The 57,671-nt window shown below is 64.1% G+C and carries 49 protein-coding genes, 2 tRNA genes and 1 pseudogene (2 of these 52 running past the window's edge); 35 read left to right on the forward strand and 17 right to left on the reverse strand.

The genetic code is table 11. The features are described from left to right. From ACT2FV_RS24035 to ACT2FV_RS24080, 10 genes are all read left to right on the forward strand, one after another. Nucleotides 1-154: the end of a RelA/SpoT family protein gene (locus ACT2FV_RS24035; RefSeq protein WP_444504946.1), read on the forward strand. It extends 2,081 nt beyond the left edge of the window; 154 of the gene's 2,235 nt are visible here — the last part of the coding sequence; the start codon falls outside the window, past its left edge; it ends in the stop codon at nt 152-154. Nucleotides 155-251: 97 nt separating this feature from the next. Then, nucleotides 252-328: transfer RNA gene (locus tag ACT2FV_RS24040), tRNA-Val, on the forward strand. Between the two features lie 271 nt (nt 329-599). Continuing rightward, nucleotides 600-2,507 (forward strand): threonine--tRNA ligase, encoded by a 1,908-nt coding sequence (gene thrS / locus ACT2FV_RS24045; protein ID WP_059608581.1) that lies wholly within the window; start codon nt 600-602, stop codon nt 2,505-2,507. Nucleotides 2,508-2,556: 49 nt separating this feature from the next. Then, entirely contained in the window at nt 2,557-3,081 is a 525-nt protein-coding gene (infC, locus tag ACT2FV_RS24050; RefSeq protein ID WP_071734130.1) for a translation initiation factor IF-3, read from the forward strand. A 190-nt stretch (nt 3,082-3,271) separates the two neighbouring features. After that, entirely contained in the window at nt 3,272-3,469 is a 198-nt protein-coding gene (rpmI, locus tag ACT2FV_RS24055) for a 50S ribosomal protein L35 (RefSeq protein ID WP_004191477.1), read from the forward strand. Between the two features lie 30 nt (nt 3,470-3,499). After that, the gene (gene rplT, locus ACT2FV_RS24060; protein WP_004192938.1) at nt 3,500-3,859 is read left to right on the forward strand and encodes a 50S ribosomal protein L20; all 360 of its coding nucleotides are present in this window, start codon (nt 3,500-3,502) and stop codon (nt 3,857-3,859) included. Between the two features lie 149 nt (nt 3,860-4,008). After that, a complete protein-coding gene (pheS, locus tag ACT2FV_RS24065) occupies nt 4,009-5,022 on the forward strand; it encodes a phenylalanine--tRNA ligase subunit alpha (protein WP_170296429.1) in 1,014 nt (337 codons plus the stop codon). 96 nt (nt 5,023-5,118) lie between these two features. After that, nucleotides 5,119-7,548, forward strand: a complete 2,430-nt coding sequence (pheT, locus tag ACT2FV_RS24070) for a phenylalanine--tRNA ligase subunit beta (RefSeq protein WP_444504947.1) — start codon at nt 5,119-5,121, stop codon at nt 7,546-7,548. Nucleotides 7,549-7,620: 72 nt separating this feature from the next. Continuing rightward, nucleotides 7,621-8,007 carry an integration host factor subunit alpha gene (locus ACT2FV_RS24075; RefSeq protein ID WP_006486093.1) on the forward strand — a complete coding sequence of 129 codons (387 nt, stop codon included), beginning with the start codon at nt 7,621-7,623 and terminating at the stop codon, nt 8,005-8,007. 60 nt (nt 8,008-8,067) lie between these two features. Next, on the forward strand, nt 8,068-8,481 hold the full coding sequence (locus ACT2FV_RS24080; RefSeq protein ID WP_151049108.1) for a MerR family transcriptional regulator: 414 nt from the start codon (nt 8,068-8,070) through the stop codon (nt 8,479-8,481). Between the two features lie 78 nt (nt 8,482-8,559). Here the strand turns inward: ACT2FV_RS24080 and ACT2FV_RS24085 are convergent, their stop codons facing one another. Next, on the reverse strand, nt 8,560-10,770 hold the full coding sequence (locus ACT2FV_RS24085) for a hypothetical protein (RefSeq protein WP_151049106.1): 2,211 nt from the start codon (nt 10,768-10,770) through the stop codon (nt 8,560-8,562). Nucleotides 10,771-11,129: 359 nt separating this feature from the next. Next, on the reverse strand, nt 11,130-12,008 hold the full coding sequence (locus ACT2FV_RS24090; RefSeq protein WP_444504948.1) for a tyrosine-protein phosphatase: 879 nt from the start codon (nt 12,006-12,008) through the stop codon (nt 11,130-11,132). Between the two features lie 334 nt (nt 12,009-12,342). Between ACT2FV_RS24090 and ACT2FV_RS24095 the strand changes: the two genes are divergently transcribed. From ACT2FV_RS24095 to bamC, 3 genes are all read left to right on the forward strand, one after another. Next, nucleotides 12,343-13,056 (forward strand): class I SAM-dependent methyltransferase, encoded by a 714-nt coding sequence (locus ACT2FV_RS24095; protein ID WP_059608573.1) that lies wholly within the window; start codon nt 12,343-12,345, stop codon nt 13,054-13,056. Nucleotides 13,057-13,226: 170 nt separating this feature from the next. Further along, nucleotides 13,227-13,303, forward strand: a tRNA-Pro gene (locus ACT2FV_RS24100). Between the two features lie 141 nt (nt 13,304-13,444). Beyond that, on the forward strand, nt 13,445-14,653 hold the full coding sequence (gene bamC, locus ACT2FV_RS24105) for an outer membrane protein assembly factor BamC (RefSeq protein WP_151049102.1): 1,209 nt from the start codon (nt 13,445-13,447) through the stop codon (nt 14,651-14,653). A gap of 317 nt (nt 14,654-14,970) precedes the next feature. Here bamC and ACT2FV_RS24110 read toward each other — a convergent pair whose 3' ends face one another. The 4 genes from ACT2FV_RS24110 to ACT2FV_RS24125 all read right to left on the reverse strand — a co-directional run bounded on the left by ACT2FV_RS24110 (nt 14,971) and on the right by ACT2FV_RS24125 (nt 16,978). Further along, nucleotides 14,971-15,240: a hypothetical protein gene (locus tag ACT2FV_RS24110; protein ID WP_444504949.1), complete on the reverse strand. Its 270-nt coding sequence runs from the start codon at nt 15,238-15,240 to the stop codon at nt 14,971-14,973. A gap of 133 nt (nt 15,241-15,373) precedes the next feature. After that, nucleotides 15,374-15,631 (reverse strand): hypothetical protein, encoded by a 258-nt coding sequence (locus ACT2FV_RS24115; protein ID WP_059608571.1) that lies wholly within the window; start codon nt 15,629-15,631, stop codon nt 15,374-15,376. Between the two features lie 136 nt (nt 15,632-15,767). Continuing rightward, nucleotides 15,768-16,046 (reverse strand): hypothetical protein, encoded by a 279-nt coding sequence (locus ACT2FV_RS24120; RefSeq protein WP_059608570.1) that lies wholly within the window; start codon nt 16,044-16,046, stop codon nt 15,768-15,770. A 215-nt stretch (nt 16,047-16,261) separates the two neighbouring features. After that, nucleotides 16,262-16,978 (reverse strand): YdcF family protein, encoded by a 717-nt coding sequence (locus ACT2FV_RS24125; RefSeq protein ID WP_151049100.1) that lies wholly within the window; start codon nt 16,976-16,978, stop codon nt 16,262-16,264. 157 nt (nt 16,979-17,135) lie between these two features. Here ACT2FV_RS24125 and ACT2FV_RS24130 point away from each other — a divergent pair, with 157 nt between their 5' ends. Beyond that, a complete protein-coding gene (locus tag ACT2FV_RS24130; protein ID WP_059510817.1) occupies nt 17,136-17,453 on the forward strand; it encodes a hypothetical protein in 318 nt (105 codons plus the stop codon). A 180-nt stretch (nt 17,454-17,633) separates the two neighbouring features. Here ACT2FV_RS24130 and ACT2FV_RS24135 read toward each other — a convergent pair whose 3' ends face one another. After that, entirely contained in the window at nt 17,634-17,885 is a 252-nt protein-coding gene (locus tag ACT2FV_RS24135; protein ID WP_151049098.1) for a hypothetical protein, read from the reverse strand. Nucleotides 17,886-18,083: 198 nt separating this feature from the next. Next, a pseudogene (locus ACT2FV_RS24140) lies at nt 18,084-18,479 on the reverse strand (transposase); the annotation flags it as partial. Between the two features lie 430 nt (nt 18,480-18,909). On the opposite strand from ACT2FV_RS24140, the gene ACT2FV_RS24145 reads away from it, so the two are divergent. The 9 genes from ACT2FV_RS24145 to truB all read left to right on the forward strand — a co-directional run bounded on the left by ACT2FV_RS24145 (nt 18,910) and on the right by truB (nt 30,977). After that, nucleotides 18,910-19,812, forward strand: a complete 903-nt coding sequence (locus tag ACT2FV_RS24145; protein ID WP_151049096.1) for a LysR family transcriptional regulator — start codon at nt 18,910-18,912, stop codon at nt 19,810-19,812. Nucleotides 19,813-19,876: 64 nt separating this feature from the next. Next, entirely contained in the window at nt 19,877-21,079 is a 1,203-nt protein-coding gene (locus tag ACT2FV_RS24150) for a pyridoxal phosphate-dependent aminotransferase (protein WP_444504950.1), read from the forward strand. A gap of 260 nt (nt 21,080-21,339) precedes the next feature. After that, entirely contained in the window at nt 21,340-22,362 is a 1,023-nt protein-coding gene (gene scpB / locus ACT2FV_RS24155) for an SMC-Scp complex subunit ScpB (RefSeq protein WP_151049092.1), read from the forward strand. A 60-nt stretch (nt 22,363-22,422) separates the two neighbouring features. Further along, entirely contained in the window at nt 22,423-24,153 is a 1,731-nt protein-coding gene (gene rluB / locus ACT2FV_RS24160) for a 23S rRNA pseudouridine(2605) synthase RluB (RefSeq protein WP_174920189.1), read from the forward strand. A 419-nt stretch (nt 24,154-24,572) separates the two neighbouring features. Then, nucleotides 24,573-25,031: a ribosome maturation factor RimP gene (gene rimP, locus ACT2FV_RS24165; protein WP_014897219.1), complete on the forward strand. Its 459-nt coding sequence runs from the start codon at nt 24,573-24,575 to the stop codon at nt 25,029-25,031. Then, nucleotides 25,031-26,506: a transcription termination factor NusA gene (gene nusA / locus ACT2FV_RS24170; protein ID WP_124625665.1), complete on the forward strand. Its 1,476-nt coding sequence runs from the start codon at nt 25,031-25,033 to the stop codon at nt 26,504-26,506. Before rimP ends, nusA begins: the two co-directional genes overlap by 1 nt. Before the next feature lie 91 nt (nt 26,507-26,597). Continuing rightward, a complete protein-coding gene (gene infB, locus ACT2FV_RS24175; protein WP_444504951.1) occupies nt 26,598-29,519 on the forward strand; it encodes a translation initiation factor IF-2 in 2,922 nt (973 codons plus the stop codon). Between the two features lie 190 nt (nt 29,520-29,709). Beyond that, nucleotides 29,710-30,030, forward strand: a complete 321-nt coding sequence (gene rbfA / locus ACT2FV_RS24180; protein ID WP_409360411.1) for a 30S ribosome-binding factor RbfA — start codon at nt 29,710-29,712, stop codon at nt 30,028-30,030. Nucleotides 30,031-30,044: 14 nt separating this feature from the next. Next, nucleotides 30,045-30,977 carry a tRNA pseudouridine(55) synthase TruB gene (gene truB / locus ACT2FV_RS24185; protein ID WP_124625669.1) on the forward strand — a complete coding sequence of 311 codons (933 nt, stop codon included), beginning with the start codon at nt 30,045-30,047 and terminating at the stop codon, nt 30,975-30,977. A 60-nt stretch (nt 30,978-31,037) separates the two neighbouring features. Here the strand turns inward: truB and ACT2FV_RS24190 are convergent. The 5 genes from ACT2FV_RS24190 to ACT2FV_RS24210 form a co-directional block, all read right to left on the reverse strand. Then, nucleotides 31,038-32,260, reverse strand: a protein-coding gene (locus ACT2FV_RS24190) for an IS3 family transposase (RefSeq protein WP_108064697.1) whose coding sequence is annotated in 2 segments (ribosomal slippage) — nt 31,038-31,892 and nt 31,895-32,260 — 1,221 coding nt in all. Because the reading frame shifts where the segments join, the coding sequence is not laid out codon by codon here. A gap of 121 nt (nt 32,261-32,381) precedes the next feature. After that, nucleotides 32,382-33,941 carry a DHA2 family efflux MFS transporter permease subunit gene (locus tag ACT2FV_RS24195; RefSeq protein WP_444504952.1) on the reverse strand — a complete coding sequence of 520 codons (1,560 nt, stop codon included), beginning with the start codon at nt 33,939-33,941 and terminating at the stop codon, nt 32,382-32,384. Between the two features lie 27 nt (nt 33,942-33,968). Further along, entirely contained in the window at nt 33,969-35,186 is a 1,218-nt protein-coding gene (locus ACT2FV_RS24200) for an HlyD family secretion protein (RefSeq protein WP_059608558.1), read from the reverse strand. A gap of 52 nt (nt 35,187-35,238) precedes the next feature. Beyond that, nucleotides 35,239-36,735 carry an efflux transporter outer membrane subunit gene (locus tag ACT2FV_RS24205; protein WP_151048707.1) on the reverse strand — a complete coding sequence of 499 codons (1,497 nt, stop codon included), beginning with the start codon at nt 36,733-36,735 and terminating at the stop codon, nt 35,239-35,241. 87 nt (nt 36,736-36,822) lie between these two features. Further along, nucleotides 36,823-37,314, reverse strand: a complete 492-nt coding sequence (locus ACT2FV_RS24210; RefSeq protein ID WP_444504953.1) for a MarR family winged helix-turn-helix transcriptional regulator — start codon at nt 37,312-37,314, stop codon at nt 36,823-36,825. A 324-nt stretch (nt 37,315-37,638) separates the two neighbouring features. Between ACT2FV_RS24210 and typA the strand changes: the two genes are divergently transcribed. The 6 genes from typA (at nt 37,639) to ACT2FV_RS24240 (ending at nt 47,323) form a co-directional block, all read left to right on the forward strand. Further along, nucleotides 37,639-39,465 (forward strand): translational GTPase TypA, encoded by a 1,827-nt coding sequence (typA, locus tag ACT2FV_RS24215; protein WP_059467636.1) that lies wholly within the window; start codon nt 37,639-37,641, stop codon nt 39,463-39,465. 317 nt (nt 39,466-39,782) lie between these two features. Then, entirely contained in the window at nt 39,783-42,647 is a 2,865-nt protein-coding gene (locus ACT2FV_RS24220) for a 2-oxoglutarate dehydrogenase E1 component (RefSeq protein ID WP_059608555.1), read from the forward strand. A 136-nt stretch (nt 42,648-42,783) separates the two neighbouring features. After that, nucleotides 42,784-44,061 (forward strand): 2-oxoglutarate dehydrogenase complex dihydrolipoyllysine-residue succinyltransferase, encoded by a 1,278-nt coding sequence (gene odhB, locus ACT2FV_RS24225; protein WP_444504954.1) that lies wholly within the window; start codon nt 42,784-42,786, stop codon nt 44,059-44,061. An 81-nt stretch (nt 44,062-44,142) separates the two neighbouring features. Further along, nucleotides 44,143-45,573 (forward strand): dihydrolipoyl dehydrogenase, encoded by a 1,431-nt coding sequence (lpdA, locus tag ACT2FV_RS24230; RefSeq protein ID WP_057924323.1) that lies wholly within the window; start codon nt 44,143-44,145, stop codon nt 45,571-45,573. A 98-nt stretch (nt 45,574-45,671) separates the two neighbouring features. Then, the gene (gene zapE / locus ACT2FV_RS24235) at nt 45,672-46,769 is read left to right on the forward strand and encodes a cell division protein ZapE (RefSeq protein ID WP_124625682.1); all 1,098 of its coding nucleotides are present in this window, start codon (nt 45,672-45,674) and stop codon (nt 46,767-46,769) included. Between the two features lie 143 nt (nt 46,770-46,912). Next, on the forward strand, nt 46,913-47,323 hold the full coding sequence (locus ACT2FV_RS24240) for a transposase (RefSeq protein WP_059608552.1): 411 nt from the start codon (nt 46,913-46,915) through the stop codon (nt 47,321-47,323). 102 nt (nt 47,324-47,425) lie between these two features. Here ACT2FV_RS24240 and ACT2FV_RS24245 read toward each other — a convergent pair whose 3' ends face one another. The 4 genes from ACT2FV_RS24245 to ACT2FV_RS24260 form a co-directional block, all read right to left on the reverse strand. Further along, a complete protein-coding gene (locus ACT2FV_RS24245) occupies nt 47,426-47,887 on the reverse strand; it encodes a DUF2147 domain-containing protein (RefSeq protein ID WP_124625684.1) in 462 nt (153 codons plus the stop codon). 166 nt (nt 47,888-48,053) lie between these two features. After that, nucleotides 48,054-49,739, reverse strand: coding sequence for a ShlB/FhaC/HecB family hemolysin secretion/activation protein (locus tag ACT2FV_RS24250; protein ID WP_059608550.1), 1,686 nt, complete (start codon nt 49,737-49,739; stop codon nt 48,054-48,056). Between the two features lie 144 nt (nt 49,740-49,883). Further along, a complete protein-coding gene (locus ACT2FV_RS24255; protein ID WP_444504955.1) occupies nt 49,884-51,311 on the reverse strand; it encodes a collagen-like triple helix repeat-containing protein in 1,428 nt (475 codons plus the stop codon). A 40-nt stretch (nt 51,312-51,351) separates the two neighbouring features. Then, nucleotides 51,352-53,040 carry a collagen-like triple helix repeat-containing protein gene (locus tag ACT2FV_RS24260; protein ID WP_059608548.1) on the reverse strand — a complete coding sequence of 563 codons (1,689 nt, stop codon included), beginning with the start codon at nt 53,038-53,040 and terminating at the stop codon, nt 51,352-51,354. A 668-nt stretch (nt 53,041-53,708) separates the two neighbouring features. Here ACT2FV_RS24260 and ACT2FV_RS24265 point away from each other — a divergent pair. The 6 genes from ACT2FV_RS24265 to ACT2FV_RS24290 form a co-directional block, all read left to right on the forward strand. Next, nucleotides 53,709-53,897 carry a Flp family type IVb pilin gene (locus ACT2FV_RS24265; RefSeq protein ID WP_444504956.1) on the forward strand — a complete coding sequence of 63 codons (189 nt, stop codon included), beginning with the start codon at nt 53,709-53,711 and terminating at the stop codon, nt 53,895-53,897. Nucleotides 53,898-53,968: 71 nt separating this feature from the next. Continuing rightward, a complete protein-coding gene (locus ACT2FV_RS24270; RefSeq protein WP_444504957.1) occupies nt 53,969-54,466 on the forward strand; it encodes an A24 family peptidase in 498 nt (165 codons plus the stop codon). A gap of 11 nt (nt 54,467-54,477) precedes the next feature. After that, nucleotides 54,478-54,969 carry a TadE/TadG family type IV pilus assembly protein gene (locus tag ACT2FV_RS24275; RefSeq protein ID WP_444504958.1) on the forward strand — a complete coding sequence of 164 codons (492 nt, stop codon included), beginning with the start codon at nt 54,478-54,480 and terminating at the stop codon, nt 54,967-54,969. Nucleotides 54,970-55,043: 74 nt separating this feature from the next. Next, complete coding sequence (gene cpaB, locus ACT2FV_RS24280; protein ID WP_444504959.1) at nt 55,044-55,979, forward strand: Flp pilus assembly protein CpaB; 936 nt, start codon at nt 55,044-55,046, stop codon at nt 55,977-55,979. Nucleotides 55,980-56,043: 64 nt separating this feature from the next. Beyond that, complete coding sequence (locus ACT2FV_RS24285; protein WP_444505445.1) at nt 56,044-57,375, forward strand: type II and III secretion system protein family protein; 1,332 nt, start codon at nt 56,044-56,046, stop codon at nt 57,373-57,375. Between the two features lie 60 nt (nt 57,376-57,435). Continuing rightward, nucleotides 57,436-57,671, forward strand: partial view of a fimbrial protein gene (locus ACT2FV_RS24290; protein WP_444504960.1) — the beginning only. It continues 1,039 nt past the right edge of the window; the window shows 236 of its 1,275 coding nt (coding positions 1-236); the start codon lies at nt 57,436-57,438; its stop codon lies off the right edge, out of view.

Below are 57,671 nucleotides of genomic sequence, written 5' to 3' on the forward strand. Positions count from 1 at the left end.
GAAGATGAACGTGGTGGGCGTGAAGACGCAGAGCCGCCGGAATGCGGCATTCATGCAGTTCACGGTCGAGGTGTCGAATTCCGCGCAGGTGCAGCGTGCGTGCACGCTGCTCGGTGAAGTGCCGGGCGTGGTGCGGGCGGGGCGCAAGACGTGACGCCCTCGTAAATGGGGTTGAAGCGCGATCATTTTGCTGCGACCGCATAAAAGCGCTTGCCAAGTGAACGATAGCCCCATATAATCTCAGCTTCTTTAGGCTCGTAGCTCAGCTGGTTAGAGCACCACCTTGACATGGTGGGGGTCGTTGGTTCGAGTCCAATCGAGCCTACCAACGAATTGAGAATGCCCGGTTTTCGGGTGTTCGATGCAGTAAATAACTCAACGCGAACAAGGCGAATACGGTTATGACACCGCGAACGTTGACCGAAACCTTTTCGGAGCGACGCTAGTCGAGGAACGTTTTCGCCCTTTCAGTTTGAGTGAAGTATCGAATGCGGCCCCTCGAAAGCGGGGCCGCATTTTTTTTGTCGCGAAATTTTCGCGCGTGACTTTGATATCGCGTGCTTGGTTTGCCGCCCACTGTCGGCATCACGGAGATTGCTATGGTTTCGATACGCTTGCCTGACGGCTCAGTTCGACAATACGAGCATCCGGTGACAGTTGCCGAGGTTGCGGCCTCGATCGGTCCCGGCCTTGCGAAGGCTGCGCTTGGTGGCAAGCTCGACGGCGAGCTGGTCGATACTTCCACGGTCATCGATCGCGATGCATCGCTCGCAATCGTCACGGACAAGGATGCCGACGGTCTCGACATCATCCGTCACTCGACCGCGCATTTGCTTGCCTACGCGGTGAAGGACCTGTATCCGGATGCGCAGGTGACGATCGGCCCGGTGATCGACAACGGCTTCTACTACGACTTCTCGTATAACCGCCCGTTTACGCCCGAAGATCTGGAAAAGATCGAAAAGCGCATGCAGGAGCTCGCGAAGAAGGATGAGCCGGTGACGCGCCGCGTCGTGTCGCGCGACGAGGCGGCCGGTTATTTCCGCAGCCTCGGCGAGAAGTACAAGGCCGAGATCATCGAATCGATTCCGCAAAGCGACGAAATCAAGCTGTACTCGCACGGCGGCTTCACGGACCTCTGCCGTGGTCCGCACGTGCCGTCGACCGGCAAGCTGAAGGTCTTCAAGCTGATGAAGGTCGCGGGCGCGTACTGGCGCGGCGACTCGAAGAACGAACAGCTGCAGCGCATCTACGGCACGGCCTGGACGAAGAAGGAAGACCAGGATCAATACCTGCACATGCTCGAGGAAGCGGAAAAGCGCGACCACCGCAAGCTCGGCAAGCAGCTCGACCTGTTCCACATGCAGGAAGAGTCGCCGGGCATGGTGTTCTGGCATCCGAAGGGCTGGGCGCTGTGGCAGCAGGTCGAGCAGTACATGCGCCGCCGGGTGAACGAAGCCGGCTACCTCGAGATCAAGACGCCGATGATCATGGACCGCTCGCTGTGGGAAGCGTCGGGCCACTGGCAGAACTACCGCGAGAACATGTTCACGACGGAGTCGGAGAAGCGCGACTACGCGATCAAGCCGATGAACTGCCCGGGTCACGTCCAGGTGTTCAAGCACGGCCTGCGCTCGTACCGCGATCTGCCGCTGCGTTACGCGGAATTCGGTTCGTGCCATCGCAACGAGGCATCGGGCGCGCTGCATGGCCTGATGCGCGTGCGCGGCTTCGTGCAGGACGATGCGCACATCTTCTGTACGGAAGACCAGTTCATCTCGGAATCGATCGCGTTCAACACGCTGGCAATGAGCGTGTACAAGGACTTCGGTTTCGATCACATCGACATCAAGCTGTCGCTGCGCCCGGACCAGCGTGCGGGCACGGACGAGACGTGGGATCGCGCCGAGCAGGGCCTGCGCGACGCGCTGACGGCCTGCGGCCTCACGTGGGAAGAACTGCCGGGTGAAGGTGCGTTCTACGGCCCGAAGATCGAGTACCACATCAAGGATGCGCTCGGCCGCTCGTGGCAGTGCGGCACGCTGCAGCTCGACATGGTGCTGCCGGAGCGCCTCGGCGCCGAGTATGTCGCGGATGACAGCAGCCGCCGCCGTCCGGTAATGTTGCACCGTGCGATCGTCGGTTCGATGGAGCGTTTCCTCGGCATTTTGATCGAGCACCACGCTGGTGCGATGCCGGCCTGGCTCGCGCCGTTCCAGGCAGTTGTGCTCAATATTGCCGAAAGTCAGGCAGAATATGCGCAGTCTCTGGCCCAATCGTTGCAAAAACAAGGGGTTAGAGTGACGGCCGATTTGCGCAATGAGAAGATTAGCTATAAAATACGCGAGCACACGCTGGAAAAGGTGCCTTATCTCCTCGTCGTGGGGGATAAGGAGCGTGATGCGCAAACGGTAGCCGTGCGTGCCCGTGGCGGCGTCGATCTTGGCGTAATGCCGGTCGAAGCCTTCGTTGAGCGTCTGCAGGAAGACCTGCGCTCGTTCAAGTAACCGCCCTGGCAGCGCGGCTCGTTTTTTTAATTTTTAGAGGAAACGTAACATCGCTACTGATAAGTCGTCGCATCGCATCAACGGTGAAATCACTGCGCCGGAAGTGCGTCTGGTCGGGATCGAGAACGAACCGCTCGGTATCGTAAAACTCGCTGATGCTTTCCGTAAATCGGAAGAACTGGATGTTGACCTGGTGGAAATCGCGCCGCAAGCGGTTCCCCCGGTTTGCCGTCTGATGGATTACGGCAAGTTCAAGTACCAGGAATCGAAGAAGCAGCACGAAGCGAAGCTGAAGCAGAAGGTCATCCAGGTCAAGGAAGTCAAGTTCCGCCCGGGTACCGATGACGGGGATTACAACGTCAAGCTCCGCAATCTCGTGCGCTTCCTCGAAGAAGGCGACAAGACGAAGATCACGTTGCGTTTCCGCGGCCGCGAAATGGCTCACCAGGAAATCGGTATGCGGATGCTTGAGCGTCTGCGCACGGATCTCGAGGAAGTCGGCCAGGTCGAGCAGATGCCGAAGATGGAAGGGCGCCAGATGATCATGGTGCTTTCGCCGAAGAAAAAGAAGTAACGGGCCCGCGCGCATGCCGCGCAGGTTCGAAAGTGGTTCGGTGCGTCGCCCGGTCAGGGCGGCGCGCCAACAATGACGGCAACTGTGCAAGCGGTTTGCCGTACACAAGTGGACTGGGTTTCGAAGGGCGGGTCAAGGGCGCAAGCCAACCGCACACCCATCGCCATCAAATAAACTGGAGTTGTTCGTCATGCCTAAGATGAAGACCAAGAAGAGTGCTGCAAAGCGCTTCGTGGTGCGTCCGGGCGGTACCGTCAAGCGCGGTCAAGCCTTCAAGCGTCACATCCTGACCAAGAAAACCACGAAGAACAAGCGTCACCTGCGCGGCGCAACGGCAGTTCATGATTCCGATCTGAACTCCGTCCGCGCAATGCTGCCGTTCGCGTAACCCCTCAACTGATACTCCAAGGAGAGAAACATGCCTCGAGTCAAACGTGGGGTAACCGCACGGGCCCGCCACAAGAAGATCATCAACCTGGCCAAGGGTTATCGCGGCCGTCGCAATAACGTCTACCGCATCGCCAAGCAGGCGGTGATGCGCGCTGGTCAGTACGCGTACCGCGATCGCCGCAACAAGAAGCGTGTGTTCCGCGCACTGTGGATCACGCGTATCAACGCGGCAGTTCGCCAGCACGACATGACCTACAGCGTGTTCATCAACGGCCTGAAGAAGGCGTCGATCGAACTCGACCGTAAGGTCCTGGCCGACATGGCGGTGTTCGACAAGGCTGCTTTTGCTGCGATCGTCAAGCAGGTGAAAGCCGCCGTTGCAGCCTAATTGCGAAATTAGCACTGCGTGGTTAGTTGCAGCGATGTTCCGGTAGTCTCGGCCGCTGCAGCGAAAACGGGGCTCTTCCGAGCCCCTTTTTTGTTTGGATGGGCGATTTCGCTCGCCAAGACCGAATGACGTTGGAAATGATGGGATCTATGGATCTGGACCAGATTGTCGCCGACGCGCAGCAGTCCTTCGAACAGGCTGCCGACATCACCACGCTCGAAAACGAGAAAGCACGATTTCTCGGCAAGTCGGGTGCGCTGACCGAGTTGCTCAAGGGCCTCGGCAAGCTCGATCCCGAATCACGCAAGACCGAAGGCGCACGCATCAACGTCGCGAAGCAGCAGGTGGAAGCCGCGCTGACCGCACGTCGTCAGGCGCTCGCCGAGGCGCTGCTGAACCAGCGCCTCGCCGCCGAGGCGATCGACGTCACGCTGCCGGGCCGCGGCGCCGGTGCAGGCAGTCTGCACCCCGTGATGCGCACGTGGGAGCGCGTCGAACAGATTTTCCGCTCGATCGGCTTCGACGTGGCCGACGGTCCCGAAATCGAGACCGACTGGTACAACTTCACGTCGTTGAACAGCCCGGAGAACCATCCGGCGCGTTCGATGCAGGACACCTTCTACGTCGAAGGCAAGGATGCCGACGGCCGCCAGCTGCTGCTGCGCACGCACACGAGCCCGATGCAGGTGCGTTACGCGCGCATGAACCGCCCGCCGATCAAGGTGATCGCACCGGGCCGCACGTATCGCGTCGACAGCGATGCGACCCACTCGCCTATGTTCAATCAGGTCGAGGGGCTGTGGATCGACGAAAACATCAGCTTCGCCGACCTCAAGGGCGTCTATACCGACTTCCTGAAGAAATTCTTCGAGCGCGACGACATCCTCGTGCGCTTCCGTCCGTCGTATTTCCCGTTCACGGAACCGTCGGCCGAGATCGACATGATGTTCGAGCACGGCAAGAACGCCGGCAAATGGCTCGAGATCTCGGGCTCGGGGCAGGTGCATCCGACCGTGATCCGCAACATGGGCCTCGATCCCGAGCGCTACATCGGCTTTGCGTTCGGCAGCGGCCTCGAGCGCCTGACGATGCTGCGCTACGGCGTGCAGGATCTCCGGCTGTTCTTCGAGAACGACCTGCGTTTCCTGCGCCAGTTCGCATAACGCACGCGCCGCGCCGACATGTGCCCGCGCATGCCCCGCCGGACGTTTCCGACGGGGGCCGGGCGCCGATCTAACCTGTTTCGAACGTAGACATCCATGCAATTCCCTGAATCCTGGTTGAGAACCTTTGTCGACCCGCAGCTGACGACCGACGAACTGTCGCACGCGCTGACGATGGCGGGGCTCGAAGTCGAATCGCTGAGCAAGGCTGCGCCGCCGACGTCGAAGATCGTCGTCGGCCGCGTGCTCGAAGTCGTCAAGCATCCGGATGCGGACAAGCTCAATGTCTGCCAGGTCGACGCCGGCACCGGCGCGACGCTGAATATCGTGTGCGGCGCACCGAACGTGGCGCCCGGCATCAAGGTGCCGGTCGCGCTGGTCGGCGCGGAACTGCCGCCGGCGGAAGAGGGCGGCAAGCCGTTCGCGATCAAGCTGTCGAAGCTGCGCGGCGTGGAGAGCCAGGGGATGCTGTGCTCGGCGCGTGAGCTGAAGTTGTCCGAGGACCACAGCGGCCTGCTGATCCTGCCGGAAGACACGCCGGTCGGTCAGGACATCCGCGACACGCTCAATCTCGACGACACGATCTTCGAAATCAAGCTGACGCCGAACAAGGCCGACTGCCTGTCGGTGTTCGGCATCGCGCGCGAGACGGCCGCGATCACCGGCGCGCCGCTGACGCCGGTCGACATCCGTCCGGTGCGCGTCGAGCTCGATGAGACGCTGCCCGTGCGCATCACCGCCCCCGATCTGTGCGGCCGTTTCTCGGGTCGCGTGATCCGCGGCGTGAACGCGCATGCGAAGACGCCGCAATGGATGATCGAGCGCCTCGAGCGTTCGGGCCAGCGCAGCGTGTCGGCGCTTGTCGACATCTCGAACTATGTGATGTTCGAGCTCGGCCGTCCGTCGCACGTGTTCGACCTGGACAAGATCCACGGCGGCATCGAGGTTCGCTGGGGCAAGCGCGGCGAGTCGCTGAAGCTGCTGAACGGCAACACGGTCGAACTCGACGAAACGGTCGGTGTGATTGCGGACGACCGTCAGGTCGAAAGCCTCGCGGGCATCATGGGCGGCGACAGCACGGCCGTCACGCTCGACACGACCAACATCTACCTGGAGGCCGCGTTCTGGTGGCCGGACAGCATCCGTGGCCGCGCGCGCAAGTACAACTTCTCGACCGATGCGGCCCATCGCTTCGAGCGCGGCGTCGACTACGCGACGACCGTCGAGCACGTCGAGCGCATCACGCAGCTGATTCTCGAGATCTGCGGCGGCAAGGCCGGCCCGGTCGACGACCAGGCAGTGAACCTGCCGCAGCGCGCGCCGGTGAAGATGCGTGTGTCGCGCGCGAACCGCATCATCGGCGTGAAGATCGACGCCGACGAGATCGCGAACATCTTTACGCGCCTGCGCCTGCCGTTCGAGCGTGACGACGACGCATTCCTGGTCACGCCGCCGTCGCACCGCTTCGACATCGAGATCGAGGAAGACCTGATCGAGGAAGTGGCGCGCATCTACGGCTTCGAGAAGATCCCGGCCCGTCCGCCGGTCGCGACGAGCGAGATGCGCGCGACCAACGAGACGCGACGTTCGATCCACGATATCCGTCACGCGCTCGCGGCGCGCGACTATGCCGAAACGGTCAACTTCAGCTTCGTCGATGCGGAGTGGGAGCACGACTTCGCCGGCAACGACACCCCGATCCGCCTGCTGAATCCGATCGCGAGCCAGCTGTCGGTGATGCGTACGACGCTGTTCGGCAGCCTGATCTCGGTGCTGCGCCACAACCTGAACCGTCGCGCGGATCGCGTTCGCGTGTTCGAGACGGGCCGCGTGTTTCTCGCCGATCCGTCGGTGAAGGCCAGCGAACTGACCGTCGAAGGCTACTCGCAGCCGAAGCGTGTCGGCGCGCTCGCGTACGGTCCGGCGGTCGACGAACAGTGGGGTGTCGCGACCCGCGCAGTCGATTTCTTCGACGTGAAGGGCGATCTCGAGGCGCTGCTCGCGCCGGCCACCGCGCGCTTCGTGAAGGCCGAGCATCCGGCCCTCCATCCGGGCCGCAGCGCGCGCATCGAGGTCGATGGCCGCGCGGTCGGCTGGATCGGCGAGCTCCATCCGCGCCTGATGCAGAAGTACGAGCTGTCGCACGCGCCGGTGATGTTCGAAATCGACGCGGATGCGCTGATCGCACGTGCGCTGCCGGCACCGACCGACGTGTCGAAATTCCCGCCGGTGCGGCGCGATATCGCGGTCGTGGTCGATCAGGCGGTCGAGGTTCAGGCGCTTTTCGACGAAATGAAGAAGGCGTTGGCCGAAGACGCCTGCCGATTCGTTCAGAAGGTTGTACTCTTCGACGAATTTCGTGCAAAATCAAATACTTCCGGTGGTCTCGCCGCGCACGAGAAGAGCCTTGCCTTCCGCGTGACGCTGCAGGACGCGGCTGGCACGCTACAGGACGAGGTCGTCGATCAGGCGATCCAGACGCTGGTCGAGCGGATGGCTCGTGCTGGTGCCCGCCTGCGCGGCTAGGGAGACGGGCCGCCCCCTCGCGGGCGGCTCTTCCCCATCGTAAGTTTTGGTTTAACGCGCTGTATGGCAGATATGAACGACATGACCTCGAGTGAATTCGAAGCCCTCCTGACGGCGCAACGCAGTGCCATGAACCGCGACGCTTCGGCGCCGGCGTCCACCGAGACGCCGACGCTGACGAAAGCGGAACTGGCAGAGCTGCTGTTCGACAGCGTCGGGCTGAACAAGCGTGAAGCGAAGGACATGGTCGAGGCGTTTTTCGAAGTGATCCGCGACGCGCTCGAAAACGGCGAAAGCGTCAAGCTGTCGGGGTTCGGCAACTTCCAGCTGCGCGACAAGCCGCAGCGTCCGGGCCGCAATCCGAAGACGGGCGAGGCGATTCCGATCGCGGCCCGCCGGGTGGTAACCTTCCACGCGAGCCAGAAGCTGAAGGCGCTGGTCGAAAACGGCGCGGAGTAACGCCCGCGCGCTGACGTCTCCGCGCGGCCGCCGCGCATCCTTAACGACGGTTAACCGACGATGACCACTACGGTTGAGAAAGTCGTCTTGCCTCCGATTCCCGCGAAGCGCTACTTCACGATCGGTGAAGTCAGCGAATTGTGCGGGGTCAAGCCGCATGTGCTGCGTTACTGGGAACAGGAATTCACTCAGCTTAGGCCGGTGAAGCGGCGCGGCAATCGTCGGTATTACCAGCATCATGAAGTGCTGCTGATCCGGCGGATTCGCGAGTTGCTGTACGAACAGGGGTTCACGATCAACGGGGCACGCAACCGGCTCGATTCACCGAGCGGCGAGCGCGCTGCCGGCGCACCGGTCGAGCCTGACGTGCTGGCCGCCGATGCGCGTGCATCGGGCAAGCCGGGGGCAACGGTCGACGTGATCGCGCTGAGGCAGGCGCTCCTCGACGTGATCGACGGACTGAAGCACCACTGAGCACAACGCTCGGATCAAAATGAAGCCCGGTGTGCGAAGCGCCACCGGGCTTTTTTCATGCACGCGGGCCCGCCCGGATCAGCGCGACGCGAGCGGATTTGGCTTGCCCATGTCGACGACCAGCGTGCCGTCCGGCAGCATCCGCACCGAGCCTTGCGCGACCTGGCTGCGGTAGCCGTACAGGTCGAAGCGCATCGGGCCTGCCTCGGCCGAGTTCCGGATCAGCGCGCGCACGTTCAGTTCCAGCACGTTGAACATCTTCATGTCTCCGCCTTCCATCCACATGTAGCTCGGTGCGTCGATCTGCGGCCGCTTCGGCGCGGGTGCGTCGGCAACCCGCCGGAACGTCAGGCGCAATCCGTCGCGTTCGACGGTGGCCTGGCCGAGCTTGCCGTTCAGCACGGGCGGCGGAAAGACGGTGTACTGGTCGAGCACGAGCGTGTCGCCGCGCAGTTCCGCGCCGCGGCGCTGCAGCGGCGTCAGGGACGCGAGCTCGATGCCGAGCGAGCGCAGCAGCTTCGCCTGCGGGATGCCGAGCACCGACACCTGCGACGGCCGGAACGCGAGGTGCCGGTCGTCGAGCACCGAAAGCGAGCCCTTCATGTCGGTCGGAAGCCACACGCCGGGCACGTGATTCCAGAGCTTGATGCCGCCCTGGACGCGCAGGTCCTGGCCATCCGCGCTCAACTGCAGGTCGTTCAGCGAGCGCGGCGAGTAGTCGAGCAGGTAGTTGTTGAAGAGCGCCGACATCGCCTTCCACGATTCGACGACCGTCCCGCCGAGAATGCGGATGTCGTACTGGTTCGGATCGTCGAGGTCGACCGGTTCGCCTGGCCGTTTCGCGATGAGCTGGACGTCGAGATCCTCGACGTGGAAGCCGATGTCGCCGGACAGGTTGAAGTCGACATTGTGCAGATGGATCGTCGGATTGCGGTTCGACACGTGCCGTTCGTTGAACGGAATGGCCGACGAGCGCCGCATCGCAACTTTCTGCATGCCGGGCTGCGTCGTGCCGGCCGCGAGTGCAAACGCTTCCCAGTGCTGGCGCGAGTCGTGTAGCGTAGTCTGCTGCGCGGCGAGGAAGCTGTCGTTCAGGCGGGCGGCCGTGCTGCCGAGCGCAGCGCCGCTCGCGGGGCCCGCGTACGACGGCATCCGGATCGCCATCGCGCCGCTTTCGTCGAAATTGAAATAGCCGGCCGATACCTGATCGCGATAGTGATACAGGTCGAACACGAAATTCTGGTCACGCTTCGTCGGATCGACAGGGCTGATCAGGATATCCGCGTTCATCGGCATCGAGCGCATGAACTTCACGTCGCCGCCGCGGATGTACATCGCCTGTTGCGGCGCGTTCGCGGGCAGCGCGAAGCCGGCGTGCGAGCCGTCGTCGAGCTTCAGGTCGAGGCCGGCCGGCGTCACGCGCAGCGCGGTGATCCTGATCTTCAGCCGCGGCGGCGGCATCAACTTGTCGACCGACATCACGAGGTCGTCGCCGGCGAGCCGTGCGATCGGGGTCTCGATCTTCAACAGATCGGCCATCTTCACGTTGGCCGCACGCATCACCGGCTGCGCGTTGATGCCCGACACGCGCACGCCGGTCGGGTGGAATACGAGCTGGCTGCCGTCGCGAATCGTGAGCGTGCCGGTCAGCGAGAACGGCACCCAGCCATCGCGCTGCATCTCGCCCTGCAGATGGATCACGCCATCGCCTGCCGATACGGCGAGGTTGCGCAGCGGCGCGTTGCGGTAACCGAAGATGTACGTGTTGAAGAGGGCGGTTAGCTTCGCGTTGTCGAGCGTGACCGTGCCTTCATGCACGTCGATCTCGAAACTCGTCGGATCGTCGAACACGATCGGTGCGCCGGCCTGCGTCGGCACGAGTGTCGCGGACAGTTGATGGATGAAGAAGCCAAGGTTGTTGACGATACGGAAATCGACATCGCGCAGGAATGTCATCGCACCGCTCTGGCCCGAGTCGCGCAGCGTGAACGGGCGCGGCTGCGTGAGGCTGAGCGACGCGAGCGACGGCACCGTGCGGGCGATCTGCTGTTCGCGGGCGAGGCGTTCGGCCTTGGTGCGCTCGATCTTCGTCGACGAGACCGACGCGGTCCCGTCGCGCTGTGCGCCGGGTTCCGCGCAGCCGGCGCAGAACAGCGCGAGCGCAAGCGCGCCGCAGCCGAGCGCACGAGAGGTGCCAAGTGAAACCGACGCGGCCGCGCGTCGCGGGCCGCTCATCCAGTCGAAAAATGCCAAAGGCGTGCGATGGCCGCGCCGGACCGCATTCCGCATCGTCTGTCTCCATGTCTTGTTGTGCTCGGCGAGGGCGTGCGGCGGATGCGCGGCGCGGACGTCGATGCCGTGCAGTGTGGCATAGCGTGCTAGAGCGGCGTAACCAAACAGCGGGCGTCCGGGCAGGACCGGCCGGCGCGCGACGGGACAATGGATTCGCGGCGGCGGGGCGGAAAAATCAAACGGTTGTTTGGTTTTGCGGTCGAAGCGGGCGGCGCGCGTTGCGCCGGATCGGCAAACCCGGCGTCGGCGTTGGCTGACGCGGGGTTAGATGCCGGATGAAGGCGGTGTCCGATCCGGGGCGCAGACGGCGGGCGGGGGCGACGGACGCACCAGCGCTATCGCCGCCTGCGGACCGATCAGACCAGCATGCTCTGCCGGATTGCATTCTGCGTCGTCTGGTCCAGTTGCAGACCGTTATCGATATACGACGCCATCGAGCCGTATGACGCGACGACCTGATCGAATGCCGCCTGCATATAGGCGGCTTGCGCGCCCTGCAGCGCGGCCATCATGTCGGCCGCATCCTGCCCGCCGCTCTTGCGCGCCTGTGCGACATAGGCGGCGATTTCCGACGCGCTGTAGATGTTGGTCAGCAGATAGTCGGCGAGGATCGTCTGCCGTGGGACACCGAGAATCGTGTGCAGAATGGCCGTCGCCCAGCCGGTGCGATCCTTGCCGGCCGTGCAGTGGAAGACCAGGTTGCCGCCGGACGCGGCAAAGCCGGCGAATAGCGTGTGGAAACTCGTCCGTGCCGTTTCCGACGTCACGAACGCCCGATACATGCTTTGCATGAAGGCCGTGGCAGTCGCGCCATCGGTCGGAAGCGGACCAATACTGGCGGCGCCGAGCACGTTGAGGTTCTGCCAGGTGGCGCCGGCCAATGGCACATCCGGCTGCGCGTGGATCTCCGCGGTCGTGCGCAGGTCGCACACGTGCCTGATGCCGAGCGTATCGACCGTTGCGAGGTCGGCCGCGGACAGCGCGAGCGCGGACGACCGGTAGATCACGCCTTTCTTCATCGCTGACCCACTCGCGGAGGCATAGCCCGTTCCGTCCGGTCCTCCGGTGTCGCGAAAGTTCGCTGCCGAAGCGAGCCTGGGCGTCGTGACGGGGGCGAGCGCGATCGAGTCGCCGCCGCACGCGGACAGAAGATACGCGTCTCCCAGCATGATGCCGATCGTGCCGGCACTCAGCCGGAGAAAGTGTCGACGGGAAATGTCGTTTTTCTGAGTCATTCACTGGCCTTTGTCTGAGACGGTGACGGGACGTCGCGACCGCCGTTGCGATCGAAACTGCCGCCGGCGTGCCGCGCAGCGCGGCAAAGCGGAGATGTGCCATATCGATCGGCATGCAGTCGGACGATGTGCCGTGCGCGTTGATCTCGCGCCGGGCATGCGCACGGTAGCGATCCGCGACGAATCGGCCATCGTCCTTTTCGATTAAGGCGCGACACAGGTTGCCCGTGCGAATCGCGCAACTTGCCGCACGTGCGACGGCGGCGGCGCGGTAAGATCGGCATCAGTGGCTGGATGGATCACAAAGCATGGTGGCCGACACGGGGGAGGCGTCATGGATCTGAAGGAGCTCGACGTACTGGGAGCGGATGTAGGCGATCACTGGTACTACGCGTCGAAGGCGAGCGCGATCCGTCGGTTTCTGGGCACGTCGGACGCGAACCGCATACTCGACGTTGGTGCCGGCTCGGGCTTCTTTTCGAAGCATTTGCTCGAGCGCACGCAGGCGACGGAAGCATGGTGTGTCGATACGAGCTATGCCGACGATACCGACGGGGAGGCGGCCGGCAAGCCCGTCCATTTTCGCCGTGCCGTCGATCGATTCGATGCCGATCTCGTGCTGCTGATGGATGTCCTTGAGCACGTCGACGACGATGTCGGGTTGCTTGCCCGCTACGTGGCGGGGGCGCCGAAGGGCAGCCGGTTCCTGATCACGGTTCCCGCGTTTCAGTTCCTCTGGAGCGCGCATGACGATTTTCTCGAGCACAAGCGCAGGTATACGCTCGCCGGTCTCGAAGACGTCGCGCGTCGTGCGGGGCTGGAGGTCGAGCGCGGCGCGTATTATTTCGGCCTCACGTTCCCGCTCGCGGCGGCATTGCGACTGAGCGAGCGGGCGCGTCGGCAACCGCGCGAACCGGCGTCGCAGTTGCGCCGGCACCATCCGGTCGTCAACGGTTTGCTCAAGCTGATCTGCCGAGCCGAGCTACCGATGTTCCGGTTCAACCGGGTGGCGGGCCTCACGGTCATCTGTGTCGCGCGTCGACGGTAAGCATGCGGCGGATCGCATGGCCGGAGCGTGACGAGCGGGATGCACTTTGCCGCCCGTATCGAAGCCGTCTTGTCCCGTTTGATCATGTCGCAAAAATTTCACGGGAACATGCACAAAATGCATGCGACCCGTTCTAAACCGGCCAACTGTCTGTTATAATTTTTTTCTTTCGGGGCGTAGCGCAGCCTGGTAGCGTACCTGCATGGGGTGCAGGTGGTCGGAGGTTCAAATCCTCTCGCCCCGACCAGACAAAGAACCCGCGTCAGTTCAGGCTGACGCGGGTTTTTTCTTGCCGGTCGCTTTTTTGCACATCCCGGCGCGGCCCCGGTAAAATGCAAGGTTGATCCACGGAAAGCGCCGTGATTTAGCGGAAGAGGATTCCCCGAACATGACTGATCTTCGTCTTACCATGCGGTTTGCTGCAGTGCTCGCCACCGGCGCGCTCGTTGCCGGTTGCGGTACGTCGTCGCCCACGAAAGTGGACTACAAGAGCGATTCGAAATCGAAGGAAGCGTCGCTCGCAGTGCCGCCCAACATGCTCGACGAGACGGCCGATCAGCGTTCGCTGCCGCCACAGGGCGGCGCGACTTCCCTGTCCGCGCTTCAGCGGGTGCAGCACGCGGCGCCCGCGACGGACACCGTCGCGCCCGCCGTGACCGGCATGCATATTCAGCGCGATGGCACCGAGAGCTGGCTCGTGATCGACAGCAAGAAGCCCGCCGACATCTGGCCGCAAGTTCGCCGTTTCTGGCAGGAGCAGGGCTTCCTGCTCGTCGTCGACCAGCGCGACAAGGGCGTGATGGAAACCGACTGGAACGAAACCCATCCGCAGATCAACGACGGCCTGATCCGCAGCGTGATCTCCAAGGCGATGGGCAATTCGTACGTGACCGCCGAGCGCAACAAGTACCGCACGCGCCTCGATTCGGCGCCGAACGGCGGCACCTACGTGTTCATCAGCCAGAAGGGCATGCGTGAGGCGATCACCGGCGCGAACAACGATTCGAGCAAGTGGGAAGCGAAACCGAACGATCCGGCGCTCGAGACCGAATACCTGAAGCGGTTGATGGCGGTGCTCGCACAGAACGATCAGCGCGCGAAGAATGGCGAGCCGCCGATCGCGAACATCAACGACAACACGGTGCAGAAGGACAAGAAGGCGGATACCGACGCATCGAAGGCCGCCGCCGCTGCGATCGCTGCGCAGAACGTCGCGCGTACGTCGTCGCAAGCGAACGACGTCGATTCGGCCGCGGTGCCGTCCGAAGTCACGCTCGGCGAGCCGTACGACCGGTCGTGGCTGCATGTCGGCCTCGCACTCGATCGCGCGAACTTCACGGTTGACGATCGCGATCGCACGAAGGGTCTGTTTTTCGTGCGTTATGTCGATCCGAAGGATCTCAGCTCGGCCGAGCAGGGCTTCTGGAGCCAGCTGTTCCACGGCAAGAAGGAAAAGCAGGCGAAGCAGTATCGCGTCAACGTAAAGGCGCTGACGCCCGACCAGACGCGTGTGGCAGTCGTCGATGACTCGGGCGCGATCGATACGTCGGGTCCGGCCCGGCAGATCATGGGGCTGCTCGTGAATCAGCTGCGCTGATCGCGGTACGCTCCCGCTCTTCGAAAAAGCCCGCCTTCCGGCGGGTTTTTTTATGGTCGCGCGCGCCTGCCGATTTTGGCGTGTGCGGGACGTTCGTGTCCCTCTATCGTGACGTTACGTAACATTCGCGCGTTACGGCGGCAGAACGGGTGTTACATCGTCGTGACCGAGAAAAATATCCTTATGGATCAATGGCATGCTTTCGAAAGTGCGCCTGGCACGCAAACTGCTTTATAAGTGGGAATCGTTAGAACAGGGAGGATGGCGTCAGAGACCGGGCGGGCGTCGCGAGCGCCCGGACAACGGTTTCGACGTCTTCAGATGCCAGCGCTGCGAGCGCTGGCGTAACCGATGACGACCCGCGCCGCGCGCGGGTCTCGATGGCCCCGTCGCCTATCCTCGTAGGGCGACGGTTTCGCCCGCGCTTCTTCTGAAGCGCGGGCAATTTTTTTTGGTGCGGCCGAAATGCGAGGCATGGCGATCCGGCGGGTGCTGGATTCGCTGATTCGCAATCGTTTCTGAATTGTGGGGGGCGTTGGCGCGTGTTCGTCGAGCGCCGCGACGGCCAGGTCGCTTTGGCCGTGCATGCGCGTTCCGCGCACATTCCGGCTTGTCGCGAAGCAGCCTGGGACTGGATTGATCGGCCCGGGATCCGTGTGCTGTCGAAGCTCGCGTGAGCAGGGTGGTGCGGCCGGACGTGTTGCCGGCCGCCGCGACGCGTCAGTGCGACGTGTCGGGTACGTCGAGAATCAGGATGATCGTCCAGTCGGCGTCGCCGTCGTGGTGATACTGGCGTTCGGCGACGATGAACGGTTGCTGCTTGCCTTGCGGGCCGAGGAACAGCACGTCGCCCTCCATCGGCAGGCACTCGATCGGCGGCAGCGCGAGGAAGGCGTCTTCCGAGCCGCGCGGCATCAGTTGCTTGATCTTGCGAGTGGCTGCTTCGGTCCACTCGATGTCGAGTTGAATGTTGCTCATGCTGTCCTCCGCACCGGGGTGCGCACGGGTGGAAAATTTCGGTGCGCGACTTTAGCACAGCGCGCAGGCGCCGCAACCAAAAAAGCCGAACCCGGTCGCCCGGATTCGGCCTTTCGCTTGTGCGGTGCCGCCGAACTTACTGGCTGGCAGCGTCTGCCGGAGCGGCCTTGGCGGCCTTCTTGCCAGCCTTCTTCGCTGCCTTGTGGTGAGCGGCCTTCTTGCCGTGGTGCTCTTCCTGCGCCGCCGGCTGTGCAGCCTCGGCTGCTTGCTGCTGTTGCAGTGCCTGTGCGCGCTGCTCGATCTCGGCGATCTTGGCCGGGTCGGTGATGGTCTGGATTTGCGTGCTCTCTTGCGCATACGCTGCGCCAGTCAGCGCCGACATCGCGACCAGAATAGCCAGGGACGTCTTCTTCATTGCTTTACCTCCGCTAAGTGGTGATGAACCCGAATGTTGCCGTTTTGTCTGGCGACTGCAATCGAGTGCGTGTCGAGTGTAACAAAAGTGACGGATCAATGTGCACCGGATCGCCGTGCAGCGCAAGGCCCCGTTGAAGTCGCACAACACTTCGTGCATTCCGTCATGCGCATGCCATCCAGGGGGAGGCGCCGTCGTTTTTGCACGCGTCGCCATCAAAACCAGCCGAGCCACCGGTAGACGTGGAACTGCGCGATGCCGATCAACTCGTGCAATGCCTGATTCGCGTCTTCCAGGTTGTGCCAGCGGGGCAGCCAGCCCGTTTGCGCGCGCCGGCGGTTGGAATAAACGGGCTGCGGATCGATGCCGAAGCGGCGGAAATCGAGCAATGCGCGGCGCATCTGGTAGGACGACGCGACGAGAATGCGCGAGTCGTCATGTTGTGAGCGTAGTATAGAAGCGGTGAATTTCGCATTTTCATAGGTGGTGCGGCTGTTCGGCTCGAGAACGAGGTCGTCTGGAGCGACGCCTTCCGCGATCAGCCGGCGTCCGTAGACGGCCGCCTCGGTTTCGCCGTGATGTTGCGGGTCGCCGCCCGACATCACCACGGTGCAACGGGTGGCCTGCTCGCGGCACGTGCGGTAGAGCGCCGCGGTCGTGCGGATGCGTGCTTCCCCGTCGGGCGGCGGCCGCAAGCCGGTGTCACTGCGCCGTGTGCCGATGCCGATGATGATCAGTGTGGTGCGGCCGTGCATGTCGGGGTGCTCGACCGGCGTCACGCCCGCCTCGGTCCATGCGATGAGCGGCGCGGTGAGCCAGCCTGTCGCAAGCAGCCAGAGCAGCGCGACGCTCGCGATCGCGATGAGTCTTAGCCGCTTGCGGAAGAGCATGAAACCGATGAAGAGAAGTACAAATGAATCGAACAGAATCAATTTGATTGGGGTATGGTGTCTTTTTATGGACGGCTGACGATCCGGCCCTGACGCGATGCCGAACGTCGGCCCCCAGAATCGGTGGCGGTATCGGCGGGTGGAGCTCCCGCCCGGCGCGCCGCTTCGCATTGTCGCTGCACTTTAAGAAAGAATCGAGATGGCCACGTATTCCAACGAAGCGGTGCTCGACGCATTGAGACGAGTGCAGTACCGCCAGGTACCGTGGGCGCGCCGCCCGGGCGTGTTCGAGTATCTCCGGTCACTGGGGCTGATGGACACGGTCAGGCAGAAGACGGTTGCCCCCGCGCCGGGTTTCCATGCACCGGTCGACATCGCGGTGCTGACCGATAGTGGTCGGGCCGAATGCGCGCGACTCGAGCGCGACGAAAAATTACTTTCCTGGACCGATCGCCGTATGGACGACTACGCGTTAAGCGAAGCGAGCGCCGTGGCGATTCTCGAAAGCCGCCTGTAGCGGCGCACTCCTGACCTCGCGCCGTCGCCGGCGACACTCAAAAAAAAGCCCGTATCGCGAGGATACGGGCGTACCGGATACTTTTGCTGTTGCCACGCTGTGCTCATGGCAACGGATGTGACTTGTCGTATGTCGAGCAGTTCCCGAATTCGGGAATTTTCTTTGACGAAATCCTGTGGACTACGGATGACGCGGCGTGTCCGTCGGTTGCGAGCCGATGCGCGCACGTGCGTTGCTGGCGATGTCGCCGCGCAAATCGCCGCGCGGCACGGTCGGTCGATTGAGCGGCGTGGCGGGCGGTTGCTGGCGAAGGGTGTTTCGGTGATCCTGCTGGCGGTGAGGTGGCTTCGCGCGATCGTCGGCGTGAGCGGGGGCGGTCGACGCCAACGAAATGACAATGCCGCATGCGACGAGCAGTGACATTGGTTTCATGGCGGGGCTCCCTTCAAGCCATCGGCGCGGCTTGTTGATATGTCGCTAAGGTAAGCGAGGGAGTGCAGGCTAGCTGTAAATAATAGTAAATAGATGTATCGCGGCACGACAGCGGTAATCGACGACGCGGGCGCCGCGAAAAGCGCGTGGCGCCGAAAGAAGCCGGGCGGCCGAAGCCGCCCGATCGAGCATGCGTTACGCCATCTTCACGGGGGCGCGCCAGGATTCCGGATTGGTCCAGAAGGCGCCGCGCAATCGGTCGCGGCTCGGCGGTGCAGGCGGCTTCGCCGCGCTTGCCCCGATGCGCCCGCGCAGCGAGATCTGACGGCCGCTCGTGCCGAGGCGCTTGACGATTTCGGCGAGCGTACCGTCTGCCTGCCATTCGTCGAAGCGACGGCGGCAGGTCGGCGGCGACGGATAGCGACCCGGCAGCTTCGACCAGCCTTCACCCGTCGACAGTACCCACAGCACGGCGTTTACCACCGAGCGGGCCTCCACGCGGGGGCGGCCGCGCCGTTCACTGCGTGCGGGTTCCGAGCAAAACAGACCTTCGACCAGCGCCCACTCGTTATCTCTCAAATCGTCGAACAGCATCATGTCCTCACCTCAGCGAAGCTAACTCCGGTGCGCTGCCCTGCGCCGCGCACTCTTCAAGCACTCGAGCGTCGAGTGCCGGGTGGGGGCGTCCGGTTGACCGGCAGCGGCGTTTCTGCCTTCCGTCCGACTAAACCTGCGCCCTGTGCGTCAGGTAAAGCACGATGTGTGCCATGTCGGAGGCGATTCCCTCGAGAGCCGCTTGGCAGCGGGCTAACGGCTAAGTCAGCTAGGGGCGTATAAGACGCCAAAATAACCCGCCAGCAAATCAGGACAATCACCAATCTTGTGCAACTCGCCCGTGCCACGTGCGTTTCCGTGGATATTGCACCGCAGCGAAACATGTGTGGCCGGTGCCGGATTCGCACATCGGAGCCGATTTCGCGCATTAAAATCGTGCATCGGTATCGACGATTGATGAGGTGAGGAGATGAACGTTACGCTGCGCCAGCTTCGCGTATTCATCGAGGTTGCGCGGCTGCGGAGCTTCAGTCGCGCGGGTGACGAGATCGGACTCACGCAGTCTGCGGTCAGTCGTTGCGTGCGCGAACTCGAGGCCGAGCTCGGGCTGAAGCTGATCGACCGGACGACCCGCGACGTGCAGTTGACCGACGTCGGGGTGAACCTGATCGCGAGCGTGTCCCGCCTGATCGACGATCTGGACGACACGCTGCGCGAGATTCGCGAGATCGGCGAGCAGCGGCGGGGGCGCGTGATCGTCGCCGCGAGTCCGACGATTGCGTGCCGGCTGATGCCGCGCGTCGTCGCGGCCTGCGAGCGCCAGTTTCCGTTCGTCACGCTCGGCCTGCGCGACGACGTGCAGAGCGACGTGCTGCGAAAGGTGAAGTCGAGCGAGGTCGATTTCGGCGTCGTCATCGGGCCGCTCGCCGTCGCGGACCTCGTCTGCGAACCGCTGATGACCGACTCGTTCTGCCTGGTCGCGCGCGCCAATCATCCGCTCGCGGCGCGGGCCGAGGTGCCCTGGACGGCGCTCGACGGCGAGCGCCTCGTCCTGCTTGATCATGCGTCCGGAAGCCGGCCGTTGATCGACGCCGCGCTGGCTGCCCATCGGGTGAACGCGACGGTCATGCAGGAACTCGGGCATTCGGCGACGGTATTCGCGCTCGTCGAGGCTGGTGTCGGCGTGAGCGTGCAGCCGTGGCTGTCGCTGCCGCTGCCGGCGGGATCGTCGCTGGTTGCGCGGCCGCTGACGCCGCGTACCGAGCGCACCGTCGAGCTGGTGCGCCGCCGCGACCGGTCGCTGTCGCCGGCCGCGCAGGCGATCTGGGAACTCGCGCGCCAGATGCCGGCGCGGGCGGAAGACCTCGACTGAGGGTGCTGATCCGGCGCGCACACCGGTACACTGCGTGGATCGTGTTCCTCGGTGGCGGTTCTCGATGACGCATTCCGCAGATGTCGGCCCGGCGACGGGTGAGCCGACGGCTCGCAGCGCGGTCCAGGCGCTGCGTCCGTCGCTGATCAGGGAAGTCGCGAACGCCGGCTTCGGCGTGCCCGACGTGCTGCCGTTCTGGTTCGGCGAATCCGATCGCGTGACGCCGGCATTCATTCGCGACGCGGCTGCCGCGGCACTGCGCGACGGCGCAACCTTCTACACGCACAATCTCGGCACGGTACCGTTGCGCAACGCGATTGCGGCCTATGTGAGCGCGCGTCACGGCGCGACCGAGGCCGATGCGATCGCCGTGACGAGTTCGGGCGTGAGCGCGCTGATGCTGGTCGCGCAGCTGCTGGTCGGCCCGGGCGATCGCGTGGTCGCGGTCACGCCGCTCTGGCCGAACCTCGTTGAAATCCCGAAGATACTCGGTGCACAAGTCGAGTGCATACCGCTCCTCCATGGTGATGCGGGCTGGGGGCTCGACATCGACCGGCTGCTCGCGGCGCTGACGCCCGGCACACGAATGCTGTTCGTGAACTCGCCGAACAATCCGACCGGCTGGGCGATGTCCCGCGACGACCAGCAGGCCGTGCTTGCGCATTGCCGGCGTCACGGCATCTGGGTCGTCTCCGACGAAGTGTACGAACGGCTCGCGTTCGGCGCAGACGGCGCGCCGTCGTTTCTCGACATCGCGTCGCGCGACGAGCGGGTCATCGTCGTGAATTCGTTCTCCAAGGCCTGGGCGATGACGGGCTGGCGGCTCGGATGGCTGGTCGCGCCGGCGTCGATCATGGGCGATCTGTCGAAGCTGGTCGAATACAACACGTCGTGCGCGCCGGGTTTCATCCAGGCCGCGGGGGAAGTCGCGCTGCGCGACGGCGAGCCGTTCGTGCAGTCGTTCGTTGCGGCGCTGCGTGGCGCACGTGACCACCTGGTTGCCGCGCTGCGCGCGTTGCCGGGCGTCGATGTGCCGCCTCCGCCGGGCGCGATGTACCTGTTCCTGCGTTTGCCGGGCGCGGACGACAGTCTCGCGTTTTGCAAGTCGCTGGTGCGCGAGGTCGGGCTTGGGCTGGCGCCGGGGCGCGCGTTCGGCCCGGAGGGGGAAGGGTTCGTGCGTTGGTGCTACGCGTGCGATCCGGTGCGGCTCGACGCGGGCGTCGAGCGCCTGCGGGCGTTCGTCGCGCGCGGCGCGGGCCTGCGTTGAGGCGGGACCGAGCTGCGGCGGCGGGCCGTTCGGCTCATCTTTACGCACCGGGCAATTTTGCGTAAGATGGCGCTCAGTCACGCGGTTCCGTCGTTGAGCCGTGCTGTTCCGTCCGGTTTGGGCCTGGCTTGAAGTTGGTTCGCCGCCCCCGGTTCGTGCTCCCATCAATATGACCGATCAGAATCGGGCGAGCGCGTCTTCCGTTCCTTTCGTCTGTTTGTTGATCCGGTTCGTTTGACCACAGGGTCTGGCCTAGCTGCATGAATACCCAAGAGGCGAAGATCGTCCTCGAGACTGCCTTGATCTGCGCGCAAGAACCGCTGAAACTCGGCGATTTGCGCAAGCTCTTTGCCGACGTCGTGTCGGCTGACACGGTCCGCACGTTGCTCGAAGATCTGAAACAGGATTGGTCCGGCCGCGGTGTCGAATTGGTGGCGCTGGCAACCGGATGGCGCTTTCAGAGTAAGCCGGTGATGCGCCAGTATCTGGACCGGCTGCATCCCGAGAAGCCGCCGAAATATTCGCGCGCGGTGCTCGAAACGCTCGCGATCATCGCGTATCGGCAACCCGTCACGCGCGGCGACATCGAAGAGATTCGCGGCGTCACGGTCAATACGCAGGTGGTCAAGCAGCTCGAGGATCGCGGCTGGATCGAGGTGATCGGGCATCGCGACGTGCCGGGACGTCCGGCGCTATACGCGACGACCAAGCAGTTCCTCGACGATCTCGGACTGAAGGCGCTCGACGACCTGCCGGCGCTCGAGGAGCCGGCCGCGAACATCGAGGCCGCGTTGCTCGCGCAGCAGGCGATGGACTTCGACGGCGATGCGCCGGTAGCGGACGGGGTGCCGGAAGCCGGCGAAGCGGCGGCCGACGTGTCGCACATGCGGCCGGATGAATTGCCGGACGACGCCGCGGCGGAAGGTACATCGACGCAGGAAATGCCGAACCGCGATACGCTGGGAACTGATCGCGTTCAGATGGAACAGGGCGGCGCCGACGCAGCGCCGGCCGGCGGGCAGCCCGAGCCGCTGCGCGCGGAAGGGAACGAGGAAGATCGCAAGGCGACCGCCGACGCGGTTGCCGGAGACGGAGCGGAAGCGGCCGGCGACATGCCGGGCGAGGCTGGCCAGGCCGATGCCTCACGCGCCCGTCCCGCTGACGGCGAGCTGCTGGACGATACTTCCGACAGCCTCGCCGACGCCGTACGCAGTGCGAGCGCGCCCATCGGCGCCGACGCACTGCCGGACGACGAAGCAGAACCCGAACAGCGCCGCGCCTGATTGCGGCCGACTTCTTGCCGCGCCCGAGCCGGGCGCGAGACCTGACATTTTGAGGTTGTTTTGACTGATATCCACGATATTGAATCGTCCGCGCCTGCCGTGCAGGCCGCGCGTGCCGACGATGCGCCGGAGCAGGATGCTCCGGCTACGGGTGGTGACGAGCGTCCCCGCCGCGGGCTGCGGCGCGGCCCGCGCAGCCTGATCGCGCGCCGCCGCGCGGCGGCCAAGTCGAAGGGCGATGGCGAGTCGCAGGGCGGCGAGGGCGCGGACGCGCAACCGGCCGCGGCCGCGGAAGCTCAGCCCGCACGCGCGCCGCGCAAGGAAGGCGCGGCCAAGGGCGGCCGCAAGCCGGCCGGTAAGCGTGAAGGTGCGGCCAAGGGTGCCCAGGGCGGGCAAGGCGGCCAGGGGCGGCGCGGCAGTTCGGCGAAGGCCGAGGGTGGCGCAGCGAAGGCCGAGGGCGGCGCAGCGAAGGCCGACGGCGACGCAGCGTCGCAGGACGACCTGTTCGCCTATGTGACGTCGCCGGCGTTCGATGCCGACAATTCGGCGGGCGGCAGCGGCGTACGTGCGCCGATGCTGCGTCGCGGCCGCAACCAGCCGACGAACAAGCGCGTGCTGTCGCCGGACGACGACGCGCCGAAGCTCCACAAGGTGCTCGCAGAAGCCGGCATGGGCTCGCGCCGCGAAATGGAAGAGCTGATCGTCGCCGGCCGCGTGTCGGTGAACGGTGAGCCCGCGCACATCGGCCAGCGCATCATGCCGACCGACCAGGTCCGTATCAACGGCAAGCCGGTCAAGCGCAAGCTGCCGAACAAGCCGCCGCGCGTGCTGCTGTACCACAAGCCGACGGGCGAGATCGTCAGCCACGCGGACCCGGAAGGTCGTCCGTCGGTGTTCGATCGCCTGCCCCCGATGAAGACGGCGAAATGGCTCGCGGTGGGTCGTCTCGACTTCAACACCGAAGGTCTGCTGATGCTGACGACGTCGGGCGATCTCGCAAACCGTTTCATGCATCCGCGCTACAGCGTCGAGCGCGAGTATGCGGTGCGCGTCGTCGGCGAACTGTCCGAAGGGATGCGGCAGAAGCTGCTGCACGGCGTCGAACTCGATGACGGCCCGGCGAACTTCCTGCGCATCCGCGACGGCGGCGGCGAAGGCACGAACCATTGGTATCACGTCGCGCTGGCAGAAGGCCGCAACCGCGAAGTGCGCCGGATGTTCGAGGCGGCCGGCCTGATGGTGAGTCGCCTGATCCGTACCCGTCACGGTCCGATTCCGCTTCCGCGCGGCCTGAAGCGCGGTCGTTGGGAAGAGCTCGACGAAGCGCAGGTGCGCAAGCTGATGGCGACCGTCGGCCTGAAGGCGCCGTCCGAGGAAAAGGGCAAGCGTGGTGGTGGCGGGCAGGCCGAGCGCCGCCAGCCGGATCCGATGCAGACATCGATGGGCTTCATCAGCCGCGAGCCGGTGCTGACCACGCACGGTCAGCTCGATCAGCCGCGTCGCGGTGGCGGTCGACGTGGCGCCCCGGGCTTGCCCGGCCTGAGCGGCTACGGCAGCCTGCCGGTTTCGCCGTCGGGCTATGGCAACCGCTCGGGTGGCGGTCGCGATGTCGATGGCAATCGCGCGTCGTATGGCGCCGGCCCCAAGCGTGAAGGCGCGGCCGGCAAGCGCAGCGGCGGCAAGGGCGGCAATCGCAATCCCAACGGCAATCGCGCCGAAGGCGCCGGCAACGGCGGTGGTGGCGCGCGCGGCGGCCAGCGTCCGCAGCGCAGTCGCTCGCGCAGTCGCTGAGCGTTTCCGGGCGGTCGGCGGCGTGAAGCCGCCGGTGTGCCGGCAATATCGGTGCGAGTCCGGTCGGGTCGGCACTTCGCCTTGCGTGGTTTGCTTTTGACTGTATATATATCGCGCTGCCGGATTGTGCCGCCTGGTCGGACAGTCCGGTTTCGCATTTTTGGTCGGTAAAGGCGGTCTGGACGCTGCTTTTACCGGCTGGCTTGGCGTTTGCGCCAAAAATCGCTATAATCGCGGAGTCGCTGGGCGTACGGATTCAATGTGCGGCTCAGGTGCGACCACCAGTAAGAAGATGGGCGTTCCGCCCATTTTTTTTTGCTGAAACGGTTAGGCATCTCGGGTAGCGCTTCCTGCGCCGGCTAAGGCGCGCGCCCGCGGGTGAATCGCGAGCGGCGGGCGCGAACACCTGAGAGGACACTGTGCAACTGACGGAACTGATAGAAACCACGGTCACCGGGCTCGGCTACGAGCTGGTGGATCTCGAGCGCACCGGGCGCGGCATGCTTTGCATCTATATCGATCAGCCTGCCGGCATCTCGCTCGAAGATTGCGAAAAGGTCACACGTCAGCTCCAGCACGTCTTGACGGTCGAAAACATCGATTACGAACGGCTCGAAGTCTCGTCCCCGGGGCTCGACCGCCCGTTGAAGAAGCTGGCCGACTTCGAGCGCTTCGCTGGCAGCGAAGTTTCCGTGACCTTGAAAAAGCCGCTGGACGGGCGCAAGACGTACCGGGGCATTCTGCACGCGCCGAATGGCGAAACGATCGGTTTGGAATTTGAGAGGAAGAAGGGCGAGGCAGCCATGCTGGATTTCACGCTGGCCGATATCGACAAAGCCCGCCTGATTCCGCAAGTTGACTTTAGGAGCCGCAAATAATGAGTCGCGAAGTTTTGATGCTGGTGGATGCGCTGGCGCGCGAGAAAAACGTCGACAAGGATGTGGTGCTGGGCGCCCTCGAGGCTGCGCTCGCGTCCGCGTCCAAGAAGCTGTTCGACGAAGGCGCCGAAATCCGCGTCCATATCGATCGCGAAAGCGGCGAGCACGAAACCTTCCGTCGCTGGCTCGTCGTGCCCGACGAGGCAGGCTTGCAGGAGCCGGATCGCGAGATCCTGCTGTTCGAAGCGCGTGAGCAGAAGCCCGACGTCGAAGTCGGCGAATTCATCGAGGAGCCGGTGCCGTCGATCGAGTTCGGCCGTATCGGCGCGCAGGCCGCCAAGCAGGTGATCCTGCAGAAGGTGCGCGACGCCGAGCGCGAGCAGATCCTGAACGACTACCTCGAGCGCGGCGAAAAGATCATGACGGGCACGGTGAAGCGCCTCGACAAGGGCAACTTCATCGTCGAATCGGGCCGTGTCGAAGCGCTGCTGCGCCGCGACCAGCTGATCCCGAAGGAAAACCTGCGCGTGGGTGACCGCGTGCGTGCATACATCGCGAAGGTCGACCGCACCGCGCGCGGCCCGCAGATCGAACTCTCGCGCACGGCGCCCGAGTTCCTGATGAAGCTGTTCGAGATGGAAGTGCCGGAAATCGAGCAGGGCCTGCTCGAGATCAAGGCAGCCGCTCGCGATCCGGGCGTGCGCGCGAAGATCGGCGTGATCGCCTACGACAAGCGGATCGATCCGATCGGCACCTGCGTCGGCATCCGCGGTTCGCGCGTGCAGGCCGTGCGCAACGAGCTCGGTGGCGAAAACATCGACATCGTGCTATGGTCCGAGGATCCCGCCCAGTTCGTGATCGGCGCGCTCGCGCCGGCAGCCGTCCAGTCGATCGTCGTCGATGAAGAAAAGCACTCGATGGACGTCGTCGTCGACGAGAACGAGCTGGCTGTCGCGATCGGCCGCAGCGGTCAGAACGTTCGCCTTGCCGGCGAGCTGACCGGCTGGCAGATCAATATCATGACGCCGGACGAATCCGCCCTGAAGCAGGGTGAAGAGCGCGATCGACTGCGTTCGCTGTTCATGGCGCGTCTCGACGTTGACGAAGAAGTTGCCGACATCCTGATCGACGAAGGCTTCACGAGCCTCGAAGAGATCGCTTACGTGCCGCTCAACGAAATGCTCGAAATCGAGGCGTTCGACGAGGACACCGTGCACGAGTTGCGCAACCGCGCGCGCGACGCACTGTTGACGATGGCGATCGCGAACGAAGAAAAGGTCGAAAACGCAGCGCTGGATTTGAAGGGCCTCGACGGCGTGACGCCGGAGTTGCTCGCGAAGCTGGCCGAACACGGCATGCAGACGCGGGACGATCTCGCCGAGCTGGCTGTGGATGAACTGGTCGACATGACCGGGATGGAAGAGGATGCCGCTAAGGCGTTGATCATGAAAGCACGTGAACACTGGTTCCAGTGAGAAATGACCATGGCGCACTGATTTGATGGCGGCCGTATGGCCTGACCCGATGCTAACCGCAAGGAATCGGTCCTTGCACTAAGAGGAATGAATGGCGAGTAACAACGTAGCCCAATTTGCCGCGGAACTGAAAATGCCTGCTGGTGTGCTGCTCGAACAGCTGCAGGCAGCGGGCGTCCAGAAAGCGAGTGAAGACGATGCGCTGTCCGAGGCGGACAAGGCGCGTCTGCTCGATCATTTGCGCAAGTCGCACGGCGCAACCGACGGCGACAAGCGCAAGATCACGCTGACCCGCAAGCATACGTCGGAGATCAAGCAGTCTGACGCGACGGGCAAGGCTCGCACCATTCAGGTCGAGGTCCGCAAGAAGCGTACGTTCGTCAAGCGCGACGACGTGGCCGAGGGTGCGGAGCAGGGTCAGGCGCAAGTCGCCGAAGCGGATGACGATGCGGATCTGAAGCGTCGCGAGGAAGAAGCGCGCCGCGAGGCCGAGCTGCTCGAAAAGCAGGCGCAGGAACTGCGCGAGCGCCAGGAACGCCTCGAGCGCGAGGAAGCCGAGCGCCGTGCCCGCGAGGAAGCGGCCGAAGCCGAGCGCCGCCGTGCCGAGGAAGAAGCAGCGGCGAAGCGCGCCGCGGCCGAAGCCGCAGCGGTACAGCAGGCTGCGGCCCAGCAGGCCGCTGAAGCCAAGCAGGAAGCAACCGGTGCGCAGTCCGCGCAGGACGAAGCACGCGCGGCCGCCGAACGTGCGGCCCAGCGTGAAGCGGCGAAGAAGGCCGAGGACGCTGCCCGCGAGGCGGCCGACAAGGCCCGGGCCGAGCAGGAAGAGATTCGCAAGCGTCGCGAGGCGGCCGAGGCCGAAGCGCGCGCGATCCGCGAAATGATGAACACGCCGCGCAAGGCCGTGGTCAAGGCAGTCGAGCCGCCGAAGCCGGTGGAACCGCCGAAGCCGGCCGAAGCGAAGGGCACGCTGCACAAGCCGGCCAAGCCGGCAGGCGCAGGCGCGCAGGCACGTCCGGCCGTGAAGAAGCCGGCCGGCGCAGCGCCGGCGACGACGCAGGCACCGGCAGGCGCGGGCGACCGCAACAAGAAGCCGGGCGGCGGCAAGGGCGGCTGGCAGGACGACGCGGCCAAGCGCCGCGGCATCAAGACGCGCGGCGATTCGAGCGGTGGCGTCGACCGCGGTTGGCGCGGCGGCCCGAAGGGTCGCGGCCGTCACCAGGACAGCGCATCGACGTTCCAGGCACCGACCGAGCCGATCGTGCGTGAAGTGCACGTGCCGGAAACCATCTCGGTTGCCGATCTTGCACACAAGATGTCGATCAAGGCCTCCGAAGTCATCAAGGTGATGATGAAGATGGGCCAGATGGTCACGATCAACCAGGTGCTGGACCAGGAAACGGCGATGATCGTCGTCGAGGAACTGGGTCACCGCGCGGTCGCCGCGAAGCTGGACGATCCGGAAGCACTGCTGGTCGAAGGCGAGACCGGTACCGATGCGGAGCAACTGCCGCGTCCGCCGGTCGTCACCGTGATGGGTCACGTCGACCACGGCAAGACCTCGCTGCTCGACCACATCCGCCGCGCGAAGGTTGCAGCGGGCGAAGCGGGCGGCATTACGCAGCACATCGGCGCATATCACGTCGAAACGCCGCGCGGTGTCATCACGTTCCTCGATACGCCGGGTCACGAGGCGTTCACGGCAATGCGTGCACGCGGCGCGAAGGCGACCGACATCGTCGTGCTGGTGGTGGCTGCCGACGACGGCGTGATGCCGCAGACGAAGGAAGCCATCGCTCACGCGAAGGCGGGTGGCGTGCCGATCGTCGTGGCGATCAACAAGATCGACAAGCCGGAAGCGAACCCGGACCGCGTCAAGCAGGAACTGGTCGCGGAAGGCGTCGTGCCGGAAGAATACGGTGGTGATTCGCCGTTCGTGCCGGTGTCGGCGAAGACGGGTGCCGGTATCGACGACCTGCTCGAGAACGTGCTGCTGCAGGCCGAAGTGCTGGAACTGAAGGCACCGATCGAGGCGCCGGCCAAGGGCATCGTGATCGAAGCGAAGCTGGACAAGGGCAAGGGCCCGGTCGCGACGATCCTGGTGCAGTCCGGTACGCTGAACCGTGGCGACATCGTGCTGGCAGGCACGGCTTATGGCCGCGTGCGTGCGATGCTCGACGAGAACGGCAAGCCGACGAAGGAAGCCGGCCCGTCGATCCCGGTCGAAATCCAGGGTCTGTCGGAAGTGCCGGGTGCGGGCGAGGAAGTGATCGTGCTGCCGGACGAGCGCAAGGCGCGCGAAATCGCGCTGTTCCGCCAGGGCAAGTTCCGCGACGTCAAGCTGGCGAAGCAGCAGGCCGCGAAGCTGGAAAGCATGCTCGAGCAGATGGGCGAAGGCGAAGTGCAGAACCTGCCGCTCATCATCAAGGCGGACGTGCAGGGCTCGCAGGAAGCACTCGTGCAGTCGCTGCTCAAGCTGTCGACCGACGAAGTGCGCGTGCAGATCGTGCACAGCGCGGTGGGCGGCATCAGCGAAAACGACGTCAACCTCGCGACGGCATCGAAGGCGGTCATCATCGGCTTCAACACGCGTGCGGATGCACAGGCGCGCAAGCTGGCCGAAGCGAACGGTATCGACATTCGCTACTACAACATCATCTACGACGCAGTGGATGAGGTGAAGGCCGCGATGTCGGGCATGCTGGCGCCGGAGAAGCGCGAAGTCGTGACGGGCATGGTCGAGGTGCGCCAGGTGTTCAAGGTGCCGAAGGTCGGTACGGTTGCCGGCTGTATGGTCACCGACGGTATCGTCAAGCGTTCGTCGTCGGTTCGCGTGCTGCGCAACAACGTCGTGATCTTCACGGGCGAACTCGAATCGCTGAAGCGCTTCAAGGACGACGTGAAGGAAGTCAAGCAAGGCTTCGAGTGCGGTATGTCGGTGAAGAACTTCAACGACGTCATCGAAGGCGACCAGTTCGAAGTCTTCGAAGTAACTGAAGTCGCACGTACGCTGTAATCATCGCGTATCGGCTCTTGGGCGGGGCAGGCTTGAGCCTGTCCCGCCCATTTTCATGGTGGCGTGCCAACAGCGCGCCGCTTTATCCTGATAAACGGATCACGGATCGATCATGTCCAGGAAACGTACTTCCCCCAATCGCAACGTTCAGATTGCAGACCAGATTCAACGCGATCTGTCCGAACTCATCATGCGCGAGGTCAAGGACCCGCGCATCGGCATCGTGACCATCCAGAGTGTGGAGCTCACGCCGGACTACGCGCACGCGAAGGTCTATTTCACGGCGCTCACCGGCGATCCGGAGAAGACGCAGGAAGCGCTGAACCACGCATCGGGTCACCTGCACAACCTGCTGTTCAAGCGCCTGCACATCCATACGGTGCCGACGCTGCATTTCCATTACGACCAGACGATCGAAAAGGCGGTGGAAATGTCGCGCCTGATCAAGGAAGCCAACTCGACGCGCGCGAAGGACGACGACGAAGCCGACGCGCCTGCGAAGGGCGAGTGAGCGCGCGTGCCCCAATGACGACTGCAGCTCCTCAGCGTCCACGCGTGCCGCGGCGCGCGCTGGACGGCGTCCTTCTGCTCGACAAGCCGGTCGGCCTGTCGAGTAACGACGCCCTGATTCGCGCGAAGCGCCTGCTTCTCGCGAAGAAAGCCGGCCATACCGGCACGCTCGATCCGCTGGCCTCGGGTCTGTTGCCGCTGTGCTTCGGCGAGGCGACGAAGTTCTCGCAGGACTTGCTGGAAGCGGACAAGACCTACGAAGCGACGATGCGCCTCGGCGTGCGCACGACCACCGGCGATGCTGAAGGCGACGTGCTCGACACGCGCGCCGTCGAATGCGACCGGACTGCGGTGGAGGCGGCGCTCGCTCGCTTTACCGGCGAGATCGTGCAGGTGCCGCCGATGTATTCGGCGCTCAAGCGCGACGGCAAGCCGCTGTACGAATATGCGCGCGCGGGCCAGACCGTCGAACGGGAAGGCCGCAACGTGACGATCCATGCGCTCGACCTGCTGGCCTGCGAACTACCGGACGTGACGTTTCGCGTGACTTGTAGCAAGGGTACGTATGTGCGCACGCTGGCGGAGGATATCGGCGAGGCGCTCGGTTGCGGCGCGCATCTGACGATGCTGCGTCGCACGGGCGTCGGCGCTCTGACGCTCGAGCACGCGGTGACGCTGGACGCGCTGTCCGACGCCACCGAAGCAGCGCGCGACGCGTGGCTTCAGCCGGTCGACGCGCTGCTGTCGACGTTTCCGCTGGTGCGTCTCGACGAAGCCTGCGCGAAGCGGTTCCTGCATGGCCAGCGTCTGCCGTTGTCGGCGCTCGATCCGATCGACGCGGCAGAGGGCGAGCGGGTGCGCGTGTACGACGCGGTGCGGCTGCTCGGCGTCGCCCGCAAGGCAAACGGCGTGCTTGCGCCTGAACGTCTCGTCGTGACGGCTCAATGATGCACGGCGCGCTGGCGCCCATCGTGTCAAGTCCTGGAATAGGTTGACAGTATCCAGGCGCTAGAACGCCCGATGCACCGCATCGGGCGTTTTGTATTTCAGCGCGGCATGTGGCCGTTCATGGTTGTAGATGTGTACCGACTGTTCGACCATCTTGGCGGCCTGTTCAAGGTCCGCAGGACGTTGCAACAGGAACTCCCCCTTGAGAATGCCGTTGACCCGCTCAGCCAGCGCATTCTGATAGCAGTCGTAGCCGTCCGTCATTGAACAGCGCAGGCCGTGATGCCGATGGATGTCCTGATAGTAGGTCGAACAGTACTGGACCCCGCGATCGGAGTGATGGATCAACGGCTGCCGGCTCCGGCGCTTGCGCAACGCCTTCTTGAGCGCCTGACTGACCTGCTCGGTTTGCAGGCTGTCGTGAACGTGATGACCGACGATCTTGCGCGAGAACGCATCCGTGACGAGACTCAAATACACAAACGGGCCAGCCGTCGGCAGATACGTGATGTCGGCCACCCACACTTGTTCGGGGCCGGTCGGCACGATTTGATCCGGCCCGGGTTTCAGTAGATTCGGATGACGCCGGAAGCGGTGATGGCTATGGGTGGTCTTGTGATACGCCCGGTGCGGTACGACCAGTAGGCGCGCGGCACGCAGCACGTCGAACAGCCGATCTCGCCCCAGCTTGATGCCGCGCTCGACCAACGCTGGCCCGAGCAGATGATGGAGCTTGCGTGTGCCCAGCCTCGGCTGGCGAAGCCGCACGTCTCGCACCAGCGCAGTGACGGTCTCGCTCTGCGAGCAACGGTGTTCCTCGCTGCGGCATCGCTTGTAATACGCTTGGCGGCTGATACCCATGTATCGGCAGGCCCGCTCGACGCTCAGCTTTTCGATCCGCTTTTGCGCGACGACCTGCCTGAAGGCTTTTTTACGGTGATCCCGTAATCCTTGCGCATCACGTCGACCACGGCTTCGAATAGCGCGGCTTTCTCCTGCGCCTGTCGCAACTGCGTCTCCAACTCCTTGATGCGCTGCTCCGGTGTGAGCGGCTTTGAGTCTTGCTTTGACATGGTGGAACCCGATCGCGCACGGCCGGATGGATCGGCCCAATCCTGCAAGCCGTGCTTACGTAACCATACCAGCACGGTCGAGCGCCCCTGGATGCCGTAGCGTCGCTGTGCCTCTTTGTACGTCAGTTCGCCTTTTTCGACCTGCGCCACCACCGACAGTTTAAAAGCCAGGCTGTAGTCCCGCTGCGTTCGCTTGATCCCTTGCTCCATTTGGCACCTCTTCGTTTCGGCGAAAAAGTGTCAACCTATTTCAGGACGGGTCATCGAAATGAAAAAAGCCCGGTCTCGACCGGGCTTTTTGCTGCGTGAGCGTGTGGGGGCGCGGGCCGGCTCAGTGTGCAGCCGACGCGGCCGCACCCGCATCGCCGCCGCCCGCGCGTTCGGGCTTCGTGATCCAGATCAGTCCGATCAGCAGCACGAAGATCGCCGCCGAGATGTAGAAGAGATCGTTCACGCCGAGCTGCGCGGCCTGCTGCGTGGCCATGTTGTTGATGAGGCCATGCGCCTGGTCCTGCGTCAGCCCGAGGTTGCCCATCTGCGTGACGGCCTGGTTGAACGTCGGGTTGTACGGATTGGTCTGCTCGACCAGTTGCGCGTGATGGAAGTTGTTGCGGTGATCCCACGCGGTCTGGAAGATCGACGTGCCGATACCGCCGCACATGATCCGCACGAAGTTCGACAGGCCCGATGCCGCGGGAATGCGGTGGCCGGGCAGGCCGGACAGCGTGATCGACACGAGCGGAATGAAGAAGCCCGCCATCGCGATGCCTTGCACGAGCGTCGGCAACGTCAGCGACCACTCGTCGACGCCGGTCGTGTAACGCGAGCGCATCCAGAAACACAGTGCGAACGTGAGAAACGCGGCGGTCGCGATGTAGCGTGGATCCGTGCGCGGCAGGAACTTGCCGGTCAGCGGCGACAGCAGGATCGCGAACAGTCCGACCGGTGCCATGACCAGGCCTGCGTCGGTTGCCGTGTAGCCGATCTGGGTTTGCAGCCAGAGCGGCAGCAGCACGAGGTTGCCGAAGTAGAGGCCGTAACCGACCGCGAGCGCGATCGTGCCGCCCGTGAAGTTGCGCATCCGGAACAGCGACAGGTCCACGACCGGGTGTTCGGCAGTCAGCTCCCAGATCACGAAGAACGCGAACGAGATGAGTGCGATCAGCGCGAGCGCGATGATCGTCGTCGACGCGAACCAGTCGAGATCCTTGCCCTTGTCGAGCATGATCTGCAGCGAGCCGACCCACAGCACGAGCAGCGCGAGACCGACCCCGTCGATCGGTGCGCGGCGCACCGTCGATTCGCGTGTCCGATAGATCGACCACGTGGCGAGTGCGGCGGCGATGCCGACCGGGATGTTCACGTAAAAGATCCACGGCCACGAATAATTGTCCGAGATCCAGCCGCCGAGAATCGGCCCGGCGACCGGCGCGATCAGCGTCGTCATCGACCATAGCGCGAGCGCCATTGGCGCTTTCGCGCGTGGGTAGCTCGACAGCAGCAGCGATTGCGACAGCGGAATCATCGGCCCGGCGACCGCGCCCTGCAGCACGCGCGACGCGAGCAGGAACGGCAGGCTGGGTGCGAGGCCGCACATCCACGACGAGATGACGAACAGGATGATCGACGCGAGGAACAGGCGAACCTGTCCGAACCGGTCGGTCAGCCAGCCCGTGAGCGGCACGGAGATCGCGTTCGCGACCGCGAACGACGTGATGACCCACGTGCCCTGGTCGGACGACACGCCGAGGTCGCCCGAGATGGTCGGGATCGCGACGTTCGCGATGGACGTGTCGAGCACGTTCATGAACACCGCGAGCGATACCGCGATCGTCCCGAGCACGAGTTGCCCGCCTTGCAGCGGCGGGTGGGAGACAGGAGCCTGTGCCATGTCGGTAGTTTTCCGGAGTCGGAACCGTTACATCATTTTGGCTGCGTTGGTCGATTTCGCCGCGGCCGGGGCCGGCGCGTTGCCGCCGGCGTTCTCGGCGATGATGCGCGCGATCTCGGCGTCGGCTTCGTCGCCATACTTCGCGAACACGTTCGTCTCGTAGACGGTGTTCTGCGCGTTCGCAAGCTGGTCGCCGCGCTCGTCCTTGATGTCGACGTCGACCTGCATCGACAGGCCGATGCGCAGCGGGTGCTTCTCGAGGTCCTTCGGATCGATCTCGATGCGCACCGGCAGGCGCTGCACGACCTTGATCCAGTTGCCCGTCGCGTTCTGCGCCGGCAGCAGCGAGAACGCCGAGCCCGTGCCGGCCGAGAAGCCGACGACCTTGCCGTGGTAGACCGCCGACGAGCCGTAGATATCGGCCGTCAGTTCGACCGGCTGGCCGACGCGCATGTGCTTGAGCTGGACTTCCTTGAAGTTGGCGTCGACCCACACCGCGTTCAGCGGTACGACCGACATCAGCGGGTTGCCGGGCGACACGCGCTGGCCGACCTGCACCGAGCGCTTCGCGACATAGCCGGTGACCGGCGCGGGCAGCACGTTACGCGCGTTCGCGAGGTACGCGTCGCGAACCTTCGCCGCCGCGGCCAACACGTTCGGGTGCGATGCGATCGTCGTGTTCGCTGTCAGTGCGCGGTTCGACGCGAGCTGCTGTTGCGCCGCGTCGACCGACGCCTGCGCGGCGCGCACCGCGTCACGTGCATGGGAGATTTCTTCCTGCGATACGGCGCCCGTCTGCGCGACGGCCATCCGGCGGCGCAGGTCGTCCTGCGCCTTCGACAGGTCGGACTGGCGCAGCGCGACTTGCGCGCGGTACTGGTCGTCGTTGACGAACAGGCCGCGCACCTGGCGCACCGTCTGCGCGAGGTTGGCCTCGGCCTGCTGCAGCGCGACCTGCGAATCGGCCGGATCGAGGACGACGAGCGGATCGCCGGCCTTGACCGTCTGCGTATCGTCCGCCTTCACGGCGATCACGGTGCCGGTGACCTGCGGCGTGATCTGTACGACGTTGCCGTTCACGTATGCGTCGTCGGTCTCTTCATGGAAGCGCGCGACGAGGAAGTAGTACAGGCCATACGCGATGGCCGCGATCACGATGACCGCGATCAGCAGCGTCATCATCCGCTTGCGCTTCCCGTTGTTCTGCGGCTGGGCGCTGGCGGCATTTTGTTGAGGGTCGCTCATGGCGATTTTCTCCGTCCGTTATTTCGAGTGTCTGCGTAGTGGTGGCGCCGGATCAGTTGGCAGCCTGTTTCGTGTGCTGGTCGGCGTCGGGCGCGGCGAGCCGCGTGCCGGTCGCGTCGAACCCGCCGCCGAGCGCCTTGATCAGCGCGAGCTGCATGTCGCGCCGGCGCATCTTCAGGTTGGTCACGGTCTGTTCCGACACGAGGCGGTTGCTGTCGGCGGTCAGCACCTGCAGCTGCGGCGACAGGCCGGCCTTGTAGCGGATCACGGCGAGGTCGTACGCGCGCGTCGAGGCGTCGAGCGCACGCTGCGCGTCGTCCATCTGGCGATCGACCGCGCGGATCGACGCGACCTGGGTGGCGACGTCGTTCAGCGCGTTGATCAGCGTCTGGTTGTAGTTGGCGACCGACAGGTCGAAGTCCGCATAGCGGCCCTTGAGCTGTGCGCGCAATGCGCCGGCATCGAAGATCGGCAGATGGATGGCCGGGCCGAACTGCGCCTGGCGGCTCGCGAAGTTCAGGAATTTGCCCCAGCCGAACGCATCGAAGCCGAAGCCTGCCGCGAGGTTCACGTCCGGGAAGAACTCGGCCTTCGCCTCCTTCACGTCGTGCATCGCGGCCTCGACCTGCCAGCGCGCGGCGACGATGTCGGGACGGCGCGATATGAGGTCGGCCGGCAGGTTGCCGGGCAGTGCGATTTCGCCTGTCGGGTTCATCACCGGCGCGGCGATCTGCAGCCCGCGGTCCGGCCCCTTGCCGAGCAGTGCGGCGAGTTGGTAGCGCACGGTCGTGATCTGGCCGTCGAGGTCGGACAGCGACGCCTGGGTCGTCGCGATGTTGCCGCGCGCGGTTTGGCGCTCCACGTTGGTGTCGAGGCCGGCCGACACGCGGCCGTCGGTGATCTTGCCGACCGTCTGGCGGTTGGTGATCTCGCGCTGCGCGATGTCGCGCAGCGCGTACAGTTGCGCAAGCGAGTTGTAGGTGCGGGCGACCGACGATGCGAGCGTGATGCGCGCCTGCTGCATGTCCGCTTCGGCGGCTTTTTCCTGCGACACGGCCGTATGCAGGCGCTCGCGGTTCTTGCCCCACAGGTCGAGATCCCACGACGCGCTCGCGAGCGCGTTGTTCTCGCTGTACCACTGGCCGCCGTACGGGGGCGGAAACAGCGCGTTCGACGAATACAGTTCGCGCGTCCACGAGTAGCTGGCTTCGGCCTTCGGCATCAGGTTCGAGCGCGACGATTCGATGTACGACGACGCCTTCGCGATGCGCGCCTGTGCCTGCGCGATCGACGGGCTGCCCTGAAGCGCCTCGTCGATCAGCTTCGGCAGCTGCGGATCGCCGAACTGGTTTGCCCAGTCGAGCGCCGGCCACTGGCCGCCCTGGGCGGGCAGGCTCTGGGCGGTTTCGAATTGCGACGCGGGAGCGATCTGCTTGTCGCTCTTGATGCCGATGTAGTTTGCGCAGCCCGCCAGCGCCAGCGCGGCGACTGCAGCGGCGACGGCGGCGCGGCACGACCCGGCGCGCAGGGACAACGGGGAGGATTTCATCGCGCTGTTTTCTGACTCGGAATGAATGATGGACACTGCAAGGATTTCCTTACATTAATCTGTCAAAAGTAATTGTTATGGCAACTATTACGTGATGGTGCCGCCGGCCGTCTCGCAATAGTTGCTGAGAATGCGGCGCAGCATGCTCTTCGGGAAACCGACTTCTTCCGGCGTAAAGCCGTCGAGCAGCTCGTCGAGCACGCTGCGAAACACCGGCGGCAGCCGCTCGGCCAGCGCGCGGCCTTCGTCGGTCAGCTCGAGGCGCACGACCCGCCGATCCTCGATGCTGCGCACACGGGACAGCAGGCCGCGCTTCTCGACCCGATCGAGCAGGCGCGTGACCGCGCTCGCGTCGATCCCGTATTCCCGAGCGAGCTCGGCGGCCGTCGAGCATTTGCCGACCGCGATCATGAACAGCATGCTCGCCTGCGTGCCCGTGATGCCGAGCTCTTCCTGCGTGCGCTGCGTGACGAGGTTGGTCATCACCGATTTCACGCGAGACATCAGATAACCGACGCTGTCGTTCATCTGATACGAAGACAGCGGCGAAACAGGCGATTGGGAAGGAGAATCCGACATAAAACCCTGAAGCTGCAATAGTTGACTAGGCAGCAGTATAGGCACAATTGCTTGCCGCGGCAAATGTTAATCGAACGGGCGAGGGCGCGCTCCGTGGCCCCAAAATCCCCTTATCGGCGTCAGGGTTTTCGGCGTGCCGTCGGGCCCGTTGGTCGCGAGCTGGGCAGCGGAAGGGCGGGGTCGTTTGTTGCGCTGCAACGAACAGCCCGGCTCTCGCCACTCTCACGTGCTATAATTTGTGGTTTCCAAGCTGCAACGCGCGCGCACGTGTCCCGGTGACTGACGAGCGTGCGCGTTTGCGCGTTCAACGATTTCCAGGTTTCTATGACCCGCGCCCTTCGCAACATCGCCATCATCGCTCACGTCGACCACGGCAAGACCACGCTCGTCGACCAACTGCTCCGCCAGTCCGGCACCTTCCGCGAGAACCAGCAGATTGCCGAGCGAGTGATGGACTCGAACGACATCGAAAAAGAGCGCGGGATCACGATTCTCGCGAAGAACTGCGCGGTCGAATATGAAGGCACGCACATCAACATCGTCGATACGCCGGGGCACGCGGACTTCGGTGGCGAGGTGGAGCGCGTGCTGTCGATGGTCGACTCGGTGCTGCTGCTCGTCGACGCCGTCGAGGGCCCGATGCCGCAAACGCGCTTCGTCACGAAGAAGGCGCTCGCGCTCGGCCTTAAGCCGATCGTCGTCATCAACAAGATCGACCGTCCGGGCGCGCGGATCGACTGGGTCATCAACCAGACCTTCGACCTGTTCGACAAGCTCGGCGCGACCGAAGAGCAGCTCGACTTCCCGATCGTCTACGCATCGGGCCTCAACGGCTACGCGTCGCTCGATCCGGCGACCCGCGAAGGCGACATGCGCCCGCTGTTCGAGGCGATTCTCGCGCACGTGCCGGTTCGCCCGGCCGATCCGGAAGCGCCGCTGCAGCTCCAGATCACGTCGCTCGACTATTCGACGTACGTCGGCCGGATCGGCGTCGGCCGCATCACGCGCGGCCGCATCAAGCCGGGTCAACCGGTCGTGATGCGCTTCGGTCCGGAAGGCGACGTGCTGAACCGCAAGATCAACCAGGTGCTGTCGTTCAAGGGCCTCGAGCGCGTGCAGGTCGAGTCGGCGGAAGCCGGCGACATCGTGCTGATCAACGGTATCGAAGACGTCGGCATCGGCGCGACGATTTGCGCGGTCGATACGCCGGAAGCGCTGCCGATGATCACCGTTGACGAGCCGACGCTGACGATGAACTTCCTCGTCAACTCGTCGCCGCTGGCTGGCCGCGAAGGCAAGTTCGTGACGAGCCGCCAGATCCGCGATCGTCTGATGAAGGAACTGAATCACAACGTCGCGCTGCGCGTGAAGGACACGGGCGACGAAACGGTGTTCGAAGTGTCGGGCCGCGGCGAACTGCACCTGACGATTCTCGTCGAGAACATGCGCCGTGAAGGCTATGAGCTGGCCGTGTCGCGTCCGCGCGTCGTGATGCAGGAAATCGACGGCGTGCGGCACGAGCCGTACGAGCTGCTGACCGTCGACGTCGAGGACGAGCATCAGGGCGGCGTGATGGAAGAGCTGGGTCGCCGCAAGGGCGAAATGCTCGACATGGCATCGGACGGCCGCGGCCGCACGCGCCTGGAGTACAAGATCTCGGCGCGTGGCCTGATCGGCTTCCAGAGCGAATTCCTGACGCTCACGCGCGGCACGGGCCTGATGAGCCACATCTTCGACTCGTACGCACCGGTGAAGGACGGCTCGGTCTTCGAGCGCCGCAATGGCGTGCTGATCTCGCAGGACGACGGCGCTGCCGTGGCGTACGCACTGTGGAAGCTGCAGGATCGCGGCCGCATGTTCGTGAAGCCGGGCGATGCGCTGTATGAGGGCATGATCATCGGCATCCACAGCCGCGACAACGACCTCGTCGTCAACCCGATCAAGGGCAAGCAGCTGACCAACGTGCGTGCGTCGGGTACCGACGAAGCCGTGCGTCTCGTGCCGCCGGTCCAGATGTCGCTCGAATACGCGGTCGAATTCATCGACGACGACGAGCTCGTGGAAGTGACGCCGCAGTCGATCCGTCTGCGCAAGCGCTTCCTGAAGGAGCACGAGCGTCGCCGCGCGAGCCGCGAAGGCGCGGTCGACTAAGCATCGGCTGTTCCCGTGCATGACGAAAAAGGCTGCCCTTGGGCGGCCTTTTTTGCATCTGCGCAGTGTGCAATCGGGCGGGTTGCAAAACACTGTTCCCGCGCGTCGTGGCAATCCGGCGAAACGCCGCCACGCGGTGCTTTCAGGCACATTTCGTCGTGAACTCCGGTATCGGTTCTGTGATATGCTGCGCGCACGCAAGTTTTAGGTCCTTCCAAGCAAGACTTGATTCGCAATCCGCTAAACGGTCAGGCCGTGTCGCGGAAGGTTGAGTAACCCGCTATTTCTCGAGAAGCTCGAAGAAAGGTGAGCGTAAAATGTCAGATGTAATGAAGCAGTTTCAGCTGAACTCCTATCTGTTCGGCGGCAATGCTTCGTACGTTGAAGAACTGTACGATGCATACCTCAACAATCCGGCATCGGTGCCGGAGAATTGGCGAGAGTATTTCGACGCGCTGCAGAACGTGCCTGCAACCGACGGCTCGAATGCCAATGACGTTGCTCATTTCCCGATCGTCGAATCGTTTGCCGAGCGTGCGAAGGCCAATGCCTTCATCCCGCGCGAAAGCACGAGCAATCTGGCGACCGCACGCAAGCAGGTCCACGTCCAGTCCCTCATCAGCGCATATCGCTTCCTCGGCTCGCAATGGGCCAATCTGGATCCGCTGAAGCGTCGCGAACGTCCCGCCATCCCCGAACTCGAACCCGCGTTCTACGACTTCTCCGAAGGCGACCTCGACCAGACGTACAGCGCAAGCAACCTGTATTTCGGTTTCGACCAGGCTTCGCTGCGCGACATCGTCAAGGGCCTGCGTGACACGTACTGCGGCACGATCGGCGCCGAATACATGTACATCAGCGATCCGGAGCAGAAGCGCTGGTGGCAGGAGCGTCTGGAATCGACCCGCGCGACGCCGTCCTTCTCGATCGACAAGAAGAAGCACATCCTGAATCGCCTGACGGCAGCGGAAGGCCTCGAGCGCTATCTGCACACCAAGTACGTCGGCCAGAAGCGCTTCTCGCTCGAAGGCGGCGAAAGCTTCATCGCGGCGATGGACGAAGTCGTCCAGCACGCAGGCAAGACCGGCGTGCAGGAAATCATCATCGGCATGGCGCACCGCGGCCGTCTGAACGTGCTGGTCAACACGCTGGGCAAGATGCCGGCCGACCTGTTCGCCGAATTCGAAGGCAAGCACGTCGACGACCTGCCGGCAGGTGACGTGAAGTACCACAAGGGCTTCTCGTCGGACGTGTCGACCGAAGGCGGCCCGGTCCACCTGTCGCTCGCGTTCAACCCGTCGCACCTCGAAATCGTGAACCCGGTGGTCGAAGGTTCGGCGAAGGCACGGATGGATCGTCGCGGCGACGAAGACGGCCTGCAGGTGCTGCCGGTTCAGATCCACGGTGACGCGGCCTTCGCTGGCCAGGGTGTCGTGATGGAAACGCTGAACCTCGCGCAGACGCGCGGTTACGGCACGCACGGCACGCTGCACATCGTCATCAACAACCAGATCGGCTTCACGACGTCCGACCCGCGCGACGCGCGTTCGACGCTGTACTGTACCGACGTGGTCAAGATGATCGAAGCGCCGGTGCTGCACGTGAACGGCGACGATCCGGAAGCCGTCGTGCTCGCGATCCAGATCGCGATCGACTACCGGATGCAGTTCCACAAGGATGTCGTGATCGACATCGTCTGCTTCCGCAAGCTGGGTCACAACGAGCAGGACACGCCGGCGGTCACGCAGCCGCTGATGTACAAGAAGATCGCGCAGCACCCGGGCACCCGTGCGCTGTACGCCGAGAAGCTCGTGCAGCAGGGCGTGATCACCGCGGAAGACGCCGACAACTACGTGAAGGCGTACCGCAAGGCGATGGACGACGGCCACCACACCGTCGATCCGGTTCTGTCGAACTACAAGAGCAAGTACGCGGTCGACTGGGTTCCGTTCCTGAACCGCAAGTGGACGGATGCAGCCGATACGGCCGTGCCGCTCGCCGAACTGAAGCGCCTCGGCGAACGCATCACGACGGTCCCGGAAAACTTCAAGGTCCACCCGCTCGTCGAGCGCGTGATCAACGACCGCCGCAACATGGCGCGCGGCGACCAGCCGCTCGACTGGGGCATGGGCGAACACCTCGCATTCGCTTCGCTCGTCGCATCGGGCTACTCGGTGCGCCTGACGGGCCAGGACTCGGGCCGCGGCACGTTCACGCACCGTCACGCGGTGCTGCACGACCAGAACCGCGAGCGCTGGAACGACGGCACGTACGTGCCGCTGCAGAACATCGCTGAAGGCCAGGCGAAGTTCACGGTGATCGACTCGGTGCTGTCGGAAGAAGCGGTGCTGGGCTTCGAATACGGTTACTCGACCGCCGAGCCGAACACGCTCGTGCTGTGGGAAGCCCAGTTCGGCGACTTCGTCAACGGCGCGCAGGTCGTGATCGACCAGTTCATCTCGTCGGGCGAAGTGAAGTGGGGCCGCGTGTCGGGTCTCACGATGCTGCTGCCGCACGGCTACGAAGGCCAGGGTCCGGAACACTCGTCGACGCGTATCGAGCGTTTCCTGCAGCTGTGTGCCGATCACAACATGCAGGTCGTTCAACCGACGACGCCGGCGCAGATTTTCCACCTGCTGCGTCGCCAGATGATCCGTCTGTTCCGCAAGCCGCTGATCGTCGCAACGCCGAAGTCGCTGCTGCGTCACAAGGAAGCGGTGTCGGACCTGTCGGAACTCGCGAAGGGTTCGTTCCAGCCGGTGATCGGCGAAACCGACGGCGGCATCGACGCGAAGAAGGTCAAGCGCGTGCTGGCATGCTCGGGCCGCGTGTATTACGACCTCGTCGCACACCGCCGCGAAGCGAAGGCGAACGACGTCGCGATCATCCGTATCGAGCAGCTGTATCCGTTCGCGCACAAGCAGTTCGAAGCCGAAATGAAGAAGTACGAGAACGCGACTGAAGTGGTCTGGGTGCAGGACGAGCCGCAGAACCAGGGCCCCTGGTTCTACGTCGAGCACCACCTGAAGGAGGGCATGAAGGAAGGGCAGAAGCTGGCATACAGCGGCCGTCCGGCTTCGGCCTCGCCGGCGGTTGGCTACTACGCGAAGCACTACGAGCAGCAGAAGGCCCTCATCGAAGGTGCGTTCGGCCGCCTGAAGAGCGCATCGATCGCGAAATAACCGACGTCAAGCGAAACGGGAAGGCGCGCTGCGCTTTCCCGTGTCTTTTGGCCCGCCGGGCGCGTCGCGCGCCGCAACGGCCGAAGGAATCGCACGAACCTCGTCATTACCCAGATTAAGCATCCAGGAAAATCACATGGCTATCGTAGAAGTCAAAGTCCCCCAGCTTTCGGAGTCGGTTTCGGAAGCCACCATGCTGCAGTGGAAGAAGAAGCCGGGCGAAGCAGTCGCGCAGGACGAAATCCTGATCGAACTCGAGACCGACAAGGTCGTGCTTGAAGTGCCGGCACCGGCCGCGGGCGTGCTCGCGCAAGTGCTGCAGAACGACGGTGACACGGTCGTCGCCGACCAGATCATCGCGACGATCGACACCGAAGCGAAGGCAGGTGCTGCCGAGGCAGCGGCGGGTGCCGCCGAAGTGAAGCCGGCAGCAGCACCCGCTGCAGCCGCACCGGCAGCGCAGCCGGCTGCCGCAGTTGCATCGAGCTCGGCCGCTGCATCGCCGGCCGCAGCAAAGCTGCTGGCCGAGAAGGGCCTGTCGACGGGCGACGTCGCGGGTTCGGGCCGCGACGGCCGCGTCACGAAGGGCGACGCGCTGGCCGTAGGCAGCGCGCCGAAGGCCGCTCCGGCCGCCGCACCGGCGAAGACCGCCGCAGCAAAGCCGTCGCTGCCGGAAGTGAAGGTGCCGGCGTCGGCCGCGACGTGGCTGAACGACCGTCCGGAACAGCGCGTGCCGATGTCGCGCCTGCGTGCGCGTATCGCCGAGCGTCTGCTCGAGTCGCAGCAGACCAACGCAATCCTGACGACGTTCAACGAAGTCAACATGGCTCCGGTCATGGAGCTGCGCAACAAGTACAAGGACAAGTTCGAGAAGGAACATGGCGTGAAGCTCGGCTTCATGTCGTTCTTCGTGAAGGCGGCCGTGCATGCGCTGAAGAAGTTCCCGCTCGTGAACGCGTCGATCGACGGTAACGATATCGTCTACCACGGCTACTTCGACATCGGTATCGCCGTCGGCTCGCCGCGCGGCCTCGTGGTGCCGATCCTGCGCAATGCCGATCAACTGAGCCTCGCGGACATCGAGAAGAAGATTGCCGAATTCGGCCAGAAGGCGAAGGACGGCAAGCTGTCGATCGAGGAAATGACGGGCGGTACGTTCTCGATCTCGAACGGCGGTGTGTTCGGCTCGATGCTGTCGACGCCGATCATCAACCCGCCGCAGTCGGCCATCCTCGGCGTGCACGCGACGAAGGAGCGCCCGGTCGTCGAAAACGGCCAGATCGTGATCCGTCCGATCAACTACCTGGCACTGTCGTACGACCACCGCATCATCGACGGCCGCGAAGCCGTCCTGTCGCTCGTCGCGATGAAGGATGCGCTGGAAGATCCGGCACGCCTGCTGCTCGACCTGTAAGCCGAGTCTCACTGCATTGACCCGCTCCGCACGCTCGCGTACACGCGCGACCGTGCGGGCGTACAAGTAGAAAGGATTGTCATGTCCAAGGAATTTGACGTCGTCGTGATCGGCGCTGGCCCCGGCGGCTACATCGCCGCGATTCGCGCCGCGCAGCTCGGCAAGACCGTTGCCTGTATCGAGAAGTGGAAGAACCCGGCCGGCGCGCTGAAGCTCGGCGGTACCTGCCTGAACGTCGGCTGCATTCCGTCGAAGGCGCTGCTCGCTTCGTCGGAAGAGTTCGAGAACACGTCGCATCACCTGGCCGACCACGGCATCACGGTCGACGGCGTGAAGATCGACGTCGCGAAGATGCTCGGCCGCAAGGATGCGATCGTCGAGAAGATGACGAGCGGGATCGAGTTCCTGTTCAAGAAGAACAAGATCACCTGGCTGAAGGGCCATGGCAAGTTCACCGGCAAGACCGACGCCGGCGTGCAGATCGAAGTGAGCGGCGAGGGTGAAGCCGAAGTCGTCACCGCGAAGAACGTGATCATCGCGACGGGCTCGAAGGCGCGTCACCTGCCGAACATTCCGGTCGACAACAAGATCGTGTCGGACAACGAAGGTGCGCTGACGTTCGACTCGGTGCCGAAGAAGCTCGCCGTGATCGGCGCAGGTGTGATCGGCCTCGAACTCGGCTCGGTGTGGCGTCGCCTGGGCGCCGAAGTGACGGTGCTCGAAGCGCTGCCGGCGTTCCTCGGCGCAGCCGACGAAGCGCTCGCGAAGGAGGCGGCCAAGCTGTTCAAGAAGCAAGGCCTCGACATCCATCTCGGCGTGAAGATCGGTGACGTGAAGACGACGGCGAACGGCGTGTCGATCGCCTACACCGACAAGGACGGCAACGCGCAGACGCTCGACGCCGACCGCCTGATCGTGTCGGTCGGCCGCGTGCCGAACACCGACAACCTCGGCCTCGAGGCGATCGGCCTGAAGGCGAACGAGCGCGGTTTCATCGACGTGGACGACCACTGCCGTACCGCGGTGCCGAACGTCTATGCGATCGGCGACGTGGTGCGTGGCCCGATGCTCGCGCACAAGGCGGAAGACGAAGGCGTGCTGGTCGCGGAAGTGATCGACGGCCAGAAGCCGCACATCGACTACAACTGCATTCCGTGGGTGATCTACACGTACCCGGAAATCGCATGGGTCGGCAAGACGGAACAGCAACTGAAGGCGGAAGGCCGCGAGATCAAGTCGGGCAAGTTCCCGTTCTCGATCAACGGTCGCGCGCTCGGCATGAACGCGCCGGACGGTTTCGTGAAGATGATCGCGGATGCGAAGACCGACGAACTGCTCGGCGTGCACGTGATCGCCGCGAACGCGTCGGACCTGATCGCGGAAGCCGTGGTGGCGATGGAGTTCAAGGCGGCGTCGGAAGACATCGCCCGCATCTGCCATCCGCACCCGTCGATGTCGGAAGTGATGCGCGAAGCGGCGCTCGCCGTCGACAAGCGCTCGCTGAACAGCTGAGCACGGTGTAGCGCCTGCCGGCCATCGGCCGGCGCAGCCGTCTCATGACGAAGGCGGGCGGGGTTTCCCGCTCGCCTTCGTTCTTTCCGGTTTGCCCGATGAACGTCACCGAATACTACACGCGCGAATTGACCACGCGCGGCTATCAGTCCGATCCCGCCCAGCGCGCGGCCGTCGATCGCCTGCAGCGCTGTTTCGACGAGTGGGTCGAATACAAGTCACGCCGCTCGAACGCGTTCAAGAAGCTCATCATTCATCCGGACCTGCCGCGCGGCGTCTACATGTGGGGCGGCGTCGGCCGCGGCAAGAGCTTCCTGATGGACAGCTTCTACGCGGTGGTGCCCGTGCAGCGCAAGACGCGCCTGCACTTCCACGAATTCATGCGTGAGGTACACCGCGAACTCGAGGAACTGAAAGGACAGGCCGATCCGCTCGACGAGCTCGCGCGACGCATCGCCAAGCGCTACCGACTGATCTGCTTCGACGAATTCCATGTGTCGGACATCGCGGACGCGATGATCCTGTACCGGCTGCTCGATCGCCTGTTCAACAACGGCGTGCAGTTCGTGATGACGTCCAACTACGATCCCGACGATCTGTATCCCGACGGCCTGCATCGCGACCGCATGCTGCCGGCGATCGCGCTGATCAAGCAAAAGCTCGACGTGCTGAACGTCGACGCGGGCGTCGACTATCGCCAGCGCACGCTCGCGCAGGTGCAGATGTACCACACGCCGCTCGGCGCGGACGCCGATCGCGAACTGCGTCATGCATTCGGGAAGCTCGCCGCGGTGCCGGACGAAAGCCCGATCCTGCATATCGAGAAGCGCGAGCTGAAGGCGCTGCGCAAGGCCGACGGGGTCGTCTGGTTCGATTTCGCGACGCTGTGCGGCGGCCCGCGTTCGCAGAACGATTATCTCGAGCTTGCCAGCCGCTTCCATGCGATCGTGCTGTCGGAAGTGCCGCAGATGTCGCCGCGGATGGCGTCCGAGGCGCGGCGCTTCACCTGGCTCATCGACGTGCTGTACGACCACAAGGTCAAGCTGCTGATGTCCGCCGCGGTGCCGGCGGAGCAGTTGTACGTCGAAGGACCGATGGCGAACGAATTCGCGCGCACGGTATCGCGGATCGTCGAGATGCAGTCGAAGGAGTACCTCGAAACGCCGCGCCGTATCGTCGATACTTCGCTGACCTGATCGCGGTTTTCGACAAGCGACGGAGTTCAAACGTCAATTCCGGTCAAATTCCCGCAATCTCGGGGTATTTTCGGACTTGTCTTATGTTCAGGGTTGAGGGCAGTCGATATCGTGTGTCATGGTTCCTAAGGCTGGAGATGTCCATGACACCGTATCGCGATCTGACCGACCATGAGTGGCGCTGCGTCGTACCGCTTCTGCCCGAAATGCAGCCGCGCACCGAGTTGCGCGGCCGTCCGTTGGCCAACACGCGCGCCGTCCTGAACGGCGTACTCTGGGTGATTTACAGCGGCGCGACCTGGTCCGCGATGCCGCGTCGCTACCCTTCGTACCAGACATGCCATCGCCGCTTCAAGGTCTGGCACGAGACCGGCACGTTGATGCAGGTGATGCGCGAGCTGTACGGCGACGCCGGCGTGAATCTGTGCAAGGAACTGTCCACGCGCATGCGCAAGCACGCGCAGTCGAAGGCGGCGGAGGTGCGCAGTGCTGCGGCGCCTGCGTATCGTGCCCCCGGTAGCTATGCACCGGACGCGCTGAAGCATGCAGCGTGATGTCGATCGATTTCATTCACGCTCATATCAAAACAAAATCGGCCTGCGACGTCGTCGTCAGGCCGATTTTTCATTGCGTTGCGCGTATCGATGCGCTTCGCGTTATTGCGCGCGGACCCAGGTCTGCGATCGGCCGAGCAGCGACACGCCGATGTAGCCGCGCACGACGAGCTTCTGGCCGCCGTCTTCCAGCGACATCTTGCACTTGTAGACCTTGCCGTTTTCCGGGTCGAGGATATTGCCGCCGTCCCAGTGGTCGCCGTCCTTCTTCATCGCCTTGATGATCGTCATGCCCTTGATGAGCTGATCCTTGCGCTCGTCCGTGCATGCGGTGCAGCGGCGATCGGGCGTGTCGTTGGCGCCGAGGCCCTTGACGACCTTGCCCGACAGCGAGCCTTCGCCGTCATCGGCGATCTGCACGAGCGCCTTCGGCTGATGCGTGTTGTCGTCGATCGTCTGCCACATGCCGACGGGGTTGTCGGCTTGGGCGAACGCAGGTGCGGCGCAAGCGAGCAGCGCGCTTGCGATTGCCAGAGTGCGCAACGGGCGGGTCAGTTGAATCATCGTCTTCCTCCTTGTGTCATTTCGTATTCGATGCGCCCGCACGACCGTCTGCATGGGGCGGTGGCATGTTGCGAGCTTCGCCAGAATACGTGAAACCGCGCGCTGCGTTTGATAGAGGGGGTTCTAATCCAAACAGCCTGTGAGACGCAGGCTGTTTGGTGACCGATCAGTTGAGCTGATACGAGAACGCGGCATTCACGCGCGGGCTGCGCGACGCGCTTTCAACCGGCGCATCGCCCACCGGCTTCGCGATATTCAGGTCGAGACTGTAGTAACGGCTGTCCGTAAACCGCACGCCGATACCAACCGACGACAGGCGGCTCGGTGACGGCGTGCCGGTATGCAGATACACGCGCGCCATGTCGTACGCGATGTATGGCGTGACGGATTTCATATACGTCCAGCCCGGCGTGAAGCCGCGGTTGACCTCCAGCGACATTCCCCAGCCCGAGTCGCCCGACGTTTCGCCGGGCTGGTAGCCGAGCGCATAGCGCGTCGAACCGAACGAGATCTGTTCCGACGTCGGCAGCGAGTCGGGGCTGTACTGGCCGGTCAGCGAGACCGACGTGCCGATCTTGAACGGCCATTCGTTGGTCTGCGTGAAGGTTGCGCCGGTGCGGACGAACGTCAGCGAGATCGGGCTATCCACCGATGTCGTGTTCGAGCCGATCGTGATGTCCTGCGATTTCGACGCGCCGAGAATGTTGAAACCCTTCGCGACGTTGACGCTCAGCTTCTGTACCTGCTTGGCCGACACGCTCGTGTAGTCGAGCTGCATTTGCAGCACGCGGACCTGCGAGCGCGTGTCGATGCTGTTGCCGGAAATCTTGTTCTGGTAACGGTCCTCGTTGTGCGACGCATAGCCCGACACGGTGCCGAGCAGGCTGCGCTGGTTGTTCAGCAGCAACGGATAGGATGCCGAAAGACCGAGCTTCTCGTTCTTGACGGTGCGCTCGACGGTCGACGGCAGCCCCGGATTGTCGGTCGGCTTGCCGCGATACGTGCTGGCGTCGAGGCGTGTGACCAGGCCGCTGCTGCCGACCGGCACCGCGCCGCTGAACGCGACGTAGGTTTGCTTGTCGCGTCCGGGCGGCACCAGCGCGGAAATGCTCAATTGCTCGCCAAACGACGTGAGGCCGTTCTCCGTCGCGGTGATGAGGCCCTGAACGCCCGGGTGATTGAAATCGATGCCGGTGCTGATGTTGAATGCCTTGCGGTCGACGGCCAGTTCGAGCGTCGTTGCGCCGTCGGTCGTCTGCGGCGGCGGAACATTGGCCTTCACCGTCACGCCGGGCAGCAGGCCGAACGTGTTCACGTAGCGTTCGAACGTCGCGCGGCGCAGCGGGCGATCGGCCGTGATGTGCGCGGCGATCGCGCGGATCTTCGATTCCATCGCGCCGGGCTTGCCGGTGACCTTGACGTCCGACACATAGCCTTCGACCACTGTGACGCGCACGACACCGTTCTCGAACGTCTGCGCGGGAATGAACGCGAACGACAGCGCATAGCCGCGATCCTGGTACAGCTTGGTCACGCCGTTCGCGGTTTCGATCAGCTCGCCGATCGTGATGTCCTTGCCGACGAGGGGCGTGAAGCGACGCGAGATTTCGTCGAACGGCACCGACTTGACGCCTTCGACCTGGAACGTCGTCGGCGTCAGGTGCCGCGACAGCAGCTCCTGCAGTTGCGGTGCCTGCGGCGCGACCTGCACGGTGACGCTCGGGCCTTTCTGCGGTGCGTTGATCTGGGGGAGCGAATCGAGCGGGTTACCTGCCGCGCGCGTTTGTGCATGTGCCGTGCCTGCCGCCGCGATGGCGAGCAGCATCATCCATCTGTCGAGTCTGGATTTCATTTTTCTTCCTCGTAGGCCTTGCTTTTCGTCTTCTTTCTAATGCAGGCGCGCGACACCAGGGTGTCGCGCGCCGCGTGCCGCATTGCCGGTTGTGTTTGTACGGTCGCGCCTTTTGTTCCGGCTGCAAAGGCGCGAACGTCCTCCTTATTTGCCAACGCTACCCAGCGTGCCCAGCAACCCCGTTACCGGCGCGAGGAGCCCCGTCGAGCTGCCCGACGATGCCGACCCCGTCACGCCGCCGACGAGCGACGTGACCGGTGCGAGCGGATTCGACGAAGCCCCGGATCCCGCTGCACCGCCGACTGCTCCGGTGACAGTATTCAGCAAACCGGTGACAGGCGCGAGAGGGTTTGCACCGCCTGCGCCACCCGTTGCGCCGCCGAGCGTGCCCGTCACCGTCGACACGAGACCGGTGATCGGCGCGAGCGGGCCGCCGCTGGCGCCGCCCGCTGCACCGCCAAGTGCACCGGTGACGGTGGAGACGAGACCAGTAACCGGCGCGAGCGGGTTGCTGCCCGAGCCACCCGTTGCGCCACCGAGTGCGCCGGTGAGCGAACCGAGCGGCGTCGAACCGAGTCCGGACAGCAGGCCGCCGAGCGGGTTCGTCGAGCTGGAGCCCGACGACGAGCCGTTTTGTACGGTAGCCGTCGAGCCGCCGACGAGGCTCGTGATCAGGCCGGGGATCGGCGCCGCGCCGTTCGGCCCGTTCGGATTCACGAGCCCGCCTGCGTTGGTTACGGTGTTGCCGACCGCGGTGACGAGCTGGCCGACGTCGCCGACGAGCGGCTGATTCGACGTGCTGCCGACCTGCTTGCCCGCCGAGCTGATTGCGCCGCCGATCTGGCCCAGCAGGCCCGACACCGGTTGTCCGAGACCCGTGGTCGTGCCGACCTGCTGCGTGACCTGACCTGCGGTGATCACCAGCGGCGTGATTGCCGAACTGAGCGGCTGCGTCACTTGCTGCACGGCGCCCGACGACAACGTCGAGCCGATCGTCGTGCCCGCGGCCGACAGCCCGTTGGCGACCGTGTCGAGCACGGTGCCGACCGGCGTCGTGACAGGGGCGAGCGGCGCGAGCTGACCCGTGCCGAGTGCCTTGACCGTCGAGCTCAGCCCGGACACGGTGTTGCTCGTCGCACCGACGACGTTCCCGAGGCCGGCGACCGTCGTGCCGACGGGATCCTTGATCGAGCCGGTCTGTCCGAGCCCGTTGCTCAACGCATCGGCAGCCGCGTTGATGATCGTGCCGGTGCTCGAGACGGTGCTGCCGACGCCCTTCGTCACGCCGTCGCCGAGGCCCGGCACGCTGATGTTGCCGATCGTGCTGCCGAGATCGGTTGCGGTCTGGCCGATCGTGCTGACAGCGCCCTTGGTGCCGGTGGACGAGCCACTGGTGCCGCTCGTGCCGCTGGTACCGCTCGTGCCGCTGGAACTGCCGCCGTTGTTGCTGGACGGTGGCGTGCTGACGCTGTTGCCGCCGCAGGCAGCCAGCAGGCACGCTGCAGCGAAGGCGGTGAGGGGCGCGCGCCACTGGCGCAGGACGGCCGTCGTGATTGAACGTTGCTGGGACATGATGGACTCCTCGCTGTCTTGTCGATGAATGGATGTTCGATTACTTGCCGTGCGTGCCGCCGAGCAGGCCGCCGATCAGCGACGTGACAGGCGCGAGCAGATTCGAGCCCGAGCCCGAATTCGTGACGCCGCCCGTGGTGCCGCTCAGTGCCGGTACGCCGACCGTGCTGGTGACGGAGGACACCGCGCCCGTCACGGGGGCGAGCGGGTTGCCGCCGCCTGCGCCGCCCGTTGCGCTGCCGAGCGCGCCGGTGACCGTGGAGACCAGACCCGTGACCGGGGCGAGCGGACCGCTGCTGCCGCCGGCTACGCCGCCGAGTGCGCCCGTGACCGTGGAGAGAAGGCCGGTGACCGGAGCGAGCGGTCCGCCGCTGGTGCCGCCCGTCGCGCCGCCGAGTGCGCCCGTGACCGTGGAGAGCAGGCCGGTGACCGGAGCGAGCGGGCCGCCGCTGGTGCCACCCGTCGCGCCGCCGAGTGCGCCGGTGACGGTCGAGACGAGGCCGGTAACCGGGGCGAGCGGACCGCCGCTGGTGCCGCCCGTTGCGCCGCCGAGTGCGCCGGTGACGGTCGAGACGAGGCCGGTAACCGGGGCGAGCGGACCGCCGCTGGTGCCGCCCGTTGCGCCGCCGAGCGTACCGGTGACCGTCGTGAGGAGACCCGTGAGCGGCGCGAGCGGGTTGGTTGCGCCGCCGGTGCCGCCCGTGAGCAGGCCGCCGACGGTCTTCACGGTATTGCCGGCCGACGAGACGGTATTGCCGAGGCCGGTCGTGACGGGGTTGCCGCCCGTCGATGCGATCAGCGCGCCGCCCTGGTTCAGACCGTTGCCGATCGTGCCGAGCAGCATGTTGAGCGGGGCGCCGAGGCCGGTGGCCGTCCCGATCGTCTGCGTCGTCTGACCGACCATCGTCGTGATCGGCGTGATCGCCGAGCTGACCGTCTGCGTGACCTGCTGGATCGGACCGGTCGACAACACGTTGGACAGCGTGGTGCCGCCGTTCGATACGGCGTTGCCGACCTGCGTCACGAGGCCGCCGACTGCGCCGGTGACGGGAGCGAGCGGCGACAGCGGGCCGCTGCCGAGGCTCGTGACCAGGTTGCCGGTCTGCGTGACCGCGCCACCGAGCTGGCTCACCACGCCGCCGGTGCTGGCGACCGTGACGCCGACCGGGTCCTTCGTCGCGCCGAGCTGGCCGAGGCCGTTGCCGAGGCCATTTCCGAGCGCAGTCACCGCACCGCCGACGTTCTGCACGATGCCGCCTGCAGCCTGCGTCGTGGCCGGGTTGACGCCGGGCAGCGACTGGCTGCCGATCACGGAGCCGAGGCCGGATACGGTGCCGCCGAGATTCGTGACGAGATTGCCGCTGCTTGCGAGGACGGTTCCCACCGCGTTTGACGACACACCGGAGGTGCCGCTCGTGCCGCTGCTTGTTCCACTCGTGGTGCCGCTGGTGCTGCCGCTCGTCGAGCCGCTCGTGCTACCGCTGGTCGAGCCGCTGGTGCTCCCCGACGTGCTGCCGCTCGTTGAACCGGACGTGCCGCCCGAGGTACCGCCCGAGGTGCCGCCGCCCGATGTGGAGATCGAATCACCACCGCCGGAGCTGGAGCCACCGCTGAGCCCCTTGCTGATGGAACCGGAACCGCCGCACGCGGAGAGGGAAAGCATGGCTGCCACGGTGGCCGCGATCATAGTCGTCCGGAGCGTGCCATGAGGGATAACCTGAATGTCCATTTCGTCCTCGCATTGAAGCTGATGTTGTGTTGAGTGATGCGAGGATTACTCTGCAACTGTCGTGCCATTTCGACGGTCGGCGAGTCGACGATTGGTTTCAAACGAGCCAATTCCTTGTTGGAAAAAGGATTTAGGCAAAATGAAAGATTGTTGAATCTGTTTAAGAACGGTCGAATGGGAACGGTTTCGTCCGTTTCGTAACGTAACGTCACAACATTGGCGTTACGCGTGCGGCGTAACGTGAGGGGCGTGGAGGGCTGGCGGGCGGTCTGATTGTTTTACTGGTGGACTAGGTGTGCACATCTAACCTATCGTAAATCCTATGTGTAAATCGTACCGAAACGCCGTACAAATACGTTGTGCTCCCGGAAAGTTTTTTCGACCCGGTCTTAAAAGAGGTTGGAAGTTAAATAGGAACGGATATAGAATCCGGAGCAGATGTAAGCAAATGTACAGTTCGGTACACGACGTTCGAGGAGGGTCGCTATCGCGAATGTTAACTTGCATCAAATGTTGATACATACCCTTCGGGGTGACATATAAAGAAGGCGCACCCGGTTGTCGTTACACCTGATGTGACGAACGGCGCGGGGCAAGGGCCGGATATGCGGGGATGTAGAACGTATAAAAGGCCAAAAAACGTACATACAGGCACGAGGAATTAAAAAATGAAAGCACTCATCAAGCGCTTCCTGAAGGAAGAAGACGGGGTTACCGCGATCGAGTATGGGCTGATTGCGGGGCTGATCGCGGTGGCGATCATCGCAAGCGTTTCGACGATCGGTACCAATCTCGGAACCATGTTCTCGACTATCTCAAACTGCGTAACCACACCCGCTTCCTGCAAGGCCGGCTGATCTCACTCTCTGTTGGGTAGGTAGCGAACGCATTAGGTTCGCTGCCTACCCGCTAGCAGTCGGTTGTTGCTATGGCGAACCTATTGTTTACCGGGACTTTCCTGGCATGGGCTACGCTGGTCGGCGTCACTGATATTCGGTATCGACGTATTCCGAATTCGCTCGTTATTGCGGGTTTGGCAAGTGCATTGATCGGTACGGCCATCAGTGGAAATCCGTTCGGGGTTGCCATGGGTCAGTCAGTGATCGGCGCGTTTGCGGGCCTGGTCTGCTTCTCCCTTTTCTTCGCATTACGTGTAATGGGCGCGGCCGACGTCAAGGTATTCGCCGTGCTCGGCGCTTGGTGCGGTGTGCAAGCGTTGCCGTGGTTGTGGCTCATCGCAAGCATAGCCGCGGCTTTCCATGCGCTCTGGGTAATGGTGTTGTCACGGACTTCAATTTCTGCGCTATGCAAGCGCGATACGCCGGCGATGACGCTTGGTGGCCGCCGAGCGACGCCTTACGCAGCGTTTCTGGTGATGCCTGCTGCTGTTTGGCTTCTGCATCTTATGCATGTGAGGGGAGTGTGATGGCTCGGTGGATGCAAGCACGCCAGTCGCCCGCATGGCGGCGGCAACGGGGAGTGGCGGCTGTCGAGTTCGCGTTTGTATTTCCCTTATTCTTCCTCATCTTTTACGCGATCGTCACCTTCGGGATGGTTTTCATCATCCAGCAAAGCCTGACGTTCGCGGCAACCGAAGGTGCACGTGCCGCGTTGAGCTACACGTCAACGCCGTGCGACCGGCTGCAGGTCAATGCCCGGAATGCCGTGGCGCGAGCGTTGGCCGGCGCGCCGTGGTCGCAGAACGTCAGTTTTGCCGCACAGGTTTCCACGTCGGTGCCGGCGCCCACCACGACGCCCGGCATCACCTGTAGTGGAACGTTCACTTCGACGTCCACGTCGACATTCAACGTGATGGTGACGACGAGTTATTCGTACGCGGCGAATCCGCTGATTCCATGGATATTCATATTCAGTGCGCCGCAGTTGCAGAGTAGCGCGACCGTGCAGGTTCAGCCGAGCATGCTTTGAATTGAATCCCGGTTGAACCGAGTCATCCCACCGTAGCCACGCTCCAGAACCGATTCCGGCATTTTCATATCAACATGGCCAACAATCTGACAAAAATCGTCGCGGGGTTGCTGATTGCGATCGCTATTCTGCTCGGAATATACGCGTGGATGCTTGGGCGCAGTACGTCGCGCCCCGTCCCCGCACAACAGGCCATCGCCGCGAGTTCGGTGCCGGTGGTCTTCGCGACGCGCACACTCCCGGTCGGCCAGCCGATTGCCGCTGATGCATTGAAGGTTCAACCGACCGCCTCGGCGCCCGCGGGTGCGTTTGCCGATCCTGCCGTCCTGGTCGGCCGTGTTCCTGCGAAGGATATTCCAGCGTCAGCGCCGGTCGTGTCGGAAGCCCTGGTGTCCGGGCTTGCCGAGGACATTCAACCCGGCGAACGTGCGATTGCGGTTCGCGTTGACGAGACCAACGCCGTCGGCAACCGCCTGCGGCCCGGCAACTTCGTCGACGTATTCGTCAATCTGAAGCGCGAACCGAGCAGCGCGATGCTCGACGGTGAGGTTTCGCAGACACAAGCGCGGCTGCTGATGTCGAAGGTGCGCGTGCTGTCGTTCGGCGACGCGACGCCGGAACGTGACAGCGGCAGCAACACTAACGGCAACAACGGACAACCGAGCAACGCGCGCATTGCGGTACTTGCGGTACCGACCGCGCAGGTCAACGCGCTGACGCTCGGCGAATCGAGCGGCCGGCTGACGCTCGCGCTGCGTAACCCGCGGGACGATGAACTCGCGACGCAGACGGTGGCTGTGCGTACGGACAACAAACTGTCGCCGTCGGCGCTTGCTGCGGCCGGTGTGTCGCTGCAACAGTTGTCCGGCACGCCGAGGACCGCGGTGGCCAATGTGAACGTGCCTCCTCTCCCGTCGCGCCTGCCGCCGTCGGTGCGTTCGGGCGGGAGCGGAAGCGGGGGCAGCATCGAGGTGATTCGTGGCGGCCGGTCAGAGACGGTTTCATATTGAACAGCATCGATGGCCATCGACATCAGCGACGACAAGTAACGGCCGTGCGACGGTCCAACAAACAATGAAAAACATACTGATTGCATTCGCGATTGCACTCTGGGCCCTGACATTCGCTTCCATTGCAAGCGCGGGCGGCACGATCGAACTCGCAGTCGGCGCGCAGCGGCAGCTTTCCGCCGGCCGCGCGCTGCAACGGGTCGCCGTTGGCGATCCGGTGATAGCCGACGTGCTGATCATGAAGGGCAGTCGTTCCGGCTCCGTACTGCTGACCGCGAAGGCGCCCGGTGCAACGAACGTGATGTTATGGGAGCGCGGTCGCGACGAGCCGACGGTCTGGAGCGTCGAAGTCGTCGATGCGGCTGCGCATGCCGTACTCGACGGTTCGACGCCGCAGGTGAAGGCGTACGGCGGGACGTCGGTGCTGCAGGGAACGGCGACTTCGCTCGATGCGCACGAACGGGCTGCGGCCGTCGCCAAAAACATGAGCCCGAAAGGCACAGTGATCGATCGCTCGACGCTGGCCGGCAAGAATGTCGTGCAGGTCGACGTGCGCGTCGTCGAGTTCAGCCGCTCAGTGCTCAAGCAGGTCGGGTTCAACTTCTTCAAGCAGAGCAACGGTTTCTCGTTCGGCTCGTTCTCGCCGGGCGGCGTACAGTCATATAACGGTGGATCGGGGCCAGGTACGGCAGGATACATCCCGACGCTTGGCGCACCGGTTGCATCTGCATTCAACCTGGTTGTTAACGCAGCGGGGCGTGGCATCTTTGCCGACTTGTCGCTACTCGAGGCGAGTAACCTGGCGCGCGTGCTCGCGGAGCCGACGCTTGTCGCGCTGTCCGGTCAAAGCGCCAGCTTTCTCGCCGGCGGCGAGATTCCGGTGCCGTCGCCTCAGGGGCTCGGCTCGACCGCGATCCAGTGGAAGCAATATGGCGTCGGATTGTCGCTGACCCCGACGGTGCTGAGTCCGAACCGGATCGCGCTGAAGGTCGCGCCGGAGTCGAGCCAGCTCGACTTCGTCAACAGCGTGACGATCAGCGGCGTTGCGGTACCGGGCATCACGACGCGCCGCGCAGATACGACGGTCGAACTCGGCGATGGCGAGAGCTTCGTGATCGGCGGCCTGATCGACCGCCAGACCATGTCGAATGTGAGCAAGGTGCCGCTGCTCGGCGACCTGCCGATCATAGGGACGTTCTTCAAGAACTTGAATTACCAGCAGAGCGACAAGGAATTGCTGATTATTGTGACGCCGCACCTGGTTGCGCCGATCGCGAAGGGCGCGGTACTGCCGGCGACACCCGGCGAGTTGTCCGAGCAGCGCGACGGGCCAGTGTGGCGATCCTATCTGGGCGGTGCGGCGTCGCCGGACGCAGCGCCGGGATTTTCCAAATGAATGTGAAGCATGGCGCGTTGCGGCACGTCGCGACGCCTTGCGTAATCGGGGGTGTTCGACATGAACGCACGAATCCAATCATTGTGTGAACCCGCCGTGATCGACTATTTCGTTTGTGCATCGACAAAGGAAGCGCATGTGCGCTGGCTGGCCGATACATTGGTGTCCGCCGGCGCTGTCGAGGCTGCGTCGCTGGAACCGGGCATGCTTGCGCAGCGCATCACGGGGCTGAATCCGGCGCTGGTCTTTATCGATTTCTCCGAGCGCAGCGAAGTGGCGAGCGCCGCGGTTGCCGG

Source organism: Burkholderia sp. PR2 (genome assembly GCF_052372875.1).
GTDB classification, from domain to species: Bacteria; Pseudomonadota; Gammaproteobacteria; order Burkholderiales; family Burkholderiaceae; genus Burkholderia; species Burkholderia diffusa.

Coding starts and splice junctions, on each gene's coding strand:
- thrS (WP_059608581.1), top strand. CDS start 600: ATGGTTTCGATACGCTTGCCTGACGGCTCAGTTCGACAATACGAGCAT.
- rpmI (WP_004191477.1), top strand. CDS start 3,272: ATGCCTAAGATGAAGACCAAGAAGAGTGCTGCAAAGCGCTTCGTGGTG.
- rplT (WP_004192938.1), top strand. CDS start 3,500: ATGCCTCGAGTCAAACGTGGGGTAACCGCACGGGCCCGCCACAAGAAG.
- pheS (WP_170296429.1), top strand. CDS start 4,009: ATGGATCTGGACCAGATTGTCGCCGACGCGCAGCAGTCCTTCGAACAG.
- pheT (WP_444504947.1), top strand. CDS start 5,119: ATGCAATTCCCTGAATCCTGGTTGAGAACCTTTGTCGACCCGCAGCTG.
- ACT2FV_RS24075 (WP_006486093.1), top strand. CDS start 7,621: ATGAACGACATGACCTCGAGTGAATTCGAAGCCCTCCTGACGGCGCAA.
- ACT2FV_RS24080 (WP_151049108.1), top strand. CDS start 8,068: ATGACCACTACGGTTGAGAAAGTCGTCTTGCCTCCGATTCCCGCGAAG.
- ACT2FV_RS24085 (WP_151049106.1), bottom strand. CDS start 10,770: ATGCGGAATGCGGTCCGGCGCGGCCATCGCACGCCTTTGGCATTTTTC.
- ACT2FV_RS24090 (WP_444504948.1), bottom strand. CDS start 12,008: ATGACTCAGAAAAACGACATTTCCCGTCGACACTTTCTCCGGCTGAGT.
- ACT2FV_RS24095 (WP_059608573.1), top strand. CDS start 12,343: ATGGATCTGAAGGAGCTCGACGTACTGGGAGCGGATGTAGGCGATCAC.
- bamC (WP_151049102.1), top strand. CDS start 13,445: ATGACTGATCTTCGTCTTACCATGCGGTTTGCTGCAGTGCTCGCCACC.
- ACT2FV_RS24110 (WP_444504949.1), bottom strand. CDS start 15,240: ATGCACGGCCAAAGCGACCTGGCCGTCGCGGCGCTCGACGAACACGCG.
- ACT2FV_RS24115 (WP_059608571.1), bottom strand. CDS start 15,631: ATGAGCAACATTCAACTCGACATCGAGTGGACCGAAGCAGCCACTCGC.
- ACT2FV_RS24120 (WP_059608570.1), bottom strand. CDS start 16,046: ATGAAGAAGACGTCCCTGGCTATTCTGGTCGCGATGTCGGCGCTGACT.
- ACT2FV_RS24130 (WP_059510817.1), top strand. CDS start 17,136: ATGGCCACGTATTCCAACGAAGCGGTGCTCGACGCATTGAGACGAGTG.
- ACT2FV_RS24135 (WP_151049098.1), bottom strand. CDS start 17,885: ATGAAACCAATGTCACTGCTCGTCGCATGCGGCATTGTCATTTCGTTG.
- ACT2FV_RS24145 (WP_151049096.1), top strand. CDS start 18,910: ATGAACGTTACGCTGCGCCAGCTTCGCGTATTCATCGAGGTTGCGCGG.
- ACT2FV_RS24150 (WP_444504950.1), top strand. CDS start 19,877: ATGACGCATTCCGCAGATGTCGGCCCGGCGACGGGTGAGCCGACGGCT.
- scpB (WP_151049092.1), top strand. CDS start 21,340: ATGAATACCCAAGAGGCGAAGATCGTCCTCGAGACTGCCTTGATCTGC.
- nusA (WP_124625665.1), top strand. CDS start 25,031: ATGAGTCGCGAAGTTTTGATGCTGGTGGATGCGCTGGCGCGCGAGAAA.
- infB (WP_444504951.1), top strand. CDS start 26,598: ATGGCGAGTAACAACGTAGCCCAATTTGCCGCGGAACTGAAAATGCCT.
- rbfA (WP_409360411.1), top strand. CDS start 29,710: ATGCGCGAGGTCAAGGACCCGCGCATCGGCATCGTGACCATCCAGAGT.
- truB (WP_124625669.1), top strand. CDS start 30,045: ATGACGACTGCAGCTCCTCAGCGTCCACGCGTGCCGCGGCGCGCGCTG.
- ACT2FV_RS24195 (WP_444504952.1), bottom strand. CDS start 33,941: ATGGCACAGGCTCCTGTCTCCCACCCGCCGCTGCAAGGCGGGCAACTC.
- ACT2FV_RS24200 (WP_059608558.1), bottom strand. CDS start 35,186: ATGAGCGACCCTCAACAAAATGCCGCCAGCGCCCAGCCGCAGAACAAC.
- ACT2FV_RS24205 (WP_151048707.1), bottom strand. CDS start 36,735: ATGAAATCCTCCCCGTTGTCCCTGCGCGCCGGGTCGTGCCGCGCCGCC.
- ACT2FV_RS24210 (WP_444504953.1), bottom strand. CDS start 37,314: ATGTCGGATTCTCCTTCCCAATCGCCTGTTTCGCCGCTGTCTTCGTAT.
- typA (WP_059467636.1), top strand. CDS start 37,639: ATGACCCGCGCCCTTCGCAACATCGCCATCATCGCTCACGTCGACCAC.
- ACT2FV_RS24220 (WP_059608555.1), top strand. CDS start 39,783: ATGTCAGATGTAATGAAGCAGTTTCAGCTGAACTCCTATCTGTTCGGC.
- odhB (WP_444504954.1), top strand. CDS start 42,784: ATGGCTATCGTAGAAGTCAAAGTCCCCCAGCTTTCGGAGTCGGTTTCG.
- lpdA (WP_057924323.1), top strand. CDS start 44,143: ATGTCCAAGGAATTTGACGTCGTCGTGATCGGCGCTGGCCCCGGCGGC.
- zapE (WP_124625682.1), top strand. CDS start 45,672: ATGAACGTCACCGAATACTACACGCGCGAATTGACCACGCGCGGCTAT.
- ACT2FV_RS24240 (WP_059608552.1), top strand. CDS start 46,913: ATGACACCGTATCGCGATCTGACCGACCATGAGTGGCGCTGCGTCGTA.
- ACT2FV_RS24245 (WP_124625684.1), bottom strand. CDS start 47,887: ATGATTCAACTGACCCGCCCGTTGCGCACTCTGGCAATCGCAAGCGCG.
- ACT2FV_RS24250 (WP_059608550.1), bottom strand. CDS start 49,739: ATGAAATCCAGACTCGACAGATGGATGATGCTGCTCGCCATCGCGGCG.
- ACT2FV_RS24255 (WP_444504955.1), bottom strand. CDS start 51,311: ATGTCCCAGCAACGTTCAATCACGACGGCCGTCCTGCGCCAGTGGCGC.
- ACT2FV_RS24260 (WP_059608548.1), bottom strand. CDS start 53,040: ATGGACATTCAGGTTATCCCTCATGGCACGCTCCGGACGACTATGATC.
- ACT2FV_RS24265 (WP_444504956.1), top strand. CDS start 53,709: ATGAAAGCACTCATCAAGCGCTTCCTGAAGGAAGAAGACGGGGTTACC.
- ACT2FV_RS24270 (WP_444504957.1), top strand. CDS start 53,969: ATGGCGAACCTATTGTTTACCGGGACTTTCCTGGCATGGGCTACGCTG.
- ACT2FV_RS24275 (WP_444504958.1), top strand. CDS start 54,478: ATGCAAGCACGCCAGTCGCCCGCATGGCGGCGGCAACGGGGAGTGGCG.
- cpaB (WP_444504959.1), top strand. CDS start 55,044: ATGGCCAACAATCTGACAAAAATCGTCGCGGGGTTGCTGATTGCGATC.
- ACT2FV_RS24285 (WP_444505445.1), top strand. CDS start 56,044: ATGAAAAACATACTGATTGCATTCGCGATTGCACTCTGGGCCCTGACA.